This window comes from Enterococcus sp. 3G1_DIV0629, from assembly GCF_002141285.1.
GTDB classification, from domain to species: Bacteria; Bacillota; Bacilli; order Lactobacillales; family Enterococcaceae; genus Enterococcus_B; species Enterococcus_B lactis.
In genome coordinates, this window is record NZ_NGLI01000002.1 from 67669 (window position 1) to 125339 (window position 57671).

The following is a 57671-nucleotide window of genomic DNA, read 5'->3' on the forward strand; positions in this document are numbered from 1 at the left end:
TCTTTTCGCCTTCATCATTTCTTTATTCACATAAATAGGATACTCTTTCATCTTGTCAAAAAATCGGATATCCGTATAGTTGATTTTTTCTTCTCTGAATTCGTAAAGTTTTTGTGCATATATTTTTTTAGAAACTATAAGCCCTTCTTTGATTCGCCATGACCAACCAGCACACAATCTGCTTGAGTAATTGAGAAATTCTAAAACTGCCTCCTGATGACTAGTTAGCCTGTCATACTCTTCTTCCTTGAAAAAAGCATACCGTAAAACGGTCCAAGCACGCTCCAAATAAAAATCAATACTTTCTTTTTCTAATAGTTCCATCTTTTCTCTCCTTGTGTTCTTCTAACGGCACTCCTGATACACCAACACAACTGACCCTTTCATCTGCCACGTCAATACATGTTTCTCTCGAATTTTATCTATCCCATTTTTATTTTATCGCAATTATCAAGGCTTCTATTCCTATTATTTCTTTTTGAAGAAAAGATAGTTTTTCAATCGTATAAATCGCTAGTTTCGCAAAAAAGGCTGCGACAAAAATAGTCACAACCTTTTGATCTTTTCTTCAATTTTTCACATGTCGGCGATTCAATAAAAAACCGCCTATTATTGTAAAGACAGGAGCAAGGATCGAGAAAAAAGCGAATGGCAAGTAATGCAACGCACTAACTTTCATCGTCCCCATAATGAATGTGCCGCTAACTCCCCACGGTACAAGAGAATTGACGGTTGCTCCTGAATCTGCTAACGTCCGTGTCAAATAGTTTTTTGATAAGCCAACCTCATCAAAGGAGCGTTTGAATGTTTCTCCTGGAAGAATGATGGACAGGTACTGCTCTCCAACGATCAGATTGACTCCGATACAACTCAAGGCAGTAAACCCGACTAAACGAGAAGGTCGGTCCATCTTTTCTTTTAATTCTTGCACGATGGTCTCAACAATCAAATATTTGATCAATAAACCACCTAATGCCAATGCCAGTAAAATCAAACTGGCTGAACCCAACATACTCATGATCCCGCCTCGAGAAAGCAGTTCATCTAGCTTGGGATCAGGTGTATGCGCGACATAACCATTCATCAAGATGTCTGCTGCTTTTCCAATCGTCAAACTTTTCTCATGGATAAAGGAAAGAACGAGGGCGGCTGTCGATCCTGCTAATAATGTAGGGATAGCTGGGATTTTTTTGATTGCCCCGCCAAATAAAATAACTAACGGAATCAATGTCCAAGGAGAAATCCAAAAGCTTGCTTTCATATTTTGGATCATTTCATTGATACTGGCTAGGTCGGCTGAATGACTGTTATGTCCTAATATCGTATAAAAAAGCAGCGAAAGGACGAATGCCGGAAAATCCGTATAACGCATGCCAGCGATATGTTCGAATAGATTGACTCCGCCGATACCAGCTGCCAAGTTTGTCGTATCTGATAAAGGCGAGCAGTTATTCCCTAAAAATGCACCAGAAACGACCGCTCCTGTAGTCATTGCATCGTTGAATCCAAGCAAATGACCGATTCCCAAAAAAGCAATCCCAATCGTCGAAATCGTCGTAAATGAACTGCCGACTGTCACTCCGACAATTGCACAAACAAGAAATGCTGTCGGTAAAAAGAAACGTACAGAGACAAGTTTGAATCCATAAACCATGATCGTAGGGATGGTTCCAGATAGAATCCAAGAGGCAACCAAGACGCCAATCAAAAGAAAAATCAGGATCGGAATGATCCCCGGAGTGATTCCTTTGATGATCCCGTCATGGATCTCATCCCATGAAAACTTTTTAAATCTGCCATAAAACAACAAACACATGAAAGCTGCAAGGATCGGGATATGTGGCGAGAGTTGGAATCCGATAATCAGTACTCCTAGGAGTGCCAACAACACGATCAATACAGCGATACTTTCTTTTAAAGAAATATTTTTATTCATCGTCGATCTCCTATTTCAAATGAAAAGGCCCTGCCATGAAAAAACTATTCACTTGGCAGGACCTCCTACTAAATCAGCGACAGATCGTCGGCTGAAAGACTTATTTTTTTATTTTTCTTCTAAACTTTTTTCTACCTCAATTCCCCAAGAATCTTTCTTGAAGTGATTGATGATCAATGGAATAACGAACATGACCACTGTGATAGCTGCTACTAATAATGCATCACTCAATGTCGCTGTACCTAATGTAGCAAATACGACAACGATGATAGAGAAAATCAGCATGCAGCTGACTACCCAAGCTAAGCCGTTTCCGTTTTTACCAATTCGGTAAGGACGTTCGAATTCTGGATGTTTCTTACGCATTTTAAGCAATGAAACAGCAATCAAAATGTACACGATACAATAAATAACAGTTGTAGCATTTGTAAGTGTCAAGAATACAGCACTTACGTCATCCATTACACCATAAAGTAAAGCAAATAATGAAATAACGATTGATTGTGTTAGAACGACATTTCTAGATACGCCGTATTTGTTTTCTTTATGGAATCCGAATTTTGGTGGAAGGAATCCTTCACGAGCTACTTGGATGATTGTTTTTGATGGTCCAGTAACCCACGCTGATAATTGTAAAAGCACACCAATAAATACCATGAAGCTGAAGATATTTCCGATCACTTCTGGTAAGCCTAGGATTTGGCAATCAATCAAGATTGGCTGCGTGATATTTGCTAATTCCATTTTTCCATCTGGTACGACATTGGCAACAAGCATCGCATTGATGACATTCAATAAAACTAATCCGATCAAAGCGATAAATACGCCTTTTGTATAATTTTTTGTTGCGTCTTTCAAACGAGGCATGTAAACAGAACTCATTTCAATCCCAACAAAAATAAATGTGATACCAGCTAAGTATTTCAATGAATCAATATGTTCCAAGTCAGGGAAAGCTTTTGACCATGAAAAGTCACCTAGATAGCCGTTTGAGACTAGTCCGACTTTGAAGGCTGCCAAAACACCTAAAACGAACATGATGACTACTGGGATATATACCCCTAGCCATACACCGATGTTCCCGCCGACTTTTGCCATATCGAATTTCAAGTTCAAGATCGTGATGATCCAGTAGATAACTAAAATACAACCTAAAACGAACCAATGATTATTGCCAAGTTCTACATTACCAAATGTGTTTCCTAACAATGGTCCTAAAGTAGAAGCGACCATTACCATACCTGGGAACATTTGCACCCACAATAGCCATGCAACGACAAATCCCCATTTGCTGCCCAGTGCTGTTTTTACCCATAACTGAGGACCGCCTTCTTGAGGAAGCATCGTTGAAAGCTCACCGGAAACCATTGATATCGGGCCGGCAAAAAACAAAACTGCAAAAATTGAATAAAAAATCAATGTCCAACCGACTGCGGCTAACGTAGGAATACTCCGAACCGTTGCACACAGTGCCATTGTCAGACCGATAAAGGTCCCAAGACCCATTTTACTTACTTCAGATTTACTCACCGTTGACACTCTCCTTGATTTTCTGGATAAAATAACGGTGTCTTTGAAGTAGTTTCAGCAATAAACGAAACAATTCAGCGAATATTTGAGGGGATTCTTTGAGTCTATTGCTTGAAGGAGTTCTTCAAAGACAACCTCAAAACAAAGGGATCGAAGAGCTTAGGTCACCCCTTGCTCTTCAGATCCAAACATGCGTCAGAAACAGTTAGCATTCAAGCTGTTTTCTAACATGATTACCTTGCTTATTTTGCTTCGCTTGCCAATAATTGGTCTGCGTAGATTTTTTCCAATTTTTCTTGAAGAGCTGCTTTGATTTTTTCAGCATATTCTTCAAAGTGTTCTTCTTTGTTCATGTATGGTGTCATTACGCTGGCACGCAATACAGTTACTTTTCCGGCACGGTTCCATTCTTCATCTGAGAATCCTAGTTGGTTCACGAATTGCAATGGGCTGTTGCCATAGTCTGGGATAGCAAAGTCAGTATGTGAAGTTAAGAATTCATTACCGTAAATGCTTCCTTTCACGTATGAAGAATAATCGTATACGTCATGGTTCAATTTATTCATCGCAACTAAATCGTCGTTGCCTTTTTCTTTGAATACGTAGTCTACCATGTTGAAATCTGGATAAGTTAATGGATGAACTTCGATTTCTTTGTCACCTACTTTGAATGACAAGTCATTCAAGAAGTTGTAGAAACGATGTGCCCCTTCGATTGATGCACCCATCAATTTACCGTATCCTGTGACATTCAAAGGTAAGACATGATGTGCTGCCCAAACGCTGGCTGCTGTTGCCCCTGCTTTTGAACCTTCCAAGATATACGCTCCAAGTAATGCTGGAATATCTGCACCTTTTTCAAATACATATGTTGCGAAGTAAGAGATAACGTCTCTCATGCGGATATCTTTGATGACGATACCACCGGCAGAATATGGAACATAGCCCATTTTATGTGGGTCGATTGTTACAGATTCTGCTTCTTCGATTGCTTTATATGCACTGTGTACTTCTTCTAAGATATAATCTTTGTTTTCTGTAAAGACGTTGTATTTGTAATGAACATCTTTTAAATCTTCGAATGGAATGAAGTTGTTGTCTTCGTCTAAGAAAATCGCACGGCCATATCCGCCATAAGCAGCATCTACGTGCAAGTAGAAGTAAATACCGTCTTTTTCTAATACGCGACGCAATGCAACGATTTTATCGATACCGTCGATTGCTCCTTCTTCTGTTGATCCTACAACACCGACTACACCTAAGATTGGTGTTTTTTCAGCTGCTAGACCACGAACGATTTTTTCAAGTTCGTTGATGTCCATGCGATAGTTATGGTCAACTGGCACTGGAATTACTTGGTCTAAACCGATACCGATGATGTCGGCAGCTTTTAGCCATGAATAGTGTTTTGTTTGTGGAACCAACCATTTTCCTAATTTTTCTAAATGTTTTCCGCTACGTGCTGAGTGAGCTTTGATTTCGTCGATTTTTTCTGGAACACTGTCTAACAAGTTCATGATTTCTTCTGTTGACAAGTTCATTAATTCCCAATCGCTTTTTCCAGCAACTAGCTCAGGTGTCACTTCTTTCATAGCAAGTGGCAATGATTTGATGTTGCGGGCATACCAAAGTCCTTCTAAGTTTGCTAAAGAACCATCAGCAACGATGTGTCCCCAGCCATCTTTATAGCTCATTAATTTTGCAAATTCCATGCCTACTTCTTCTTCCATTTGGCTTGTTGCAGGAGAAGATTCGTAAGCAACGTTATTACCATTCCATAGCATAGCAAAATTGTACGCTAGTAAAGATGGCATCAATGTTTCAGAGTTCATATGACCCCAGTAGCGTCCGGCATTATGCCAAGGAACGGAATGGGTACGCATCCGCGCTGAAATTTCTGATAGAACATCTTTTGTTTTATTCACAGTGTGTTCAAAACTAGCACTGCTTTTTTCTTCTGGCGTAATGATAGGCATGTCTTGAGGCATGTAGTTTTGACGCCAGCCTAAATGTTCGTCCACCAATTCATTCAACAAAGCTTTATAGATTTGGCCGTTCTCAGCTTTGTCCCCAATGAATAGGGCATTTAGGTTTAGATCTTTCGACAATGATTCACTCATAGTGAAACCCTCCTAAAAAAAATATTTAAATTTTGTCGAGCCCTACATTACACCTGTTCTCCTATTCTGTAAACTAAGCTTTCGACCGTTTTTTAATCGTATTTTAATATGTATCAATTATCCGAATTGTTCACACTTTTGAAATAATTAAAAAAAACGAGGGAATTTACAAAAGTAAATTCCCTCGCAAAGATTGTATTAACGACAACCAGCGTTCTATTTTAGGATGGGTTTCAAAATTGGAATGTTGTAATAGTATTCCCCTTTTTCAAGGCAAAAACTTACTAAATTCTAATCAATTACTTTGGCCAAAAAGTAATTTTTCTTACCTTTTCGAATAACCACAAACTTACCATCGAATTCATCGGATGGATTTATGACAAAATTTAAATCGGTAACGCGGTCACCGTTAATACTTATAGCTCCGTTTGAAACATCTTCCCGTGCCTGACGTTTAGATGGTTCAATTTTTGTGGAAACAAGTAGCTCCACAATATTTTCAGGTGTGCTTGAAATTTCAACGTTCGGCATTTTACCGAATCCTTGCGCGATTTCTTCCGCATTTAGTTCTTTAATATTTCCAGAGAACAATGCTTGTGTTATTTTTTGCGCTTCTTTCAAGTCTTCTTCACTATGCACAAATCTTGTAACTTCTTCTGCCAAACGGCGTTGTGCTTCACGTTTCTCAGGTTCTGTCTCTACTTTTTTCGCTAATTCTTCAATTTCTTCTTGAGATAAGAACGTAAAGAATTTCAAGTATTTCACTACATCACGATCATCTTGATTCAACCAGAATTGGTAGAATTCAAATGGTGAAGTTTTCTTAGGATCAAGCCAAACGGCACCGCCTGCGGTTTTTCCGAATTTCGTTCCGTCCGCTTTCAACATCAATGGAATCGTCAAACCGAACGCTTCTGCTTCTGGTCCTTCTAATTTTCGGATCAGGTCTAAACCAGCTGTGATATTTCCCCATTGGTCTGCTCCACCGATTTGTAGTTGTACATCGTATGTTTTATGCAGATGTAAAAAGTCGATGGATTGCAGGATTTGGTAAGTGAATTCTGTGAATGAGATCCCTACTTCCAAACGGCTGGCAACGATATCTTTTGCTAACATCGTGTTGATGTTGAAGTTTTTACCGTAGTCTCTCAAAAATTCAAGTAAAGAGATTTTTGACAACCAGTCGTAGTTGTTCACAAATGTGATATTTGCGTCTTTACCAAACAATTTTCTCATTTGATTGGAAAGTGCATCCACGTTATGTTGCACTTGTTCCATTGTTTGCAACACACGTTCTGTTTTACGGCCGCTTGGGTCGCCGATCGTTCCTGTTCCGCCGCCAATCAGAATATATGGATGATGGCCTGCCAATTGGAATCTTTTCATCATCATAAATGGGATCAAATGTCCGATATGCATCGAATCACCAGTTGGATCAACGCCGCAATAAAGTGAAATGCTCTTTTCTTCAACGAGCTCGCGAAGTCTTTCTTCGTTTGTTTGCTGATTAATGGCGTCGCGCCAAGTTAATTCATCAATAATATTCATTTTACTGACCTCCGTGTAGTTTTTTATGAAAGCAGGAACCTGCTAGCATGTGTCATTAAGTATTTCTTCGGGATGGAAAATAAAAAAAGTCCCTTGGCATATAGCCAAGGGACGAAATCTCGCGGTACCACCCAATTTGTATGTCTAGATATCCAACATACCTCTCGAACATTTAACGCTGTCGCGTGGCAATCACTGCCAGAGACTCCTGAAATGTAATTCGCTTTAAAGCATGTACTGGTTTGCAGCAACCACCAGCTTTCTGAAACATTGGCTTTAACAACTACTTCGTTTCAATCTTCGTCTTGTTATTATTAATATGTGTCTATCATAGAGCGCAACTTTTTCTTTGTCAACAGAAAAAGGATATTTTTTTTAAATTCCTCATTTTTTCTTTTTTGAATCCGTTCTAATCCCGAACATTTTATTTTTAACTATTGTTAAAAGAAACTATTTTTTCTGTATTTTTTCTGCAATTTATCGAGAAGTCACTTTACTTTTCCTCTTATTCTTTCTTCGTTACAATGAACAATGGGACGAGTAAAAAAATGAAAAAGCAAGGGACGAGGTATATGGAAAAAAAGCAAAAAATTATTTTAGGAGCCACTTCTGCTTTAACTGTCGTTATTTTAATTTTAAGTCTGTTTTTTGTCATCCGGGCATACACAAAAAAAGAACCGATCATTCCTGAAAAAAAAATAACAGAAAAGACAAAAGAGCCAATGGATGATAAGCAACAGCTAGTTACTCAAGCAAAAAATCTGGCACAAAGCTATGATTATGACCAAGCGATTGCTTTATTGGAGAAAAACAGTAAAAACGGATCTGCAGAAACACAGCAGCTTCTTCAAACACTGAAAAAGGAGAAAGAACAACTGATTGACTGGTCTGATCCTACTCAGATCTCTCACGTCTTTTTTCACAGCTTGATCGTGGACCCGCAAAAGGCCTTCCACTCTCAACAGGCGCAAGGATACAAAGACTATATGGTAACTGTTGAAGAATTCAACCGTTCGATCGAACAACTCTATCAAAATGATTTTGTTTTAGTCAATTTGAATGATTTGATCCAAAAAGACGAACAAGGAAATCTTTCCTTTAACGGGCTTGCGCTACCTGAAGGAAAAAAACCATTAGTTCTTTCACAAGATGATGTCAGTTATTATGAATATATGGATAATTCCGGTTTTCCTAGCCGATTAGTCGTATCAAATAACAATGAAATCAAAAATGTTTATAAAGAGAATGATAAGGAAGAAATTGGGGACTTTGACATGGTTCCTCTGATCGATGCTTTTGTCAAGAAACATCCTGATTTTTCTTATCGAGGTGCAAAAGGCACCTTGGCCCTGACAGGTTACAACGGTGTTTTAGGTTATCGAACATCCAAGTCTCAATACGGAGATAACGAGAAAACAAAAAAAGAGATCGAAGAAGCTAAAAAAGTGGCTGATCAGTTGAAGAAAGATGGCTGGAGCTTTGCTTCCCATACCTGGGGACACTTGAATATGACTCAAGCTTCATTAGAGGATGTCAAAAAAGACAATGAATTATGGCAGCAAGAAGTTGCACCTATCCTAGGAAAAACAAATATCCTGATTTATCCATTTGGTGCAGATATTAGCGACTGGCAGCCTTATTCAGCAGAAAATCAAAAATTTGCTTACTTAAAGAGTCAAGGTTTCGATATTTTCTGCAATGTAGATGCTTCTACTCCCGCTTGGGGACAATTAGGTACGGATTTCTATCGAAATGCTCGAATCAATATCGATGGCATTCGGTTCCAATCAGATTTAGACGGACAAAACCCTATTCTTGATCCATTCATCAACGTTCATGATGTCTACGACAAAGAAGCACGCGAATCCGCTTGATTTTACATCATTTATAAACCAAAAAAGCCGAACTGACATTTTATCGTCAGTTTTGGCTTTTTTATGCTTTATTTCTTCTTCGGCGCGATTCCCTTGATCAGGACTTCTGTCCATTCTGCTGTATATGGAAGCAGTTTTGCGTATATCTCCGGCTTAGAAATTCCTTCTACCATTGCTTGAAAATAGAGGATCAAGAACTCATCCGAATATTTCAAATCCACTTTTCCTTCTTTACGCCCTCGATGGAAAAGATCAAGCATGATACTGAAACTTTCTTGCGTATACGCATCCATCGCGTCAGAAAATTCTTTTTTTTCTTTTTTTGTATAGTATGTCATCAAATCGATATAAAATTGTTTGTTCACTCGATTGAGATAACGGATTTTGTTTTCACTCATGGCAATCAGTGTTTCTTCAAATGGAAGATTTTCTGCAATCAACGCTTTCGCTTCTTGCCCTAAATCATTCATAAATGTAAAAAATACTTCATAAATCAGCCCTTCCTTGCTGCCAAAATATTTAAAAATAGTCGCTTTACTTACCTGAGCGCTCTCAGCTACCTTATCCATCGTCACTCCAGCGGTTCCTATGTCTGTGTTCATCAAGTCAAAAGCTGCTTGTAAAATCTCTTTCTTTTTCTCTTGTGCTCTCTTTTCAAAACCGTTCATTTGTAGAGCCTCCCGTAATTTTAAACTTTTATAATATCTATAGTTCAAATTTATTCTGAGGTTTATTATAACTATCTATTGAGAAAGTATCAAGCCAGCAATTCCTTGTTTATGAATTCATTGACAGAAATTTATAAAAAGAATATTATGTACTAAAATAATAAAAAAAGTTTTACAAAAAGGTATAAAAGCATTTTATTAAACTGTTTAATCTTATTTAGTATATATTTTCAGAAAAAGGAGTGGGGTTTTTATGGCAGAAATCGTCAAAGTCACACATTTGAAAAAGAGCTTTGGTCGTTTCGAAGCTTTAAAAGACGTCTCTTTCACCGTACATTCAGGTGAAGTCGTTGGATTTATCGGACCAAATGGTTCTGGAAAATCCACGACGATTCGGACACTTTTAGGGATTATAAAAAAAGACGGCGGAACGGCAACGATTTTTGGTCAAGATGTATGGGAAGATAGTTTATCTATCCATGAACGTCTTTCTTATGTTCCAGGTGACATCTCTTTATGGGGAAATTTGACTGGAGGAGCGATCATCGATCTCTTCATGAAGCTTCATGGAAAAGGGAACGCTCAAAAAAAGGACGAACTGATTCAACGTTTCTCTCTTGATCCTAAGAAAAAAGCAAAAAACTATTCAAAAGGAAATCGTCAAAAAGTAGGCTTGATTGCTGCTTTAGCTGTTGATTCGGATCTCTATTTATTTGATGAGCCTACTTCTGGTTTAGATCCCTTGATGGAAACTATTTTTCAAGAAGAAGTTGAAAAACTGAAAGAACAGGGCAAATCCATCTTGCTTTCTTCTCATATTCTCAGTGAAGTCGAACGGCTGGCAGATAAAGTCGTGATCATCCGCGAGGGAACAGTCGTAGAAGAAGGAACACTCGATGAATTACGTCATTTGACCCGCTCGACCATTACTATAGAAACAGAAGGAGATAACAGCCACTTAGCACAATTGAACGGTGTCCATGATTTTGTGCAAAAAGACCACCTTGCTCAATTTGCTGCTGACAACGAAGCTTTCGATGTGATTTTAGCTGAAACTTCCAAATTAGGTGTGAAAAAATTTGAATCTATTCCACCGACTCTTGAAGATTTATTCATGAGGCACTATGAAGGATGAGGAGGAATCGAAATGACTGATAAATTTTCACGCTGGTCCACCCTTTTTTCTCAAAACCTTAGCCGTGACTGGAAAAAGATCCTGATATGGCTAGTCGGTGTCACTGCTTTTTCTGGTGGTTTTGTCCCTGCGTTTGAAGAATTGACTTCAGGACAAGGATTAGCTGGATTATACGAAACCTTGCAAAACCCGGCAATGATTGCAATGGTCGGACCAACTCCAGCTTCGAATGCTGCTGAATATACTTTAGGAGCGATGTATGCAAATGAAATGTTGCTTTTTTGCAGTTTGTTTGCTGCTGTTATCTCTGTTTTGCATGTGGTGAGCCAAACGAGAAAAAAAGAAGAACTTGGTCTGATTGAACTTATTCGTTCCTTTCGAGTCGGACGTCAAGCAAACTCTTTAGCTGTCATCGCTGAAAGTATTCTGGTCAATTTGCTTTTAGCAATATCAATCAGCTGTACGATGATTTTTTTTCAAGCAGATTCAATCACTGCAGAAGGTGCTTGGCTTTTTGGGCTATCTGTAGGTAGTATGGGGATTTTGGGGAGTGCCGTTGCACTGTTTGCTGCACAACTGATGCCAAGTTCAACCAGTTCGAATGGTCTGTCTTTAGCGTTTTTAGGTGGACTTTACCTTCTACGAGCAATAACAGATGTAGCTGATTCCTCCCTTTCGATGTGGAATCCTTTAGGCTGGTCTTATTTGACCTATCCATTTACAACTAACAACTGGATTCCTTTGCTTTATTTGTTTTTGTTCAGTCTAATCTTGATAATCAGTTCATTTGTTTTAGAGGAACATCGAGACTTGAACACCGGCTATATCCCCGAACGTGAAGGAAAACCGTATGCTAAACGTTCTCTTTTATCCTTGCGTGGTTTATTATTTTATCTAAATAAAGGGATGACAATCAGTTGGCTTATCACTTTTGGTTTGATGGGGGCGGCATACGGCTCTATCTACGGGAATATGCAACAGTTTTTAGAAAGTAACGACTTAATGAAACAGATGTTTATCCAATCTGGCGTCTCAATTGAAAAAAACTTTACAAGCACGATCATGGTCGTCTTGATTTGTCTAGCTGCTATTTTACCAATTGCTAGCATCAATCGTTTATTTACAGAAGAAACCCACGGACGTATGAATCAGCTGTTCGCGACAAAAATTTCTAGGAACCAACTTTATTGGACAAATCTGTTACTAGCGATCCTGTTTTCTATATTGTCGATTCTGATTAGTTCTGGTGCGCTAGGACTTTCTGCTTTGGCATCGATGAAGGATGCGAAAGATATGGATCTATTGCTGTTTCTTAAAGCCGGATTCAACTTTCTGCCTGCTGTTTTAGTGTTTATCGGGGTGAGTGGCTTTCTATTCGGCTGGCTTCCTCGAATGGGTAAATTTGCTTACATCTACTTAGCTTACTCCTTTGCGCTCAATTACTTTGGCGGGATTTTGGATTTACCAGAATGGTTCTCCAAAACAGCGGTCCCTAGCTGGGTACCACGGATGCCAAACGATTCTTTCGATCTTTCCGTATTCCTTACGTTATCCTGTATCAGCCTTGCACTGATCGTCCTTGGTGCTATCGGTTATAGGAGAAGAGATTTAGTGGAAGGATAACAAAAAAAGAGCATGTTCAATTTCATGCTAGCCTCCAAATTGGGATCAAAAATCCAACATTTGGAGGTCATTTTTGTATTTACAAGTCTTCTAACTGCTCTTTATCAATGATCCAGACTTCCCGATTCTCTCTTTTTACATAACCATTCTCCTCTAATAATTTAAATTTTCTAGATAAAGTTTCGGGGGTCGTACCGATAAATGCAGCAAGTTCTTTCATTTTCATTGGCAGGAAAAAGTGATTCTTCCCTGTCGCTTTAGCTAAATCAAGCAGATAGACAGCGACTCGTTCTTCTACTTTTTCCATCATCAAAAAAGTTGTCTGCTGCTGTACTTTTGTTAATTTCTCAGCGTTGATTGCTAAAAGTTTCAGACTAAGGGCGGGATAATGCAGTAAGAGTTCCGAGAAATCTTTTTGTCTCAATACGCAAATTTCCGTTTTTTCTAGTGCTTCGCCAAATAAAGACTCATTTGGAACGCCTAGCAACTGGCTCTCTCCCTCATATCCGCCCGGCTCTACTACTCGTAAAAGCTGTTCCTTTCCGCTAGCAGATAATTGATACACTTTCATACTGCCGGAAGCCACGATCACTAATTGAGACTCTCCATTCGGCGCAAGAATCTGTTCTCCTTTTTCCACTTTTCTGTGTGTCACTAACGAGTGGATTTTTTGCTGATCTTCTATCTCGAGATGATTGAATAACGGAACGAGTGAAACACACAATCCTTCATGTCTCATAGCAGATTCCTCCTTTGGATTTCTTACTTGTTTGTTATTCTACTTGTTCTTTTAACTTAGGTAATTGATTTGTATCAAGATTTTTCTTTTTGTGCGATAAGTAAGCAGACACATGTCGTTTATGACCACGATCAGAATACTCATTTCATGGAAAAGCATACCGCTTGCCACCTCGGCCACCAGGATCAGACTCTCGATAATAATGGTAATGAGTGCTTTATGTCCTAAAATCATTTTTTGATACTATCATAAGTAAAATTGAAAATTGCCTCTTATGTCAAATAGGAGCTGTGACAAACGCCTTGTCGCAACTCCTATTTTTTGAATAAACGGAGTTCTCCTGCCAACTTCTCGGGTACAAGTCACGATATTCATCAAACATGAGAAGCTGTTTTTTGAAATTGTTCCTTGTGACTCAGAGTTAAACGGCAAGTTCACAACCTCTGATTCACGGTGTTCAAAAACTTACTAACATTCGGCTTTTTTTACTAAATGCCGCTGTTACTTGTTTGCCGAAACGACCCTTTACTGCTTTTTCCAATCCAGTCGTTGCAGAGGATACCGCTTTTTTTGCCGTGCTTGCTTCCACCTCTGCGGCTTGTTTCGCCTTTTTGCATTTCGTGACTTTGTCTTGAGTCATCGCAATCCCTAAAGCTCTTGCTGAGATTTTTTGTATCTCTTTCTGGTAGTCTTCCCAAATTTTTTCCTCTAGAACGATCACTTATTATCTCCTTTCCTGTTACTTTTTGTTTAATCGTTGCAGATCAGCACGATAACGGCGTTCGACTTCATCTTGCTGATCATAGATTTTTTTTCGTTTCTGCATCAATTCATGAGAGAACCTCTCTTCTAAACGTCTGAGTTCTTTTTGTGCAAAATACAAAGAATCCTTCGGGCATTCAAAGAAACGCACCGAAAAACGTATATTGGAATAAGTCGTTTCTGCCATCTGCTGCATGTTCTTTTGCATCTGTCTGAGCTGATCTTCCTGATCTTCTAGCTGCAGTCGTTCTTTTCGATATGTTTCATGAATCTGGTTTTCTTTTTCCATCTCACTACTCCTTGTTTTAAAATAATTGTCGTGCCAAGTCCCGATCACGCTGGACCAGTTCATTGATTTTCGCTTCGATCTCTTTTGCCAAGGTAGAGAATTCTGCTGAAAGCTGCTTGATTTTGAAGATCTTTTCCCTGATTTCCTGCGTAGGTTCATCAACGATCGTCTGCTTTGTACAACCGACTTCTCGCAGAGCATCGAGCATTTCGTTCTGAGACAAAAGGGGTGTCTGTCTGCGGACCATCGCAAGACCATCTGCCCACAGCTGTTCCAAATCACGAATCCCACGCTGGTAAATGACTAGCACTTGTTCCATCGCTTGATCGAAGACGGAAGCCGCATGTTTCACGATCATCAGCGCCTGCTGGTCGTCTAAATAGATCTGTTCATTGGTCGACAGACCGCCGCTGCTCGCTGTGAATCTTTTCCGCCAAGTCACTAGCTTGGAGAAAGCACTGATTTGTAGCTGGAGCCACTTGTTTTCTTCTTTCAGTTGACTGATCCGATCTTTCTCCCACTGATTTTTTTCGCCATATGTCTCCATTTGACGGATCATAGCTTTGTTTTTGATGATTTGCTGGGCTAGTAAGGTCTGTTCGAGGGCGATCCCTCCATGTTGGTCGGAATAGATGACGATATCGCCATATTTATCGATGTAATTCCCGTTTTTGTCGAGATTGAACTGATTTAGATCGTGTCCATAGTTTTTCCAGCCGGCGTTGTCGATTTCGAAACTGTGAAATGGCAGTTGCCCTTTCCCGCCAGTCAGCCAGCCGCTGGTCACAATGTCTGATGTGTCATACAGATTGATGATCTGCCCTTCATAATTCTTGAGCTGTTTCTCACTCAGGCCTGGGCCTGCCGCTGCATATGTAAATCCGTAATAGCCTTTTAAAACAGCGACATAGATCGCCTGTGCTCCACCTAAGGAATGACCGGTCGTGGAAATGGTGTAGCCGTCTTTGACAGAATAGGTCTTTTCGATTGTATCGGCATACGCTAAAGCCGACTGGAAGGCGCCGTTGTCGTGTTTGTCCTCGAAGCCGACTTCTCGGATGTTCGTTTTCCAGTCCTGCCAACTTTTGGTACCTGCGTAGGCGATAGTCAGGTCTTTTTTGATGACGGATTTGGGGTAGCCAGCTTGCTTTTTCAAATCATCTTTATCATAGCCTTTGTATTTATCCTTGATTTCAGCCACGACCATGGCCTGCATACCGTTTTTCTTTGGTGTTTTTTCGTTTCCGATCGTATGTTTGTCGGTGTTTACCGTATCAAGAATTAAATATTCATTGCTTTTCCCCGTTCTATCACCATTTTTAATTTTTCCTACTTCTACTTGATAAACTGTTTCTGAAAAAATTCGATTCTGATCCATCAGTCGATCCCCCCATCATAGAATGTGACGATATTCATGGGTATGCTCATATTGGTCTCTTGATCTTTTCTACTGAGATAATGATCTTGCCCCTGTTTTTCTATACCACTATCAATCCTATAGATCCACTGACCTGTTTCTGCAGACTTTACTCCTAATGTCGCAGTGTGAGAAAGCAGGTCATTGATTTCGAAATGTACCTCTAAAGATTTCATAGGGGTTACAGAGAAACCTGTAAATTCTATTTTTTCGATGTTGAAATATTGCCTAGCATTTTTTAAACTCTCTAAGTATTCGTCATCTGTTATTGTTCCAGTACCACCATTGTATTTCTTATCTGCTTCATTGATTTTGTCCTTATCTTTTGTATAAATCTCATAATGATTATACAAATAATCGGCCAAATCGGTTTGGATGGTACGCAGTTCTTCGTTGTCTTTTTCTCTTTTATCCATCAATATTTTCCCTCCTATACTCAGTGCAATGACAACTATGAGTCCTCTGAAAATGATTTTTTTCATGCTTGCTCCTTCTTACTTCTCTTCGCAAAGAAAACGCTTTAAATGGATTTTACCATAGACCTATCAGTGAAAAAAGAAGCCTTTTTCTTACTTTTCCTTGTTTGATAACTAAATGAATATTTTTTCATTTTTTCTGTTATGCAAATCGAAACACATATACAAAAGAATGAGCGGAACGCAAGCAATCGTCGTTTTTTAGAGATCGTTAACCGTTATGTTTTTAGATTTGTTTAAATTTTTATTCTGATTTGGCTGATGGAAAAACCAAACAGACACCTGCGAAAAAAATGATTTTTTCGCAGGTGTCTGTTTATGTTGCCTCATGAGAGCACTGGATTCGATGATGTGCCATCTATTTAGTACGCAACGCAAATCAGCTTTTTCATAACTTCTTTTTTATCGCGTGATACAATGGCGCTAGTTCTTTGAGCGCCTCAGCAGTTTTCTCTTCGATGTTCGTGTATTCATTTGGAGAAAAAAACAGTTTGCCAAGTTGGAAGGTTCGATCGCCCATTGTTTCTCGCAGCTCTTCTTGCTTGCTCTTATCTGATAAATAAACGGATAAAGGCAAATGATCTTCCAGCTCATTTTCAGGCTGAGGCCAGATATAATATTCTTCAATCGCTACCTGGGTACTCCATTCCTGCAGTAAAGATAGCAATTGATTGTATCCTTCAACGCTTCCTTCTCTCGTGTCACTTTTATAGTGCTGATACATCAAATAGATTTGGTATTGTTTTTGATTCAACAAAACTGCTAGACAGGCATTCTCGTCTTGACGAGATTCGCTTCGATAAGCACTCCAAAAATGACTGCGTAAATTCCAGCCATTCGTCCAGCTTTCGATTTTAGGTTTGCTCATGCCATACGTATCAGGCAAAAGTGCAGCTGTCTGGAGCTGGATCTCTTTCCATTTTTGCCAATGTGCTTTGTATTCTTGTTTGATTTGTTCAACTTCATCTGGTGTATGTATTTCTTTGAGTTGTTTGAATGCATAATTGTCTCTGTCAAATAACTGATAGTCTTCTTTCATTAGATCCATTTTGTTCCCTCTTTTCTTTTTTATTTTAACTATCTTATTTAAAAGAAACAACTGTAAAAAAGCTGAATCGAAAAAGCAACTGCTTGCTTTTCGAGTTCAGCCTCTGTTTCCATTTATATAGGGACGGTCATGAAGTTTTGATCACATTGAGTAGTGTCGTAAATAAAATGGCACTGGAAGCAGCTCCCGGGTCGATATGTCCGATTGCACGTTCTCCTAGATAGGAAGCTCTTCCTTTTTTAGCTACCAAGTCTTTGGTGTGTTCTTTTGCCTGGTCAATGATTTCTTTTGTTAGATTCCCTGCTTTCAACGCCTCTGTAACTGGTAGCCAAACATCTAACATCGTTTTATCGTCAGCTTCTGCCTTTCCTCGGCTTTGAATACCCGCTGTTCCCTGCTCGATCACTTCTCCTAATTTTTCTTGAGAATCAATAGAATCGACCTCTTTTGTCGCTTTCATCATGTTCATGAATGCAGATCCGTATAACGGACCAGAAGCCCCACCGACTTTCGATATCATCGCCATAGAGAATACTTTGAATGTATCACTAATTGTTTCAGGATGATCGGTTTGAAAAGCTTCTTCATAAGCTGAAACCCCTCTTCCCATATTATTTCCGTGGTCTCCATCGCCAATCGGGGTATCTAGATCACTGAGATGTTGTTTGTTCTGATTGATTGCCTCTGCAAATTGCGAGAGCCATTCTTGGATTTCTTGAACGGTTAGTTTCATATTATCACCCTTTTATCTTGAGATTGTCTTACCATGAAATCGTCTGTACATTGCTTTCTAAAGAATCTTTCCATTGTGTCTCCGTCAAGTCGATCAGCGTCAGAGAAAGGCCTTGCATATCTAGTGAGGTCATAAAATTACCGACTTTTCGGAAAACTACATTGACGCCTCTTTCTTCCAACAGAGCTAAAACATCATTCATGAATACGAACTGTTCCATCAAAGGCGTCCCGCCCATTCCGTTGACTAATACACCTGCTTCTTTTGGCAAATTCGAGTAATCATCTAAAATCTTAGTAACAAGTTCCTTTGCCAGTACTTTAGAAGGCTGCATCTTTTCTCGACGATAGCCTGGCTCACCGTGGATACCAACACCATACTCAATCTCATCTTCTCCTAGTTCGAATCCTGGTTTCCCTACTTCTGGTACAGTTGCTGCTCGAAGCGCTAGACCGATCGTCTTAGTTGCCTGTACGACCTTTTCTCCCAATTCTTTCAACTCTGCTAGGGAAGCACCGTTTCTTGCTGCATCGCCCACGATTTTGTGTACAAGGACAGTACCCGCAACTCCGCGTTTTCCAGCAGTATACGTACTATTTTCAACGGCGATATCATCATCTACGATCACACTTTCTACTTCAATATCGTCCATAGCAGCTAGTTCCTTTGCCATATCGAAGTTCAATGCATCACCTGTATAATTCTTAACGATCAGTAAAACTCCTTTTCCACTATCCGCTTCCTTGATAGCCGTTTGAATCTGATCTGGAGTTGGAGAAGTAAACACATCACCAAGCACCGCTGCACTTAACATTCCTTCCCCTACAAACCCGGCATGGGATGGTTCATGTCCGCTTCCTCCACCAGAAACCAAACCAACTTGTTCCGCTTTCTGATTCTTGGCTACAACACGGGAAGATTCTACACGATGAACAAGTTCTGGATAGCTTTTTACTAATCCTTCCAGCATTTCTTCGACAATATTGCTTGGATCATTCATGATTTTTTTCAATTTATTCCCATCCTTTCTTTCCGGCATTTTGTGCTTCTGTTAAGATTTGCTGAGTATCATCCGTTATACCGGCAGTGATGGCTGCTGCAAAAGCTCCTTCCACTAAAGGCGCATCCACCAGATGATAACGTTGCTGCTGTTCTTCTTCCAACATGTCTTTTGCCAGTTCCGAATTCAATACCGCGCTGCCGATATCCGCAAAAACAAAATAACTAGCTGCATCACTTGATTCATTGACAGCTTCTACGATTTTCATCGGGTCTGATCCGATCTCGCCATTTATTCCACCGAGAGAAAAGATCTGCACCTCTTCGGATTTTTGCATCTGCTCAATCATTTCTTTAATACCATCTGTTACTTTTTGACTATGAGAAATAAGCAAAATACTCTTTTTCACAAGAATCTTCCTTTCTTTTACATAGTTGCTAACGATTGGTTTCGCTTTCATTAATGAACAATTCAAGTATATAATAAATTCCTAATTTTGGGAAAATATGTGTTGCGCATCTTGAACTTTGTTATACTTTCATTAAAGAGAGGAGTGATCGAATGATTACAACAACCACGAATAGTGTGGAAGGAAAAACCGTAGTAGCTTATAAAGGAATCGTTTTTGGTGAAGTTATTACTGGGATCAATGTATTGAAAGATTTTGGGGCTGGTTTGCGAAACGTCTTTGGCGGCCGTTCAAAAAGTTATGAAAATGAACTAATGGGCGCAAGAGAAGAAGCCCTTGCGGAAATGGCCGAACGTGCAAAAGCATTAGGAGCTGATGCAATCATCGGCGTAAAAATGGATTACGAAGTATTAGGCAGCGACAATGGCATGTTGATGGTCACATGTAGTGGAACAGCTGTCTCCACAAGATAAGTAGGAATAGCTGTCTTAATAAATAAAAAGAGATGGGACATGTGGTGGGACCCAAGAGTTAGATTTTCAGTCTAACTTCGAGGTTCACTACCTTCCCATTCTCTCTTTTTTATTTCTTTTTGCGAATGATTCCGTAAGCTGCTGCAACTAGCACACCTGTGCCTACTAAGGAATAATTGACAGAAGCTGTTTTTTCATTTGTTTTTGGTAAAGTCTGACTTGTTGATTCGGATGACTCTGTCGTTTGCTGAACTGTTTCTGTCGTGGTTCCAGAGGCCACTGATTTTTCTCCTGCCGAATGCAAAATATCTTTTATTCGTTGGAAACTAGCTGCTAAGTCTGCTTTTTTTGCTTCAAAATCATTAGCAACTGTTTGCGCTTCGCTGATCTTTCCATGGATTGCTTGACTGGCCGCTGTGATATCCGCTTGAGTTTGACTTAGCTTTCCAGAAGCTGTTTGAGCAACCTGATCTAATTGTTGATTGAATTCTTTTGCTTGTTGGATCTTCCCGTCAAGATCTGTTTGGACAGCTTCCGCTTTTGCTTTCGCTTCGGCAAGCTTTTTCTCAAGTTGTGCACGGTCATTTCCCGCTTTATTTTTAAGATCAGCTAAATCTTGATCGATTGCTGCTTGGTCTTCTTTCAATTTGTTTTTTGCAGCCTCTAATGCTTCTTCGAGTTCTTTTCTTTTATTTTCCAAGTCTTGCAAATGATCGATTGGATCAGAAGAGGTAGAACTATTCGTTGATGTATCTTCTGAAGACGAAATCGTTTCTCCTGAGTTATCTGTCGGTACATTGGAAGTCATTTCTGTTTCCGAGGTTCCGTTTTCAGCATCAGAAGAGCTTATAGTTGTTGAAGGCTCTGTTTGAGCAGGTTCAGAAGTTTCTGCAAAAGCCGTGTGTCCGAAGAAGAAAATACCGGAAACAGCAATCGACCAGATTAACGGCTTCATTCTTTTTTTCATCACTTTCCCCATCCTTACTACTTTTTAACTAATTTCTTATTATAAGCAAAAATGTCTGGAAGAACCATAAACACAACAGGCTGTTTGTCTAAAAAGCGGTGCATCTTTTATTTTTTTGTACGTTCCGGACTTTTCCATGTCCCGCTTCCATAACCTAAAATCGTTTTGACTGCTGGAATGAAAGTCGTCACGATTGTTATCGCGTTCACTATCCAGAACAAAAGCATATATAGTGGTGCGAAAAGAAGGTATTTCAATTTTCTTCGTCGATCATCTACAATCAGCGAAGCTAGCAACTGGAAAAATCCTGCGACCATTTCAAAGCAGATGAACACAAAACTGAATGTAAAAGTGACATAGATCTGTTCATAGTTTCCTTGGTACACATAATGCCCAATCAACCCAATAAAAAGAATCATGGAAATACAAAAGAATATTGACCAGACAATGCTCAATGTTTGATCAATGAAGATGATTGTTCTTCCGATATGTTTAAAAGGATGGAGCATCACTTTTTTGAAATTCGTCAGCCAGACTTCTGTTCCGCCTTTTGCCCAACGTTTTCTTTGTCGATATAGCATCTTCAACGTCACAGGTACTTCCATGAAAAAGATGATCCCAGGAGCAAAAACAGATACCCAGCCATTCAACTGATGATCCCACGCAATACTGATGTCTTCTGTCGCTCGATCTTGTCTGAATCCGCCCACATCGATCAAGGCTGCTTTTCGATACATCGTATTTGCCCCACTGTACGCATAAAGACCACCGAAAACAGCTGACTGTGTTCGTTTGATGATACCAACGATACTTGAGAATTCAACCGTTTGCGATTTTGCAATCAACTTGGTACGATTTTGGACATCCATGTTTGCAGTGACCGCAGCAATATGTCTTGCACCAGGGCGAATGAAATAATTCACATACCTGTTCAGTGCATCTGGCTCCGGTACCGTATCTGCATCATTACTTAAAATCAATTTTCCTTTTGCAAAGGCAAGTCCGATATTAAACGCATGGGCTTTCCCTTTATTTTTTTCGATCCGAACCACACGAAGATTAGCGTATTTTTTCATCAGTCTGGCTAATATTTCTGGTGTTTGGTCCGTTGAACCATCATCGGTCACTAATACTTCATAGTTGTGATAATTCAATTTCGTCATCAAATACTCGATCGTCTCTTCGATCACGATCTCTTCATTATGGGCTGGCACCATGATCGTAATGAACGGTTCGACACCCGATGGAACATCTACCCATTCTTTTTGTTTATGTTTGTATAAAAAAACATAACACCAGACTCCAATAAACCATGCAAATCCGCCTAAAATCGGATAAGAAACGAGGAAAAAATACATGATAGACAAACAAGTATCTAGGAATTGATTACCTGTATGAGTGATTGAGGTCATTTCAGTTCCACCCCATTTTCTTTATACAAATCTGTAATGAGTGTCGTATCTAGATTTTTCTCTTCGGAGACAGAATAAAAACGGACCGTTTCTCTCTCTTCTTTTGTTCCAAAACGCTCCGTATACATTTCTTCAAGTAATTCTTGTCTTTTTTCCAATTCTTCATCTTCATATTCAAAAGACTTATTTACTTTTCTATACAAATTTCGATTGTTCCATCTAGTCAACACAAATGAGATAATCAGGAAGCTGAAAAAGATCAATGCAAAAAAGCCGATGAAGAAATACAGCATTTTCTTTTCCAATAAAAAAGCGTACAAGTAAAAATTCTTGGCTCTTTCTGGTCTCGTTAATGGGAAAAACACCCATATAAAAGGAAGAACAACGATCATCCAACCGAAAAGAGCCACTAGCGTTTGCCAAATTTTTAACCAATAATTACCTTTTGAAAAATACTTATCTTTCACCAAAATCGATGCAACTTCTTCTCTTGTTACTTTTTTCATATCCTCACCTCACATTTTTTGTTACGACGTAGGAGTTTACCATACTTTTCATTTCTTTTCACATAAAGCGTTCCTAAATTTTTCCTAAGAAAAAGAACAAAACATTTCTCATCGGCAAATGAAAAATATTTTGTTCTTTTTATCAGTTATTCTTTTTATTTTTTTATCTCTTAATTATGTTTCTCTTTCCAATACAACAATGCTTTTCATTCCTCTAGATATCGCCGTGTACATTTGTCTGCGTCTTCTTTGCTCATCTCTATCGTTTTCAAATGGATACAAGATTACATGATCAAATTCCAGTCCTTTTGCTAGACTCAAAGGGATGATCTGGCAGTTTTTTAATCCATATGAACTTTTTTTAATCGATTCTTGCAGCGTTTGGGTTTCCTTTTCTGTTTGGGTAATAATTGCCGCTTTTTCTCCTTTTAGAGAATCCAAAATCTCAGCTAGTATTTCCAACAATTCTTCAGAGGATCGAAAAGAACGGTATTCGGGTTCTTTTCCTTGCGGTCGGATCGATATGATGTCGATCTTCTCTTGATCCACAGCATAGGTTTTGAAAAGCTCTGTGATTGCTCCGCTAGAACGGTAACTATTTCTAAGATCATACCGATGGATCGGCAGATGGTAGTCGTCGAAACAACGCATAATATCAGCAAAAGTAGTGGAAGAATTAAAGATTGCTTGATTCTCGTCACCTACTAAAGTAAAGTGAGTTTTTGGAAATAATTCGATCAATAGACCTAATTGTGCCAGGGTATAATCTTGTACTTCATCAATCAATAGATAGCGAAACGCTGGTACATTTACCTTTTCAACAAGCAAATGATGAATAGCTAATAAAATGACTGCTTCATCAACAGTACGTGTGTGTTGCCAAACATAAGCTGAGCCATATCGTTTTTCATAAATTCTTTCAAACAATCGGTGCTCATCCACCCATGCCATTTCTTCGATCTGTCTGGTTATTTTTCGATAGTTTTTTTGTAAAAGTTTCCTTGCATAAGCTGCGATACTTTGTTCCGAATCATCAGAAATCAATTCACCGAATAATTTCAACTGTCTATCTTCTGTCAACGAGAGTACCTGATTCTGCACAGCAGGACTTTTTGCTTGTTTCAAAAGATGATTCTTCCATTCGCTCATCAGTGCCTTTTTCGTTGCTTGAAGCCTATCGATCAATTTAGGATGAGCAGGGACTTTCTCATATATTTTTTCGATCGTTTTTTTAGAAAGAACTGTTTTTCCATTTTTAGTAAGTCCACGGATAAAATCAGGATGATCTAGAAACAAAAGATCGGATTCTTTTAGATCATCGATATACTCTTTACTACGCAAATGTTCTGCTTGCTCTGATATATTTTCTTTCGTGATACGTTTGAAATAAGCTTCTTCACCTTCTATTTCCTCTGCTGAAAGCTGTGAAACCAGCTGCAAGATGGTTAGATTCAGTGGATTTCTTTCGCCTAATGATGGTAGGACATTCGAAATATAGTCAATGAACCGATGATTAGGCGATAGAATCAGCAAGTCATCAGATGTCATCGTATCTCGATATAAATAGAGCAGATACGCAATACGCTGCATGATAGCAGAGGTTTTACCACTTCCTGCTACGCCATTTACCAAGATATTTTGACTTTTCACATCCCGAATGATTGTGTTTTGTTCCGATTGAATCGTAGCAGTGATAGCCTTCATTTCATTGGTCTCATCTTGACCTAACACTTCTAATAGCACATCGTCTTGGATAGCTACAGACGTATCAAAAAACTTGACCAAACGATCTCTTTCCAAAATAAATTGTCGTCTTTCTTTGATAACCGTATCGATTTTATTTTGACGAACCGTATAAGAAGACGGACCAATCATGTTATTGTAAAAAAGTTCGGCAATTGGTGAACGCCAATCATAAACAAGATTTTCATCTGCATCATCTGTGAAATTTGCTGTACCGATATAAAAGGATTCTTTTGGCTCATTATCCAGAAAGTCTACAACGACTTTTCCAAAGTAGGGACTTTTCAATAAACGTTCAATCTTTGCTAGCTGATTTTCTGCGTTTTTCTGTTTGATATTCATCTGATCGATTTCTCTATTTTTCATTTCAATCATCGAAAAAGTATCCAGATTATCTAAGTAACTGTCAAAATTCAATCGAAGCTCGCCAGCCATTTCTTTCAACGACTGGTTTCCTTCTATTTTTGCCGTATCCATCGATTCACGCAGTTCGTTTTTTTTATCGATTAACTTTTGATACACGTTCTTCAGATATGCTTCTTCTAACTGCTTTTGTGTGTTGACCATACACATTCTCCTCTTTTTTTAAAGTGGTGGAACCGATTAGTTTACCTCTTTTAAGAGTCGAATGCAAGTTTTTTAACGAGTATCATTTGTTAGGATATATCAGTTCTTCAGGTCGGACAGTTTGATATAAAGAAAATGCACCATCAAGGTTTTTTACGTGGTAGCCAGACTGCTTCAAGATTCTTTCCGCTAGATAGCTACGTAATCCGCTATGACAGCTGACGATATATTCTTGTTGGCTGTCTAATTCATTTAATCGGTCCCGAAGTTCATTCAAAGGGATATGTTTGGCTTCCTTGAATTTGCCCTTTTCCAATTCTTCTGCTGTTCGCACATCTAATAAAATTTTTCCTTTTGCTAATTCTGTCGGCAATTGATGCCATTGTACGGTTTCACTAAGCCCTTCTGCAATGTTCATTGCTGCATATCCTAGCATGTTTACTGGATCTTTGGCTGAGCCAAATGGCGGTGCATACGTCAATTCTAACTCCGGCAAATCGAAGATCGTCAAATGCCCTTTGATTGCTGTTGCTAAAATATCGATCCGTTTATCCACACCTTTTGCCCCAACACCTTGTGCACCATAAATCTCGCCAGTCTCTGGATGGAAGATCAACTTCAGTAAAATATCTGTTGCTTCTGGATAATAGCTTGCATGATCTTTTCCTGACACATGAACGACTTCAAAAGACAGCTCGTTTTCTTTGGCTGTTCTTTCACTTAATCCGGTGGATGCGGCGGTCATTCCAAATGTTCGTATAATTGCTGTTCCAATACTGCCTTGATTTCTTCGAGAAATTCCGGAAATCGTGTCTGCAACTTGTCTACCTTGACGATTGGCTGGTGAAGCAAGAGAAATAAGTGCATCTTTTCCAGTGATTTGCTGTTTTACAACGATAGCATCCCCCACCGCATAAATATCAGGAATATTCGTTTGATATCGTTCGTCTACTAGGATACCCCCGCGTATGCCTAATTCGATTCCAGCGGTCACTGCTAACTGGTTATCAGGACGGACACCAATGGATAAAATAACTAAATCAGCAGGAATGGTACGCCCGTCATCCAGTCGCAATCGTTTCCCGTGGTCTTCAAATCCAGCGACAGCATGAGAAGTAATCACTTCTACTCCTTGATGAGACAATTCTTTTTCTATAAAAGCTGCCATTTCTTCATCTAGCGTCGGAAGAATATGCGGCGCTTGTTCGATCACCATGACTTCTAAACCTCTTTTTTTTAGGTTTTCTGCCATTTCCAATCCGATGAATCCTGCACCAACGATCACGGCACGCTTTGGCTGTTTTTCTAACGCATGCATCACTTTATCGATGTCTGGTACATTTCTAATAGAAAAAACATTGTCGGCTTCTGTTATCCCTGGAATCGACGGAACAACTGGTTTTGCGCCAGGAGATAAAACCAATACATCGTACTGTTCCAAGTGTTTTTGACCTCCATGTACGACTTCTACCGTTTTGTTTTCAGGAAAGATAGCTGTCACTTCATGATTTGGACGCACATCTAAACAAAAACGAGCAGCTAATGATTCTGGCGTTTGGACAAGGAGATTTTCCCGGTCACTGATTTCACCCGAAAGATAATAAGGCAAGCCGCAATTTGCAAAAGAAACATGCGGCCCTTTTTCAAAAACAACGATTTCTGCATCTTCCATTAACCGGCGAAGCCGTGTAGCAGCAGACATCCCACCAGCTACACCTCCGACAATAACGATTTTCATCTTATTTCCCTCCTACTGTTCGATCAAACCATTGATTCATACCGCCACGTACATTCACTACATCATAACCAGATTTCTTTAATTCTTTTGCTGCTTGTTTACTCCTCATCCCTGATTGACAAATCACATAAACGGTCTTTTCTTTGTCTCCATCATATCTGTTTATGCTTTGTAATGGAATATTTTTAGCTCCTTTTATATGCCCACCCCGGTATTCTACAGGTGTTCTAACATCAAGTAATACTGGCTTTTCTAAAAGCTTTTCCTTTAATTCTGGGACTGTTATCGATTTTATTGGTTGAAATAACAAACTCATTTTCTGCACCTCGTTTATATTTTATGAATACCTTGCGGGGTATATTAAACAGGAGCTTTCTTATTCTGTCAACCAGAATGACTCTTCATTTTTTTTACTGCTTTTTATATTTGCATAAAATACCGATTAGGGGTATTATCGAGTTATAAAAAATAGAGGAGAATGTGCTATGGAGATTGAGAATAAAAATATCCTGAACCGTTTGAAACGTACAGAGGGACAAATTCGTGGTATCCAAAAAATGATCGAAGATGAAAAAGAATGTATGGATGTCATCACTCAATTAAGCGCTGTTCGTTCTAGCATTGATCGCGTAATGGGAATGATCGTTGCAGATAATCTGAAAAATTGCTTTGAGAATCCTGATAGTAATCCAGAAGAACAAGCGGCTAAATTAGAGCAAGCGATCAAGATGATTATTAAAAAGTAAAGGAATGATTTCAATGAAAGTCGTTTTCCATATTGATGAATTAGAAAAATGGTCAGAAACAGGGAAAAAAGTAAAAAACCTGATAAAAGCTTCTCCTGAAACGACGATCGTCGTTTCCATCAACGGCATCGCGATTACCGGTTATCTAGACTCTGCCAATGCAGAATTCTTAGATTTGAAAGAAGTCGTTTTTCACGCTTGTGCGAATGCTATGCGTGCTAATCACATTTCAGAAAGTTCTTTACCTGAACAAGTAATCGTTGTACCAGCAGGTGTACTTGATTTAGTTGAACTGCAATCCCAAGGTTATGCTTATATCAAGCCTTAGTCAGTAGAGGTTGTGACAGAAGTGATCAGCTTCAAGAAATAAGAAGGAATTTACGAAAATTGCTTCTCAAATTTTTGTGAAATTTCGGCTTATTTTTCGAAGAAGCTACTTCTGGAACACCGTGTATCAGAGGTTGTGAAATCAGCGGTTTGACCTGAGTATTAGAGAAAAAAACGGGAAAATAGCTCCTCATATTTTGCCGTTTTTTGAGCTAATACCGAAGGTCAGCTGATTGAACACCGTTTAAGGAAGAGGTTGTGAAAAAGCTGTCCTGCATCAAGTAATAAGAACAGCCAAACAAAAATAGCTCCTCCTATTTTTCGTTTGGTTGGGCGTATTACCGCAGATGCAAGCTTTTGAACACCGTTTAAGGAAGAGATTGTGAAAAAGTCGCTTAGTTTCGAGTATTAAGAAAAATTTTGTGAAAATGGCTTTCTACTTTTTTGCATATATTTGGCTTAATACCGAGAAACTGGCTTTTGAACACCGTTTACCCAGAGGTTGTGAGCCTACCATTTAACTCCGAGTTACAAGAAATAATTTTAAAAACAACTTCTCATGTTTTTGGTTTGGTTGGCTTATTATCGAGAAGTAGCTATTGGGAGTCTATTTATCAAAAAAAGGAGTGCGACATAGGTCACACCCCTTCTTTATTTTCTTTGAAACATCTTTCGGTACTCGACAGCATACAAGACAAAAGATTGTAAAAGACCGTAAGTGATGACGGCAAAAATGACTCTCACCCACAGCGTTGGTAATTCTGGGAAAAGCAGCAAAAGAATCATGCCAACATAGATGACAGCAGTCGCTACTTTGCCATACCACTTCGCACCACTTAATTTGATATTTTTAGATAGCCCGATTAATCCAGCTACAAACATAAAGCCTTCTTTTATCAGGAATAGACCAAACAACAGCCAAAGCCACGGTCGATACCATGCCATAGACAAAATCAGGAAAAGTTGTGTCAATTTATCTGCAAACGGATCAAGCACCTTCCCTAAGTCTGTTACCTGATTATATCTCCGAGCAATGACCCCATCTAAATAATCAGACAAGCCTGAGACAACAATAACTGCTCCTGCTACATAAAACGACTGTCTCAGCACAAAATAAAGATAAATCGGCAGCAAGAGAATACGGAATATCGATAAAAGATTCGGAATCGTTTGGATTTCTTTACGCCAGTTTGTGCTTATTTTCATTTGACCGTCCCACCTCCTCAGCACTCTTTTTTTTATTTTAGCTTACATAGAGAATAAAACCAATGATTTTACTGCTGTCATTTTTTACAATCACTGATCATATGAGTTGCTCTGAAATAATCACTTGCTGTTTTCAGCTTTTGCTCTTCTTTCTTCCTGTCGTTTACGCATTTCTTTTACTAACGCTTTATGGGCTTTTTTTGATCCTCGCTCTAGGTCACGCTGCTGTTTTCGTGTTTTAAAATCGATAAACAGACTGTCTAAATCGTAACCTGTCGGGTACAGATTTTCTGCTGAACGCACCAGACGAACACGCTGACGAGGCACATGGATCATTTCTTTTTCTAAATATACGGCAATCGTATCTTCACCTATATCCTCATAAACTAATGCTTCTTTTTGGTATTCATTCACAAATATTCGATCGCCTTTTGCAAAGAGCTGGCGTTCTTTTTTATTGTCCTTCCTAGTTATAACTGCTGTCTTAGGAGGAAATTCTTTTTTCTGTGTCCGATAGGCTTTTTCCTCCAGATAACGCTCTGCTTGCTGGATCAATTTCATAGACATAGCCATTTTATGTGCAATCCATAAAGCTTGGCTTTCTCCTGTTTCTCCAACACGCAATTGATATTTAGGACGAAGTGCTTCCCGATCGAAAGCCATAGCAGCCGGCACAAAATCTTCATGATCCCTGGCAAATTTCTTAATTTCTCCATAATGGGTCGTGGCAATGATCAATGCCCCCTGCTCATACATAGATTCCATGATTGCAATCGCTAATGCAGCCCCTTCATTTGGCTCTGTTCCACTGCCAATCTCATCCAGAAGTACCAATGTATTCCTTTTTATCTTTTTCAAAATAGCAGCAATGTTTTGCATATGACCAGAAAATGTACTCAACGCATTTTCTAAATTTTGGTGGTCACCGACATCGACGAAAACCTCATCAAAGACAGCAAGCTCCGTCCCTTCTTTTGCCGGAACTTGCATGCCGAACATCGCCATCAAAGTCAATAAACCGACCGTCTTCAACACGACTGTTTTGCCGCCGGCATTTGCTCCGGTAATAATCAAGCCTCGATAGTCTTTACCGATTTCAACATCCAATGGTACCGCATGATCAGGTAAAAATGGATGTCTGCCTTGTTTGATGACGATATGTTCTGATTTATTGATTTTAGGCGTGATCCCATTGATTTCTCGACTGAATTTTGCCCGAGCAAAAATGATATCTAATACCGTCATCGTTTCGATCAATAAGTCGATTGCTTCTTCATTTTCTGCAATAGCACCAGTCAATGCAGCCAGAATTTGATATTCTTCACTGATTTCTTCAGCTTTTAACAACTGATAGTGTTCATTCAGTTTAGAAACCACAGTTGGTTCAATAAAAACCGTCGTTCCTTTGTTCGATTCATCGATGATCGTCCCATCTACTTTATTTTTATAGCTGGCTTTGATAGGAATCGTATAGCATTCACCTTTTTGAACGATTATTGCTTCTTGGATCATTTCTTTGTTTTTCGGATGACGCAAGAATTTCAGCAATTTTGACTGGATTTCTTTTTCTATTATTTGTAATTGTTTGCGTACTTTACGCAAATTACGTGAAGCATCGTCACTGACTTTATTATTTTTTATTTTTTGGTCAATCAACTCTTCTACATTTATCAAATCAGGAAGATGCTTGCTATAAGCAAACAACAAAGGTGCCTGGTATTGATTCTTATCAAAAAACTTTGTGATCATCCGACTGCTTCTTAGAAAATCCGCATATTCGATCAAATCAGCGGGCGACAGAACCAGCCCTTTTTTGACTTGTTCTGTCAGTGCATCGATCCTCGGCAATCCCATAAATGGAACATGCTGACTACTTTCTAAGATCAAGCGTGCTTCTCTTGTTTCTTCTTGACGATCCAAGACGGTTTGTAGGTTTGTCGAGGCCGTCATCTTGCTGATTCGTTTTTTGCTATAGTTTCCAATTGCTCTTGCTTGGATTTCCGTTTTGATCTGATCAAATTGTAATTGACTAATCATTTCGTTGTTCATACTCTCTCCTTTTCTTGAAGAGATACCTGTCCCAAAATAAATAAGGGCCTAGAGATAAATAAAAGGATAGAACACAGCTTAAAAAAGTCATGTCCTATCCTCATTAGAATACAAAGATATTGTTTTCCTGACAGGTACCGTTTCATAAGCACACCAAATAAACCTTGTTTATTGGCTATTCGACTTACTGATTAGATACCAGCTACACTCACAAAACATTCCCCATTCTTCTAGGTCTTATTTATTTTCCACTTAACTATAGCAAGACGCATTTTGATTGTCAAACCTTAGAGTAAAACCGTACAAAAAAAGGAACTGTGACAAAAGTCGTGTCAAAGTCCCTCTTTCCGAATAAACGGTGTTCAAAAGCTTGCATCTGCGGTAATAAGCCAAAATTTTACAAAAATTTGAGAAGCAATTTTCGTCAATTCCTTCTTATTTCTTGAAGCTGACCACTTCTGTCACAACCTCTTTTATAGATTTACACCATTAACGAATAGACACCTACCGCGATAATTGCTCCAATCATTGGGCCTGCAATTGGTACCCATGAATATGCCCAATCTGAAGTTCCTTTATTAGCTATTGGCAATACCGCATGTGCTAATCGAGGACCAAAGTCTCGAGCAGGGTTGATTGCGTATCCTGTTGGTCCTCCTAATGAAAGACCGATGGCTAAGATCAATCCACCTACAGCGAATACGTTCGTTCCAGGTGCAAATTCGTTTTGTCCAAAAGCTAGCAACCCAAGAACTAATACAAATGTACCAATTAATTCTGTGATTACATTTGCTGGATAATTCCGTATAGCAGGACCTGTTGCAAACGTGCCTAAAATCGCACTTTCATCTTTCGTTGCATTCCAATGTGGCAAATAAGAAAGCCAAACAAGAATGGCCCCTGCAAAAGCTCCTAAAACTTGCGCAATGATGAAAGGAACGACAAGATTCCAACTAATTGCCCCTGTCATCGCCATAGCTAGAGAGACTGCAGGATTCAAATGAGCTGGGCCCATGAATCCAGAAATATAGACAGCCATTGTTACAGCGAGTCCCCAACCAAATGCGATGACAATCCAACCAGAAGCTTGTGCTTTACTTTTGTTTAGATTCACAGCCGCGCACACACCATCTCCAAGCAAAACTAGGATCAATGTCCCAATAAACTCCCCCATGATTTGAGTCATATCACTGTTCATTTATTTCTCCCCCTTTAGTTCCCGCAGATCTGATTCTGCGATCAATGCTTCTAAACGTTTAGTCTGTTGCGCCTTCTCCTCTTCTGTCCACCCAAAATACCCAGCAATTGCATCGATCACAGGTTGCTTGATCTCATCCAGCTGATCTCGTTCAAACAACAGATGATTCGTACGACGAATGAGATAATCACCTGGAGCTAAAACCATTTCTTCTTCTAAGCCATAACGTAACCGAGCTGACTCAGCGAGACTCAAGCCATGATAAGGTGCCATTTCTTTTGCTAATTCAAAGATACGTCGAGCATTAGTCCCGTAAAAATCAGCGATATAAGTAGCATCTTCTTCCTCTAAACCGGCTGCTACTCCTTCTTTTGCTAATTCTGTCACTGTTTCTTCTAATTTCGTTGGATCGAAATTTCCACCTGAAATCTGATATTTTTTAGAATCGATTTCTTTCGTCTCTATTCCGTATTCTTCTTTTAACAGCTGACGAATCAATCGTAAAGCTCCTTCTGCCATCTTACGGTAATCAGTGATTTTCCCACCTGATAAAGTCAACAAGCCATCTGGTTCTCTTTCTAAAGAACTACCTCTGGAAATCGTAGAAGGTGCTTTTTCATCACGGCTGTTTTCCAAATGGTTCAACACATCTTCTACTTCAGCACGAGAAACTTTATTTTCCTTATATTCACTTACTGTATCAACCACTTTATTGAAGCTCTTGTCTGAAATCGATCCATTATCTCCACCATTATAATCAGAACCAGAATTACCAATCAATAGCGGACGAAGTCCTGCCCAGCTTGCTTCGATATCTTTCAATGTGATATTTGCTTCTGGGTAGCGATGATTGATCACATCCAATAGATAATCCACGTCTTCTTGTGTGACTTTTGGATCCGTAAAGTCTCCTTGGTAATCCGTATCTGTCGTACCAAAGTAAGTCTTGTTTTCTCTTGGGATAGCAAAAACCATCCGCCCATCTTGTTTTCCTGTATCGAAGTACGTGGGTTGCGGTACAGGCAGTTTTTTCGCATCTACGACTAAATGGATCCCTTTGGTTGGACGCATTTTAGGAGAGACTGGACGCGTAAAATTCAAGTTCCTTACTTTATCTACCCAAGGACCACTCGTATTGATCACTAATTTTGCTTTGATCTCGATCACTTCATCTGTCAGCAGATCACGAGCTTTGACGCCAACGATTTGATCGCCCTCATATAAGAAGCCAACCGCTTTCATTTTACTTACTAGATAAGCCCCATCTTCTGCAGCCTTTTTGATATTATCGATCACTAAACGGGCATCATTGTTGCGGAAATCCAGATAAACACCTGCACCTTTTAGCCCTTCTTTTTTCAAAAATGGTTCTCTTTCCAATACTTCTTCTGGTGTCAGGGTATAGTTCTCATATTTAGTTCCTGTCACATTTGCCAGTTTGTCGTAAAGGTCCATTGCTACTTTGACAGAGAACATATTGAAGGTTGTTGCTTCTTCATCTTCATAGATTGGTAAAAGCATTGGATCTGGTTTTGGAATGTGTGGGGCAATACCTTGTACGACTGCACGTTCACCAACTGTGTCAGCTACTACTTCCACATCAAATGTTTTCAGATAACGAATACCGCCATGCACAAGTTTGGTCGAGCGAGAGGACGTCCCTTCTGCAAAATCTTGCATTTCGATCAATCCTGTTTTGATTCCTGATGCTGCTGCCTGGACTGCTACACCGGCACCAGTGATTCCGCCACCGATGATCAACAGATCCAATTCTTCTTGCTGCATTTTTTGAATGCTATCTTGTCTTGTCTTGTTTGAAAACATATGGATTTCCTCCTTATTCAAATGCTTGGGTAGCTTTTACTGCTTTTTTCCAGCCATTGTAAAGTTTTTCTCGGCGCTCTTCCTCCATTTGAACTTCAAATAGCTTGCCAGCTTCATAAAATTCGCGGATCTCGTCTGTATCTTTCCAATAACCGACAGCTAATCCTGCTAAAAATGCTGCCCCTAGTGCTGTTGTTTCCAAGTTTTCTGCACGTTGGATCGGTACATTCAAGATATCTGTTTGGAATTGCATCAGATATTCATTATTTGCTGCACCGCCATCCACTTTCAATACAGGAATCTTGATTCCAGTGTCATCTTGCATCGTATCGATGATATCTCTCACTTGATAGGCAATCGACTGCAAAGTAGCTTTAATGATATCTTCTTTTGTCGTTCCACGTGTCAAACCAAACATAGCCCCTCGCGCTGCCTGATCCCAATAAGGAGCCCCCAGTCCAACAAATGCAGGAACAACATAGACCTCATCTTCGTTTGTGGAGCGTTTTGCCGCATCTTCCGAATCACTAGCTTTTTGCAACATTTGAAGTCCATCTCTCAGCCATTGAATCGAAGAACCAGCCACAAAAATACTTCCTTCTAAAGCATAGTAAACCTTTCCATTTATGCCGTAACCAATTGTCGTCAATAAATTATTTTTGGATAATTGCGGTTTTTCACCGGTATTCATGACAATAAATGAACCTGTACCATAAGTATTCTTGACCATGCCTGGTTCGAATGCCATTTGTCCGAATAATGCAGCTTGCTGGTCTCCTGCCATCCCTGAAATTGGTGCTTCGCTTCCATAAAAATGATAACCTTGCGTATAACCATAAACTTCTGAGTTAGAAGTAACTTTTGGTAACATCACTCGAGGAATATTCAATAAATCCAAAATTTCCTGATCCCAATCTAGCTGATGGATATTGAACAACATCGTCCGACTGGCATTCGAGTAATCAGTAACATGTGCTTGTCCATCGGTCAGTTTCCATACTAACCACGAATCAATCGTTCCAAACATTAACTCGCCTTTTTCAGCGCGTTCTTGCGCACCTTCTACATGATCAAGAATCCAGCGAATCTTCGTTGCTGAGAAATAGGCATCGATCACTAGTCCTGTTTTTTCGTGGAAAAATTCTTGATATCCTTCATTTTTTAAGTTATCTGCAATTCCAGCTGATTGTCTGGATTGCCAAACAACTGCATGATAGATTGGACGTCCTGTATCTTTTTCCCAGATTACTGTTGTTTCACGCTGGTTCGTTATGCCAATCCCAGCAATTTGGTTTGGTTTGATCCCTGATTCGATGAAAGCTCCGGCAATAACTGACTGTACAGAATTCCAGATTTCATTTGCATCATGTTCAACCCAGCTTTCTTGCGGGAAATATTGCGTGAACTCTTTTTGAGAACTGCCGATATGTCTTCCTTTCTTGTCAAAGATAATTGCTCGTGAGCTAGTTGTACCTTGGTCAATCGCCATGATATACGTTGGTTCTGTCATTGTGATTCCCTCCATTATCTGCAAACGCTTTCTTTAACTGCTTTTATCATACTACTCATTTAAAAAAAGAAACTGTCAAAATTTTATTCTTTTTTTCTTTTTTTTGACAGTTTTTTATTATGATGCTAGTTTTTGATCAATTCTTTTCTTTTTTCAACATTTCTATTCTTCTTTTCAATCGGATAATGTCATAAGGCGACGCAAATTCTGATAGATAATATTCACTCTGTTGCTTGTTTCTCTGACAAAATGTTATGACCAAATCATAGTTTTTTCCTTCTTCATAACTTTCAATCTCAATACCGCTGACTCCTCTCAGTTCTCTGATCAGATACTGTTGGAAAGCAATACGGTAAATAGGCAAACTTTCTAAATCGATCCCTATCACTACTGGTTTTGCAATATAAAAATCAATCATCAAAAGAACATTGGCATACTGAATCATCAGATAACTAAGTGCACTGTCTTCGGTGCTTTTCCTTGGCAATTGTTGCATCGCTGTTTCCTGTAGTTTCTCCAATAACTGTGTTAAGGAATGCCCAAGCATTTTTTGCTGCTGCTCCAAAAGCCGATCACGCTCGTAGACTTCGATCTTTCCAACAAAGAAAAACCATTCACTGTTTATTTGTGAAATTTGGTAGCCTACTGCTTTTTCCTCTTTGATTTTCAAACGACGAGGACGATAATGCCATAGCATCGTTTCCCGAATATAAGTATCCAAAACAGCTGTGGGTAACTTTTTGCTCCGTGTCAAATCATATTGATAAAATATTTCTTCTTCTACTATCGAAAAAGAAACAAAAAAGCTGTAAAACATCATTGTTTCGTATACATTCAGTTCTGCTGCTGTTCGACTAAGATGCATCACGATGATTGGATCGATTGCTTGATAAAGCCGGTCCGACTGATAGAGCAACTTCTTTTCTTTCAAAGTTGCGTACGTACCTTTTTCATTCAATAGTCTTTTTTTCGTGATTCCGAGCCAGCAAGCAATCTGTGCTTCTGCTGATGCCGTAAACGTCGTTTCTAATACGCGGCCCAATCCTAGAATGAATGGTCTTTTTTCTGGTGTATTTTGCAAAAAAAGCGGTCGTTGATCTTCCGGGATATATTGGAATAATTCATAATAAAAATATCGGATCTGTAGCTCTTCTCCGTATAATTGACCGTTTTTGATTTGTAATCCAAATTCCTCTAAGAGCTGGTTCAATTCTTTGATTTTTCGAAAAACAGAAGACTCACTGATATTAAACGCTGTCGCTAATCGAACGATGGATACTTGCTGGTGTTCTAATAAATAGACAAGCATCTTAAACTTCAAGCTTTCCTGTAATAAAAACAAAAGAACTTTTTCCAAACTGACATCTTCGTCCAACACAAGCAGCGCCTGATACTCGTTTCGCTGTACTTCTACTTTTTTTCCCATCATCCGGCCAATCAATTCAATATCTTCCAAATATTGATCAAAAGAGGTTTTTGACAGTTGGACATGCTCTCTCAATCCATTGATAGAGGCTGTTCCTCCTTGCAGAACAAGGTTTCGCAAAATCAGGATCTGTAACTGCTCTTTTCTTTCTAATAATGCTTCAATCTTCATAGGCAGTATTCGCCACCTTTGACCACACCATATTAGGCACACGATATTCTGGCTGGAAAAACAGCTCATGTTCTTCTAACTGTTCGAACGTCCAGCCTTCTTCTACTGCGATTGTCAGTTGGTCAAGAAGATGGAACATTTCTTTTCTGCTTTGGAGCTGTGCTCCAAGAATCTTTTTTTCAGAATCAAATAGGAATTTGATTTTGACTTTGCTTTGGTTTATTGCTGCAAGCTTGTATTCTGCGTACCCTGTTTCAATTTTTTGGGGATAAAAAATGCTTTCTTCTTCTGTCATACCTACGCTTCCTAAGAAATAGCCAAACCACTGATTGCCAACTGGTCGATAGGTTCCTTGATCCATTGTCGCAGAACCACTAATTGTCTTGCTGACATTTCGCGCTGTACGGACAGCGTTATTTACTAGAGAAACGTACATTTTTTCATTTGTTGGGCGAAAAGTGACTTGGATTGCATCACCAATTGCATAGACGTCTTTTTGAGACGTTTGCAAGTAGTCATCTACCCAGATCGTTCCATCATCATTCAATGTTAATTGTTCTTCCCACATCTGATTGTCGGGGCGAGAATGGTTAGCCAACAAAACAAGATCATAGTTTTCCCTTCTTCTTTCCGTCTCTACTACAGCGGTTTCATTTTCGGACAAAGATACGACTTGCTCTTCTAAGAAAAGCGATATCCCTTGATTTTTCATTTCCTTTACTAACGGTTCCGTCATTTCAGGGTCAAGGTAACGAAAAAGAATCGACTTTCGGCTTTCGTAAAGATGGATTTGTGTTTTTCCTGATGATAAGCCTTCAGCTATTTCGATCCCTGCTTGACCTGCTCCAATAATGGCAATTTTTTTTGCATCCATGATCTTTTGCTGAAGAGAAGCTATGTTTTGTATCTTTTTAACTGGGTGAATGAACCTTGCTTCTGCAGGAACATTTCGAAAATTTTGATTTGAACCAGTCGCCAAAATCAAACGGTCAAAATCCAGTTTGTCTCCGCCTGCTAAAATGACTTTCTTTTCTTCCAATCCTATTACCGTCTTTTCTGTGTAAACATGGATACGATAGCGGTCAATCAGCTCTTCTTTGGTGATCCAAGAAAGTTGTTTTTCACTGGTGACCTTTCCTTTTACTATCAGATTGAACCCGCTGGGAATCCACCCTAACTTCGATTGCTTTTCAATCAAATATATTTCACTTGTTGGTATCAATTGGCGAAGATAAATAGCCGCATGAATCCCTGCAAACGACCCGCCGACAATTACAATGTTCATCTGCATTCCTCTTTCTTATTAAGTGTGCGACTGCCAACATGGGCTGAAATCACAATGTTCTTAAACCATGGTTACTCATTCCTATGATCCATGGCAGCGTAGCAGAACACACGCTCTCCATCCTACCATGTGACTAGGTCTGCTTCTCAGTAATAAATTAGTTGACCTAATTGAAGAGTATCATTTCTGAAGAGATGTTTCAAAAAATGTACTCTTAGAAAGGCAAAAAACTCGCCTTTTTCGTACCTCTGTCCAAATAGGAAACAGAAAAGAACGAAAAGACGAGTTTTAGCGTGTGTAATGTAATAGTTAGAATAGGCCTATCATTTTTATGCTGACAATTTTTAATGCTTTAATGCTTCAACCACTACTTCACCTAATTGATGAGCAGATTGAGGGTTTTGCCCTGTAAGAAGACGTCCATCGATTTGAACGACTTCTGAGAAAGCTGGACCTGACTGATAGTCAGCTCCTTTTTCTTTCAAAGCATCTTCTGCTAAGAATGGTACTTCATTCGTTGTACCATTGGCTTCCTCTTCTTCATTACTGAATCCAGTCACTGTGCGTCCAGCTAAAATAGACTTTCCAGATTCATCTGTAACTGGCAACAATCCGACAACACCGTGACAAACAGCTGAGACCAGTCCTTCATTTCGATAGATTTGTGAAGCAACTTTCCCAAGATCTGCTGCTTCTGGAAAATCCCACATTGTTCCGTGGCCACCAGCATAATAAACTGCTGCATAATCTTTTGCATCCACATCATCAGGGCGTAAGGTATTTCCCAAGGCCCGATTTCTGAAATCTTCATCTTTATAGTAGGCCCAATCGATTTCATCCATATTCAAAACGCTTTGCGGTTCTAAAGGTACATATCCGCCTTTAGGACTGACAAAATCTGCATCGATTCCATTTTTTACTAATACATCATAAAAATGAGTCAGTTCACTTAACCACAAACCTGTAGGACGTTCGATCTTTTCGTACTTTTCTACATTTGTTAATACGATCAATACTTTCATTTTTCCATCCTCTTTCTATAAAAATTGAGTTATTGATAACGTGCTTTCAAGAAATTATATAATGGACTTGGCAAATAAAGCTCTTTATATGCTTCTTCAAAAGGTTTCGTTACAAATTCATCCTCACGGTTTTCCAATAATTTCTCTGCCCAGTCAGGATCGACGATCATTTGCTGTCCAATTGCTGCAAGTTCTGCATATTTCAGTACTTGCTCTACGTCTTTGCGAGTACGGATGCCTCCGACACCAATTAAAGGGATCTTTCCTTGGATCGTGTCATGGACAGCTTCAAGAATCGACTGATCGCTGTATTTATCAGAACGGGCTCTTCGATCATACGCATTTAATGAAACATGCAGATAATCTAATTTTGTCTCACGTAATCGTTCAAGAAGCCAGATCGTGTCTTCAAAACGGATACCTGGTGTTTCATATTCTTCTGGCGAGAAACGATACCCTACGATGAATGGTTTTTTTGCATATTTTTCAACCGTTGAGAAAACCGTTGTTAATAATTCGTCAATAAAACGATAGCGATTTTCTAAGCTACCGCCCCATTGATCCTCTCGTCTATTTGAATGCGGAGAGAAAAATTGTTGGATCAAATACGTATTTGCTCCATGCAACTCGATACCATCAAATCCTGATTCAATCGCTCTGCGTGTGGCTTCGCCAAATGCTTGGATTGTTTCTTTGATTTCATTTTCACTTAATGCTCGCGGTGTTTCTGCATCAGGTCGTTCCGCTGCAACTGCACTTGCAGATACAGACTGTTCTCCAAATAGAGTAGCTCGACTAGTCATTCGTCCACCGTGGAAAATCTGAACAATCGCTTTTGCACCTTCTCCTTGGATTGCTTTAGCTAGTTCACTTAAGCGAGGAATCATTTCATCATGAGCGATGCTCAGTTCACCTGGCCAGCCTTTTCCGATATCTTGGACATTTGCAGCACCAGTAATAACAGCACCAAGTCCTTTAGAACGTTGTTTATAATAAGTGATCTCATCTTCGGTGATCACTCCATTGAAGAAGCTGAGTTGTGTCGTCATAGGCGACAGCATCAATCGATTCTTCAATTGAACTCCTGAAGGTAAAGTAATTGATTGATCAAATTGTGACATTGTTATTCCTCCCATGAATTGCTCTAATTAACCTATCGAGAATCATCTATTATTAAACCACTCAATTAGTTGTACATGCAACTAATTTGCTTAAAAAAATTTTTATTTTTTTTGTAACTTATCTGTTGCTTCATTCATTATCTCGGCTAATTCTTTACTTGCTTCATTTCCCAAGACTGCTTTGTACGACTGATGGAGTTCTTCCCAGCTACCATCGACTTCCTTAGTAAATTGGCGTCCTTGTTCTGTAAGATAAACTAATGACAAGCGCCCTTCGCTAACTGTTTTGACGTATCCTTTATATTCTAATTTTTCAACAAAACGAGCGATTGTTGAAGGCGCAGAATAGAGCATTTGTGCAATATCTTTTTGCGGTATACCATCTTTTTCTTTTAATATCAATAAAATAAATCCATATGTTGGTGCCAGACCTGTTTTTCTAAACGCTTCATCAGCTAATTTATTCAACATGCGATCTAACTTTTTCACACTAAAGAAAAGACATTCATCCAACGCTTTTTCAATTGGCTTTTCCATTTCATCCCCTCCATTGGCGTACATATCATAGTATGATTTTTATGATTTGTCAAAAAACACGGAATAATGTCCGCCTCCTCTGTCTAGATTTGAGAAAAAGAAGTTGTGACAAAAAATGTGTCACAACCTCTCGGTAATACGTTTCAATTAAATAAGCTTTTCTTTATTTACTTCCACCACAAATGCTTCATATGGTCGTAACTCGACTTTGCCGTCTGGTAACTGTTTCAGAGGATAATTTGACACAATAATCCTTAAAGCTTCACGTGGAACAGTGAACACCTGTTTTTCACTGGACATATTGCAAACAACGAGCCATCGCTGGTCTTCATATATGCGAGAATAAGCAAAGACATGCTCTGGCGTCTCTTCTACTAATTCATAGTCACCCCAGACGATGATGTCGTGTTTTCTACGCAAATCGATCAATTTCTTGTACATATAAAAAACAGAATTTTGATCTGCTAACGCTTCTTCTGCATTGATTTCTTTATAATTTGGGTTGACTCGAAGCCATGGAATTCCCATAGTAAACCCAGCATGCTCACTGGCGTTCCATTGCATAGGCGTCCTAGCATTGTCTCTTCCTTTCGCATTGATTGATTCCAAGATTTCCTCTTTTGTAAATCCAGAAGAAATCCTTTCGTTATACATATTGATTGTCTCAATATCTTTTGCTTCCGCGATATCATCAATTGGGCAATTCGTCATGCCTAATTCTTCTCCTTGATAGATATAAGGAGTGCCTTTCATCATATGAAGCAAGATAGCAAACATCTTGGCACTTTCTTTTCGATACACATCGTCATTTCCCCAACGAGAAACAATTCGCGGAAGATCATGATTATTCCAAAATAAACTATTCCATCCTTCATCACCCAAAGAAGTTTGCCATTTCGATAATACTTTTTTCAGTTCAGAGATACTCAAAGGTTTCAAATCCCATTTGTCTTTGCCTTCTTGCTGATCTAATCCTATGTGTTCGAATTGGAAGATCATGGATAATTCATTTCTTTTAGGATTGGAATAAAGTTTAGCAATCTCGGTAGTTGCTCCCCATGTTTCGCCAACGGTCATCAGATTTTTGTCGCCAAAAGTTGCTTGATTCATTTCCTGAAGATACTCATGCAGTTTAGGTCCATTACTTGTGATTTCTTTATCCGGTTCTTTGCCAATCATATCGATCACGTCCATACGAAAGCCACCAATACCTTTGTCGATCCAGAAATTCATCATTTGATAAATCGCTTGGCGAACCTGTTTGTTTTTCCAATTCAAATCAGGTTGACGCTTGCTATACAAGTGCAGAAAATATTGCCCTGTTTGCTCATCCAACTGCCAAGCAGGTCCACTGAATATCGAGCGCAATCCATTAGGCTCCTCTCCATTGACTGGATCACGCCAAATATAGTAGTCACGATAAGGATTTTCTTTATTTTTACGTGCCTCAATGTACCACGGGTGTTCATCCGAAGTATGATTCACCACCAGATCCATAACGATACGGATGTTTCTTTTCTTTGCTTCTTCAATCAGTTCCTCCAATTCTTCCATCGTACCGAATTCTGCCATGATTGCTTGATAATCGCTGATATCATAGCCATTGTCATCATTTGGAGACTCGTACACTGGCGAAAGCCAAATCACATCAATGCCCAAATATGCCAGATAATCCAATCTGGAAATAATCCCTTGCAAGTCTCCAATCCCATCTTGATTTGAATCTTGAAAACTTCTTGGATAGATTTGATAAACAACTGAATGATGCCACCATTTTCGTTCCATGATTTCCCTCCTATAAATGGATGTTTCTATTTTTCGCTTAATCATCTAGTTTAGTTTCTTCCACCAAAAATTGTAACGCTTTCAAATGGTCATTGCACCTTGTTATCGGTAACAGAATAAACCAAAAAAACAGCTGAGAAAATTTCCTCAACTGTTTTTTGAAAGGATTGATTGATGCAGGGAAGAACGCTGATTTCACAACCTCTTTATTTCACATTCAATATCCACATGAATCCCACGAATACAAAGAACAGACCATACATGATTGGAGATACTTCTTTTCCTCTTTTAGCCGCTAACATCGTAATTGGATAGAAAATAAAACCTAATGCAATCCCATCTGAAATACTATAAGTTAAGGGCATGCCGATCAAGATCAAGAAGGAAGGGATCGCGATTTCTAATTTTCCCCATTCGATTTGACGTAATGATTGAGCCATTAATACTCCTACCATGATCAATGCTGGTGCAGTTACTTGTGAAGTAACAACTGACAGTAATGGAGAAAAGAACAAACCTAACAAGAAGAAAATCCCTGTAGTAATAGCTGTGATTCCTGAGCGTCCTCCAACAGCGATTCCAGCTGACGATTCTACGAATGCACCAACAGGAGAAGTACCTAATAAGGAGCCCGCAAGCATAGCTGTTGAATCAGAAGCTAAAGCTTTCCCTACACGAGGCATCTTGTTGTCTTTCATAAAGCCTGCTTGATTGGCTAATCCAACTAAAGTTCCTGCTGTATCAAAGAAAGTCACAAGCAAGAATGTTAGTACTACGACCCACATTTGAAGAGAATTGATGTCCCCTACATGTTTTAACGCAACTAAAAATGTTGGTTTCAAACTTGGTGCTGCGGCAACAATTTCAGAAGGCATTGGAATCAAACCTGTGACCAGACCTAAAATCGTTGTAGCTGCCATCCCGATGAAAATGCCACCTGGTACACGTCGAACAAGCAAGATAGCCGTGACGACTAATCCAAAAATCGTCAACCAAGTAGAACCAACGTTGAGTGATCCTAATCCTACTAATGTAGATTCGTTCGAAACGATGATCCCACCTTCGCTCAGACCAAGGAAAGCAATAAATAGACCGATACCACCAGAAATCGCATATTTCAAATCTGCTGGGATCGCATCAATGATCATTTCCCGCAGTTTGAAGATTGTAATCAAAATAAAGATCAAAGAAGCAACGAATACGCCGGACAATGCTGTTTCCCATGGGATCCCCATCCCTAAACAAACAGAATAAGCAAAGAAAGCATTGATCCCAAGAGCAGGTGCCGTTCCAATTGGATAACGAGCTAATACCCCCATCAAAATACAGCCGATCGCACTGGCTAATGCAGTCGCAGTGAACACCGCTCCTTCATCCATTCCAGAAGCACCTAATACAGTTGGATTTACAAATAAGATATAGGCCATTGAAATAAATGTCGTAAATCCTGCCAGTACCTCACGTTTTACCGTGGTGTTCAATTTTTCTATTTCGAAGTAGGAAAGTATTTTTTCCTTCATCTTCCATCCCCCTAAATCCGAACATTATAAATAAAGTCCGTTAAAATTTCGATTTATTAATAAAACAACGTGTTTTATCATATACTAAAACAAAACATAAGTAAACAAAAAATTCGGATTTTGAGCAAAATCCGAACGTTCTATTTGATTAAAAAATCCATATTTCCACTATTTGAGATTCTTCTTTATAGAGAGAAACATTTCTTTATTGTAAATAAAGAAGACAAACCTAACTTATTTATTAGACTTGTCTTCTTTTATCTACATTACATCATTTAGTGAATGACCACAAACTAAGAGATTCTTTTTGTCTTCTCTTTTTCAATCAACAGTCCTATCATTATTATCGCAGGTACAAAAATCCCCATAGCGTATCTAGGACTAGATTCCCAGATCAATAAAAATGCAAAATAACCAGAAATATATATGTTACTCAAAAAAACTAGTGGATTTATATTCTTGAAAAATTTTATACTGGTAAAAATAATTCCAAGATAAACCAAGTATTGAATCACCATCATTACAGCGTATAAAATCAATCCACTTGTTTTACTTCTGAATACCCACATATTCTTTTCATTTTTTCCTGTACCCAAAAATATTTCAAATGATGATTTTAGATCACCTGAGCTCCAAGTAACTGCAACCTTATTATTGATTGCAGCTAAGAATTGCTTAAAATCCATCGCATTCAATCGTTCTTTTATGATAGATAGGTGCTTTTCTTCCACTTCTTTTTTAGGCATTTTTTTATCCAAGAACATATCCCATGTAAATCTTTGATCGGCGCTAGAATAAGCACCCACTACCCAACGATACTTGTCATCTCCAGATAAATTATCAGGAATAGGCGTATTGTTCAATCCCATCATCAAATAATGTGTATTGGGCTGTCCATAGTGACTATTCGGATAGAGTTTTTGTGCATCGATAAATTGTTTCCACCCAAAATTTCCTAAAACTAAAAAAACTAAAGGAAGGAATGCTAGCAACCGCCATTTCCCAGTATGATAAAAAGCAAAGAATAAAATCATCGCTAAGATCAAGATAAGACCCGTCCCTTTACTTATAAAACCAATCGTGCTAGTTGCTGTTGCAAGCAGTACATAAATAATGTTTCTATTCACATACTGTTTCTTCTTATTTACATATTTAGTTATAAAAAAGAATGTGGCTGAGCCAAAAAACAATGAAAGTATATCCGTATAGGCTACAGGAACATGTAATGTTATCTGGACGGCAAATAACATGATTTGAATAGTAATCAATGTTGCAAAATTACTAACTTTCAAATTTCTCAGAGAAAGAAAAAGAAAGATGATCGTTATTAGATGAATGCCACAAAATACTGCAATGATCGGATAGTAATTCGTACCAAAGAAAAATTGTATTCCCCTAAAAATATACATCAGCAATAGGTTTTGAGGATTGGAATACATATAATTATATCCCCAATTTTCTCCAGCCTTCAATTGCTCTAAAAATTTTAGTGTAATAGCAGTATCATCGACTGGTTGATGAAAACCAATAAATCTAATAAAAAGAAATAAGCTGACTGCATAAATAACTAACTCTAACCCAAATATATAAAAGAGCAGTTTGTCACTTAAATCCCAATCTATTCTTATTTTCTTTAATAAATTTTTCAAAATAAAAAATAGAAGAAATGCAAAAAACAGACAAAATATATTAATAACTATAGTAACTTTTGGTGAATAACTATCTCTGAATAAAGAGAATATCGCACCTATCCTTGGCGAAAAAATAGTTGATGCCATCGCCCAAATCATAAAAAAAATAACTAGTACTGCAAATAATCTATATATCCCTTTGATACCCTTTTCCATCTGCTACTCCTTTCATAACTACAATAACCATATAGTTATTTTATAAAAAATAAAACTTACTAACAAGTAGCAGTACTTTATTGTTGTTTATTTTATTTATCCGGTTGATAGAAATGAAGCTTCTATCCAAAAATTTCCGTTCATTTTTTTGCGTACCCTTTATTCATCCTTTTCTGCTCTTCTTTGATGAATTCTTTTGTATCGACAGGATTTAGGTTATTTAGTCCGCCAAAACCTGTATCGACCATTTTTCCCCAGCCTTTTGTCTTCTTTTTTCCTGATTTGAGATTCCTTGCTCGAAGCTTCTCACTATGTTTTGCTCGCCGATACTTCAAATAACCTTCTAGCCTTCCCATTAGATCCACTGTTTATCCTCCTTTTTATTCAATCAGACGACTCAGCTTTTCCTATAACAAAATAATTGCCTTCAGGGTCCGAAAAATTGAAAGTCAAGACGCCATTGTTGTCTGTGATTTCTCCAGGTTCGTCCATGTTCTCGTAGATAGTTTCAAATTCATCCGTAAAAAAGACTAAAGAAGGTGGCGGTCCCAATACTTCTGGTGAAAATTTCTGCACAAATACTTTTGGGAATACACCTAATTCTAATTCTTTTGAGATACTCAGCACAATACTCTTAAATTCTTCTGGCAATTCAATCGTTTCTGAAATTTCTGCACCAATTTTTTCTACAAAGAATCGGCAAATCATCTCTACGTCATTGACATAAAGCATCACACGTGTTTTTTGTATCATCGTTTGACCCTTCTTTCTAGTTGATTTTCTTTCCTGTCTATAAACTGATTCCATTATATCACGAAAGCGCGAACACCTTGTGTTTGATCCTATTCAAGAAAAATAAAGCAATAGTTTCTAGACTTGCTTTCCTCCACAAACTTTTTTTACAAAAAAAGAACGGCAATGAATGCCGCTCTTCTTTTTTCGATTCTTTTATAATTCTGCTTCTGATTCATCTTTGGTTAGTGTGTGTCTGACACTGGTCACGCCAAATGTTTGATCAATTTTTTCCTTCAACGCTTCGATTGCCTGTGCGCCGCGTGCCGCTTGTTCAGCATTGATAGATTCAATGACCAGCACCGCTGCTTGCGTTTCTTCCGTCAGCATCGTTCTTTGGGCTTCACGCCAGTTGAGACAGCGACAGATTGCTCCTTGTTCATCATAGTAGATGATTTCTTCTGGAAGTGCCGGAGCATCGGAATCTGCACCTAAAGGCAGGAATGATTCGCCACCTTGGGCTTTTCCTAGATGCAGATTTCCTGAAATCTTTTCGATATCTTCTCCGCCGCAAGGTACGCCAAAAGACAAGGAAATACTATTATAAATATCTACAAGCGGATTGATTGGGAAAAATTCCCGTTCTTGATTTGCACGTTTCAGTAAAGCTTCAATAGAAGAACGTGCACCTTTTTTAGTCTTGAATGTGGTAAAAGCCTGACGCCACTGAGCAATGACTTCGTTTTGGCTGAATGTTTCTTCCGTAAGGTAATTTCTTGCTTCTTTTGCCGCGCTATTCAATAATTGATGATACGTTTCTTCATTTTCTTCTGTTACGTGATTATCGATACCACTCACGGATAAGATTTCGATGGTTGCTTCAGGAAATACTTCCCAGAAATCGGCATCCACTATTACTTTTTTCATATGTTTACACCTCTTGATTAGAATAATTGTTTGATAAATAGATAGTCTGTTTGGGGATCATCTCCCATATAAAAAACATGTTCGCTGTACTTGGTAAATCCTCTTTTGCGATAGAAAGCGAGCGCAGCATCGTTGTGTTCCCACACACCGAGCCAAATGGCTGTTTTTTGCTTTTCTTTTGCTTTTTTGATAGCTGTATCTAGTAAAAATGTACCGATACCTTGATGTTTAAATTTTTTTCGTACATAGATTCGCTCGATCTCTAAAAAATGATCATCCATTTCCTCAGATTGACTCGTTCCTATATTTAGTTTCAGGTAACCCGCAGGCTCTTGGTCGATACTTACTAGTAAAAAATCGGTTTCTTTATCTTTTAGCTCTTCTGTAAGTTTTTCTGGCGCATAAGCTTGTCTCAAGTAAGCAGTTAGATGCTCCGGCGAATTATCTTTTCCAAATGTATCTGTAAATGTTTCGATACTGATTTGTTGTAGTAAGTCTACATCTGAAGGCGTCATTTTTCGAATTTCGTATTTATTCACGGCTTCTTCCTTTCAATAGATCCTTTTATTACCTTTTTTGACAAAATTCCAATCTTCGCTAACATTCTTGCATACTTTCTTTAAAAGATATTCCAATTGTTTTGCTTCCTCGTCAGACAGACCATTTAATGCGACTGCATTAGAGTAGTTGTTTTCTCGGATGATGAAAGGATAGATTTCTGCTCCTTTTTTAGTCGGATAGAGTTTCTTGATTTTTTTATTTTCTTTATCTTCCAAACGTTCGATCATCCCATTGGATTCTAATTTCTTGATTGCTCGTGCAGTCGTTGTACGATCTACTTTGATCATTTCTGCTAGTTTTTCTTGGATGATTCCTGGATTTTCGCAAATACGTACTAAATAAAGATACTGCCCTCTTGTTAAATCAACTTCTTTGAATTCGATGTTGCTGATAGAATCCAGCGCTCGGGCAATCATTCCGATGTCTCGAAGAATTTCAGCCATTTCACCCCACCTTTATTTTGTTTGTAAGACTAGTTTACCTCTTTTTGTTGCAAATGCAACTATTTTTTAATAAAAGAACGAGTTCTTTTTAGAGAACTCGCAGAGTAAACAGCTTTCTTCTTTTACGAAAAAAACTTAATCGCAATAGAGCTGGTTTTTGTTTTCTAAAATAAGCAACTGCTTCTTTGTTGTTCGTTTTTCTGATAGCTTTGGCAGCTCTTCTATACTAAAAAATCCCATATCGGAAGTTTCATTGTTCTCAATAAATTTTGCATCTTCGTCGTGGATCGTACAAGCAAAAACAAGCTTATAATACTGAAAAAGCTGCGGAATATCTTTTTGTTTATTCGTATCAAAAACCGCTCGCAGCTGAGTAGATTCTACTGTTAAACCCGTTTCTTCATAGACTTCTTTACGCACATTTTCTTCAGGGGACAAACCTATTTCGGCAAATCCGCCTGGCAGTGACCATTCTCTCGTCCGTTTATCTTCGATTAGTAGGATCTTGCCGTCCTTTTTGATATAGGCACGAACATCGACTTTTGGTGTGGGATGACCTTCTTCAATAACTGTAAGTGCTTTTATTTCTTCGAAAGTTTCTTTTCCTATTTCACTGATCAATTCCAATGAGATCGTCCGAATCTCTTCAAATCGTTCTTTATCGAATACATCTTTTCCATAATACAGACCAGCTTGAGAAAGTGCGAGCAGTCTTTTGTATTGAGCCAACTTGTTATTCATTCTCTTCCCTTCTTTTCAGCAAATGTATGACTATGTAATCAAGTATAGAAGACTGACCTAATTACGGCAAATAAACACAAGGAAATCGGCAATAAATAAAAGAATATTAAAAAAACATTTTAGAACAAAAAGGCATTCGACTCCTCTGGGGCTGTGAATAAACGATGTTCAAAAGCTTGCATCTACGGTAATAAGCCCAACCAAACGAAAAATAGGAGGAGCTATTTTTCGTTTGGCTGTTCTTATTACTTGATGCAGGACAGCTTTTTCACAACCTCAAGAGAAGAGCCGCCTGTCTTTATTATCTGTCACTATCAAACCATTTCTTCGTTACTTATTGTCATTGATTTCTTTTTCTAATTTATCCAATAGTGGAGTGTAATCCACTTGAGTATAGTCTGTTACATCAAATTCATATAGTGTTCCTAACTGAAATTCATCATATTTTCGGTCAGTGATGATCTTTTTGAATGCTTCTTTCGTAATATGGTTCGTCCCTTTCGATCGATCTTCCAATATGTCGCCATAGTGATAATGATCCATGATATAGCTCAAGTGACGATCTGGTTCACGATCACGTTTGTACCGACGTTGCCATAACACTTCAAAATCTGCTGTTAGGCGAATCGTCATTACCTGATATCCGTATTTTTCTGCTAATTCTTGGAGTCGAGTTTTTTGCTTATCACTAAAAGGATACTCGGACACAATCACTTTCTTTCCTGCTTCCATATACAGATCAAGTGCTTTGTAATAGAAAGGATAAACTTTCGTCCTTTCTTGTTCCGCCCGTTCTTCCAAGTTGTTAAAACCGATGGATTCTGCATAATATTCCTTGATTTCATCGAGCGTGATGGCATACATATCTGGAAATCGTTCCCGTAGTTTATTTATAAGATATGTTTTTCCTGTACCAGGACTACCAGCTAGAAGAATGAAATACTTTTTCATCTCATTTGTTTCCTAAGTTAATTGGACTTTCCAAGTTCATAAACAGTCCAATCTTATGCTTGACAATTTCTTTTACTGCTTCATTTGCTGGAATCACATTATGGCGAAGAGACTTGTTGATTTCTGTTTCACTAAAGGTTCCTTTAGCCACTTTTGTCCAGTTGACTAAAAGCTCCGTTCCAACATTGAATTTGCGGATCCCGTTATTGATCAATTCGGGATAATCTTCTTCTTTCACACCTGTTCCGCCATGGATAACGAGGGGAACATCAACTACTGCATCGATTTCTTTCAGCAAGGGAATGTTCACTTCTGTTTTTGATTTGAATTGTCCATGATTCGTACCGATAGCAATAGCTAATGCATCCACACCTGTAGCTTCTACAAATTTCACTGCGTCTTCCGGTCTTGTATATACCTTGTCATTTTCAGCGACATGGATTCCTTCTTCTGTACCGCCGATCGTTCCAAGTTCTCCTTCTACGGAAACACCGTGTGCATGGGCATATTCTACCACTGCTTTCGTTTTCAAGATATTTTCTTTGAAAGGCAGATGGGACCCGTCATACATGACAGAAGTATATCCGCTATCGATTGCTTCTTTGATATCATCAAAGTCTCGGGCGTGGTCTAAGTGCAAGACTGCATCAACCATTTCTTCTTCTGCAATAGCTGTCATTACATTGACTAACACATGCATGCCAATATATTTTGCGGTGTCGACACTTGTTTGAATAATGATCGGCGAACCCATTTCTTTTGCTGCGCCTAGCATAGCAGGAAGCATTTCTAGGTTATGCGTATTAAAAGCTCCAACTGTAAAATTCAACTCTTCTGCTGTTTTTGTTACTTCTTTCAATGTTGTATACATCTTTTATTGCCACCTTATCTTTTTATTTGTTTCCTTTGATCGTTACTTGTTTTGCAATTTGTCGCATCTCATCCATTTTGCCCATGTAGTAATCGATCCCTTGATCATCACCCGCACGAGCAGCATCTGCACGCTTCTGATTATAGAGGCTCATCAGTTTTTTATACCCATCTCCGATCGTCTGTTTATTTTCCAAGCTCTTTTCTAAATATTGGATGGCTTGATCGTTCTCATACAATTCAGAAAATTTAAGTCCAACTTGTTCATAAAGTTCCGCTAATTTGGGCTTCTCTTGGGTCGTTGAAATCTCTTGATTTAATTGTGTAATCTCTGATTGAATCTTTTCGGTCGCTTCTGGCGAGAGGACTTTTTCCTCTTTTATCGATCTTTTTTTTGGTTCATTTTCTTTTTTCTTAAAAAATCCGAACATCATTTTCCCTACTTTCAATTAAAATGCTTTCAAAATTGGGCTTAAGATCCAGGCATATAAGAGTGCGGCGGCTACTGTATCTACATCGGTTGCTGTAGCATTGATGAATCCCATCGAATTAAAGATCGTTACTAGCAAAGCAGGCAATAATGTAATAAAGAAGCCATGAGCAATACCGCCAATGATCGCTCCTCGACGTCCGCCAACTGCGTTACCAAATATCCCCGCTGTTCCTCCGGCAAAGAAATTCGTTAGCATACCTGGTAAAATCATCGCTAAGCCGAACATCGGCAAAGTGAACATGGCAATAATCGTACCGATTGTTGTCGTAATGAAACCTAAAATAACAGCATTTGGGCTATAGGGAAAGAAAACTGGACAATCTAAGGCAGGAATCGCATCAGGAACTAATTTCATTGCTATCCCTCGAAATGCCGGCACGATTTCACCTAACAGTAGACGTACACCAGCTAGCAATACATACACACCCACTACGAATTGGATGGCTTGTAAAAAGGCAAACATGATATAGTTTTGATCTCCTGATAATTCAGAAGCGAATGGTTCACCTGCAAACAAAACAGTGATGATATATAGTGGGACCATCACGACCATGACAGACAAATACGTATCTTGCAGAAACTCGAAATGCGTGGGCAATTTGATCTCTTCAATCGATTTTTTATTTTCACCTTTCTCACCAAAAAGCTTAGCCACGCCAGCTTCAAATAAGTATCCAATCGTACAAAAATGCCCTAAAGCAATATCATTCGATCCTGTAATCTTACGTATAATTGGTTGCGCTACTGCTGGCATAGCAATGGCGAAACAAGCTCCGATAAAACCACCGACTAAGATCAATACGATCCCTCGCAGACCGGCGAAATAACCAAAGACCGTCGTCATCGTCGCCATCCATAAAATGGCTTGACCAGTTAGAAAAATGTACTTCCATTTTGTGAAACGAGCCAAAATAATATTGAATACAAAAATGGCTAAGAACGTCAGTGCAATATCTCTACCTAAACCTAAATCATTCATTGCTTGCCCATTGATAGACTCAATAGAAGGGATGATTCCTTGCATATGGAATCCTTCAGTAAAAATTTTCCCGAAATAAGTTAAACTTCCAACAATGATACTCGAACCGGCACTCAACACTTGGAATCCTAGGAGTGTCTTTAACGTGCCAGAAATGACTTGTCCTGCTGATTTCTTCTGCAGCAGTAGACCCAACATAGCAATCAATGCAATGGTGATCGATGCCTGAGTCAAAATATTTTCGATGATAAAATTGATAACGCCCATGTTTTTATCCTCTTTTCTTTTTTATTTAGATAACTCCCTTATCTTGTAGAACTGGGGTGATTTTTTCTTCAATTTCATTTTTCGAGACAATATTTTTCAAATAGATCATCGCTGTTTTAGGATCGACTGAGAATTTTTCGAACTGCGAGCGAAAATTTTCTGCTGTGATGATCACATCTGGTTTCATGGACACTGCAGAAGAAATATCACAATGGTCCAGTTTGGCTTCTACTCCTAATTTGTTCAAAACATCCTCAGCAGACATCTGTGCTGCAAAACTGCTTCCTAAACCTGCGCCGCATACGAATAAAATGTTCAATTTGTTCATCTTTGTTCTCCCCCGTATCATTTATTATTTCTCAACTACTGAAAAAGCAGTTGTTTGAAATCTTCAACATTTGTGCACTCGATCAATCGATCCAACTTCTCTTCATTATTGATCAGTTCGATCAGTTCTTTCATGATGTTCAGATGCGAGTAGGAATCTACTGCCGCTAAACAAAAAATAATCTTTACTGGATCCATTTCAGGATTACCGAAATCGATTGGTTGCTCAATCGTAGCTACGCTGACTCCTAACTTATTGACCCCATCTTCTGGTCGAGCATGGGCTAGCGCCATGTGTTTGCCAATCACGATATATGGCCCGTATTCATTCACTGCACGAATCATCGCTTCGACATAGCGTTCTTCAACAATGTTTTCTTTGACCAATGGTTTAGCAGCTAGTTCAATTGATTCCTCCCAAGTAGCGGCTTTTTCTTTGATCATGATATTGCTGTCCGTCAAAATATCTTTTAACATAGGCTGGATCTCCCTTTTGTTGATTTCTAGATTGTTTATTTCAAATAATTTTTCCAACTTGCCATAGATGATGCGGTCCACTCGGCCACCACTTTCTTCCATGACACCGATTATTTGAGTGAATAACTGCGTCGATTCATGACTGTTAGGTTTTAACCGCTGCAGTTCTTCATTTCTTTTCAAAAAGTCTTCTATAACTAAAATATTCGTCTCAGTCAAAATTGGATCGACAACTAAAAGCGGCTTATTTCGATAATTCAATTGAAAGGTGCTGAAAACCAGATCGACATCCAGTTTATCCACTAATTCGATTTCTTTTGAACTTAAAACTGCAGTAATCTCGATTTGAGGAAATTTTTCTTTCAGATTTTCTGCTAACAGATTCCCGGTAGCCATGCCGTGATTACAGACAACAACTGATTGATAAACATAATTCAGGTCTCGCTTGATCACACTGGCAATCGTCGAAAAGTGGATGACAAGAAAAGCTATCTCGTCCTCCAGTATCTTGCCGCCAATTACTTCTTCGATCGTAGGAACAAAATGAGTGACTGCGCGGTGGATTGGAAAATAATTTGTTCGGATGTTTTCTTTCAATGGATTCATGACTTGAATAGCATGCTTGATTCTTATGATTAGTGCAGCCATGTGTTTATAGAGATTTTCGAATAAAGCTTCTTCTTTTAGATGAAAAGGTATGTGTGTCTCGTTCTCTACAAATTGGATCAATTGGATCGTTAGTAGTTGAGCTTGTACCCACTCAATCGAATTGGAGATATCTCTAGCATTGAACGTCTCGATAGTGAAACGAAGATAATTTCTTTCTACTTGTGGGACATTGTCCAATTGAAATTCCGTGATCATGTAGTCAATAAATGCAGAGAAGCTGCTGTCTTTTATTTCTGTATTTTTCCAATTAATGGCAGAGATGAATTCATGTTTCCTGATTCGCTGGATCCAGATCAATGTAAAAAGCAGAATTTGCTTTTTATAAATATCATCCTCTTGTTTTAACAACTTATTGGAATAGATCTCCTCTATTTTTTTGATTTCCACCAAAGGAAAATAATGAAAAAAGATTTTTTGAGCCGGTGTTAGTTGTGCATCTTGATTCATAAAGAAGTCGGTCATCCCCAGATTCTGATTGATAAAATCATAGATCATCGTACGGATAGATCGTTCTGAACCTTTATAAACCAGTCCCTGCTTTCCATAACTAACGATCTCGATTCCATAACTGACCAGTGTTGCTCGTAATCGTCTCATATCTTCATCTAACGTACTTTTAGAGATTTGAAATTCTTCTTCTTTTTTGTTTAGATGGATCGGGTTTCGGCTGTAAGCAATGGCTAAAACTAAATCAAAAATACGTTCCCGCCGATTCAAAAAGCCGTCTTTCACATCTTTTATTTCAGTTTCTAATCGAACTTGCTTGTCATTCTCCAGTTTCAACAAAAAACCTTTGTTGCGAATTGTTCTGATTTCCGGAAGCTTTTTACTGCTCAACCAGATATTCGCTTCAAGAACTTCCTGACGGATTGTCCGCTGACTGACATTGAACTCATCTGCTAGATGTTCCGCTTTTACTGGATATTGGGCTGTCATGATTCTGTGAAGTATTTCAATTGTTCTTGTTTTCATAGAAATGATCTCCTTCTGATTTCAAGTATATGGTTCCGCTTACATAATAAAAAGTAGATATTTCTGCCACTTGAAGTGGAAAGAAAGTAAGCATAGCAAACAAAAAATAAGCCGTATGCTTTTTCAACTTCTCAACGAAAAAGACATACGCCTATTATTACAAAAATTTTGCCCATCTATACAAAAAAGAGGTCATGAAAAAGCTGTCCTACATCAAGTAATAAGAACAGCCAAACAAAAATAGTGCGTCCTATTTTTCGTTTGGTTGGGCTTATTACCGAAGATGCAAGCTTTTGAACACCATTTAGTGGAGAGGTTGTGACAGAGATGTTCAGCCTTATTGCCGATAGGCTATCTCTGGAACACCGTTTATTCGAAAAAGGAGCTGCGACAAGACTTTTGTCACAGCTCCATTCATAAATATTTCCTGTCAATCCAGCATAATCGGCTGAATAAAATCGGCCTGCCATCTTTTTTCTTTCTCAGAAAAATCAAAATACCATATCTGAGAGAAATACTGTCGTTGCGTCGTACTTCCTGAGATCAAGCGTCCATCTTTTCGATCAACTAAATAATCACAGCATCTGAAATCAATTCGGATGGCAAAACTATTCTCGTGGATCTGTCGATAATTTCCTACTTCCTGAATAGTTACTTTTTTGGTATGATTTCTTACACCGTCTGCTTTGTTTTTTTGCAGAACTTTCTGATGTTCGGCAAACAGCTTGTCTGTATAACAGCTTCTGGCTTTTTCAGGAGTTTCTTCTTCCCAAGCGGATTGGATCTTCATGAATATCTTTTGGATTTCCAGAAACTGTGCTTTCTTTTCTTTAGCCGTTCCTGACATGCGAGACAATATCTCCGCTTTCAGTCTTTTCTTTTGTCTTTTATTCTTGACGATAGAAAAAGCAGAAACCCCTCCTACTGACAAAACAGCTAATGCAAGAAATCCCGTTTGCTCATAACTAGAAGGACCTGTACTTGGACCATAATACCCATAAGAATCTCTGCCGTAAGAACGACTGCCAAAATAACTGCCCCCATATGAACGACCGCCAAATGAACCTCTGCCCGAACTTCGACCGCTAGATGTTCCGCCGCCATGACCACCCGCGATAGCGAAACCTTGGGTCGGCAGAGCAAACAAACATAGGCCCACTAATAAAATGATTGCTAAATAATTGATTTTTTTCATTGTCTTCCTCGTTATCTTTTATTACAAAAAACTATTTTTATCATAGCCTTGCCAAAAAGAAGAGTCAATAACCAGATACATAAACTGTTTTTTTAGCAGTTTTGTCTTAATTTAATCATTGAGTGACATCGGACAGACATATGTGTTGGCAGTCCATATTTCCTCTATCTTCAGCATGAACAAGCTAGCAGACAAAAGATCTGCGCTTCCTCCAGGAGAGATTTGGTTTTCCTGACAAAAGTGCAACAGTGCTATAAATGGACGATTTGGTAAAGCACTTTGACTAGCAGCATGAGCAAGTTTTTGCATTTCCACTAACGTTTTCTGATCACTGCGATGCAATACGCAGGTGTCATCTAAGGAACTCATCAAAACTAACAACATATGCATTTGTTTCTGTACATCAGAATCATTATCTAGCTCCTTAGCAGCTTGGATTGCAAGCCTGATATGCGGATAACCCAACACTGCTTCTTCATATGCACCATTTACGCCGTATTTTTGCTTCACCGTATGCCCATGAGTGGTTTTTTTATGACGATATTTTGTATCAGGAAAAGCAGCAAGCTTGCTGACATCACCGAGTATTTCCGTTAAAGAAAAAGGCTGTTCCATACTGATTTTTTGTGCAGTCACACTGGTCAATAGCCCCATTGCCCAAATCGCTCCTTTATGGGTATTGATGCCATCTGTAGCAATCAACATTGCTTTTTCCGCTTTCCGTCCAATCTCAGCAATCTTTTCTCTTAACTCCTGATCGATAGCATGTTGCCATGCTAT

General features: G+C 38.8%; 53 protein-coding genes, 1 pseudogene and 1 other annotated feature (1 of these 55 running past the window's edge). Of the genes and pseudogenes, 6 read left to right on the forward strand and 48 right to left on the reverse strand.

The genetic code is table 11. The annotated features are described in order from the left end of the window. The 5 genes and pseudogenes from A5816_RS09070 to tyrS form a co-directional block, all read right to left on the reverse strand. A pseudogene (locus A5816_RS09070) lies at positions 1–324 on the reverse strand (hypothetical protein); the annotation flags it as partial. Between the two features lie 244 nt (positions 325–568). Beyond that, positions 569–1936 (reverse strand): Na+/H+ antiporter NhaC, encoded by a 1368-nt coding sequence (gene nhaC, locus A5816_RS09075; RefSeq protein ID WP_002292602.1) that lies wholly within the window; start codon positions 1934–1936, stop codon positions 569–571. Between the two features lie 108 nt (positions 1937–2044). Continuing rightward, on the reverse strand, positions 2045–3442 hold the full coding sequence (tyrP, locus tag A5816_RS09080) for a tyrosine-tyramine antiporter (RefSeq protein ID WP_002316652.1): 1398 nt from the start codon (positions 3440–3442) through the stop codon (positions 2045–2047). Between the two features lie 266 nt (positions 3443–3708). Further along, positions 3709–5586, reverse strand: a complete 1878-nt coding sequence (tdc, locus tag A5816_RS09085) for a tyrosine decarboxylase (RefSeq protein ID WP_002286400.1) — start codon at positions 5584–5586, stop codon at positions 3709–3711. A 291-nt stretch (positions 5587–5877) separates the two neighbouring features. Continuing rightward, the gene (tyrS, locus tag A5816_RS09090) at positions 5878–7134 is read right to left on the reverse strand and encodes a tyrosine--tRNA ligase (protein ID WP_002315946.1); all 1257 of its coding nucleotides are present in this window, start codon (positions 7132–7134) and stop codon (positions 5878–5880) included. Positions 7135–7238: 104 nt separating this feature from the next. Continuing rightward, positions 7239–7444: a binding site (T-box leader), on the reverse strand. A 262-nt stretch (positions 7445–7706) separates the two neighbouring features. On the opposite strand from tyrS, the gene A5816_RS09095 reads away from it, so the two are divergent. Then, the gene (locus tag A5816_RS09095) at positions 7707–9008 is read left to right on the forward strand and encodes a polysaccharide deacetylase family protein (RefSeq protein ID WP_010731891.1); all 1302 of its coding nucleotides are present in this window, start codon (positions 7707–7709) and stop codon (positions 9006–9008) included. Positions 9009–9076: 68 nt separating this feature from the next. Here A5816_RS09095 and A5816_RS09100 read toward each other — a convergent pair whose 3' ends face one another. Continuing rightward, positions 9077–9676 carry a TetR/AcrR family transcriptional regulator gene (locus A5816_RS09100; protein ID WP_002292597.1) on the reverse strand — a complete coding sequence of 200 codons (600 nt, stop codon included), beginning with the start codon at positions 9674–9676 and terminating at the stop codon, positions 9077–9079. Positions 9677–9929: 253 nt separating this feature from the next. On the opposite strand from A5816_RS09100, the gene A5816_RS09105 reads away from it, so the two are divergent. Both A5816_RS09105 and A5816_RS09110 read left to right on the forward strand, forming a co-directional pair. Continuing rightward, positions 9930–10811 carry an ABC transporter ATP-binding protein gene (locus tag A5816_RS09105; RefSeq protein ID WP_002373557.1) on the forward strand — a complete coding sequence of 294 codons (882 nt, stop codon included), beginning with the start codon at positions 9930–9932 and terminating at the stop codon, positions 10809–10811. A gap of 12 nt (positions 10812–10823) precedes the next feature. Then, positions 10824–12434 (forward strand): ABC transporter permease, encoded by a 1611-nt coding sequence (locus A5816_RS09110; RefSeq protein WP_086311201.1) that lies wholly within the window; start codon positions 10824–10826, stop codon positions 12432–12434. Positions 12435–12513: 79 nt separating this feature from the next. On the opposite strand, the gene A5816_RS09115 is transcribed toward A5816_RS09110, so the two are convergent. From A5816_RS09115 to dhaM, 9 genes are all read right to left on the reverse strand, one after another. Next, positions 12514–13173, reverse strand: coding sequence for a Crp/Fnr family transcriptional regulator (locus tag A5816_RS09115; protein WP_002292592.1), 660 nt, complete (start codon positions 13171–13173; stop codon positions 12514–12516). Positions 13174–13630: 457 nt separating this feature from the next. Next, a complete protein-coding gene (locus tag A5816_RS09130; protein WP_002373562.1) occupies positions 13631–13894 on the reverse strand; it encodes a hypothetical protein in 264 nt (87 codons plus the stop codon). Positions 13895–13912: 18 nt separating this feature from the next. Next, entirely contained in the window at positions 13913–14224 is a 312-nt protein-coding gene (locus A5816_RS16305; protein WP_086311202.1) for a hypothetical protein, read from the reverse strand. A 16-nt stretch (positions 14225–14240) separates the two neighbouring features. Next, positions 14241–15602: a DUF2974 domain-containing protein gene (locus tag A5816_RS09140; protein ID WP_086311203.1), complete on the reverse strand. Its 1362-nt coding sequence runs from the start codon at positions 15600–15602 to the stop codon at positions 14241–14243. Then, on the reverse strand, positions 15602–16123 hold the full coding sequence (locus A5816_RS09145) for a hypothetical protein (protein WP_038398408.1): 522 nt from the start codon (positions 16121–16123) through the stop codon (positions 15602–15604). The genes A5816_RS09140 and A5816_RS09145 overlap by 1 nt, the downstream gene beginning before the upstream one ends. Before the next feature lie 382 nt (positions 16124–16505). After that, positions 16506–17165: an HI_0552 family protein gene (locus A5816_RS09150; protein ID WP_025478421.1), complete on the reverse strand. Its 660-nt coding sequence runs from the start codon at positions 17163–17165 to the stop codon at positions 16506–16508. A 127-nt stretch (positions 17166–17292) separates the two neighbouring features. After that, on the reverse strand, positions 17293–17898 hold the full coding sequence (gene dhaL, locus A5816_RS09155) for a dihydroxyacetone kinase subunit DhaL (RefSeq protein WP_010731884.1): 606 nt from the start codon (positions 17896–17898) through the stop codon (positions 17293–17295). A 28-nt stretch (positions 17899–17926) separates the two neighbouring features. Then, positions 17927–18937: a dihydroxyacetone kinase subunit DhaK gene (gene dhaK, locus A5816_RS09160; RefSeq protein ID WP_002289294.1), complete on the reverse strand. Its 1011-nt coding sequence runs from the start codon at positions 18935–18937 to the stop codon at positions 17927–17929. Continuing rightward, positions 18912–19307 carry a dihydroxyacetone kinase phosphoryl donor subunit DhaM gene (dhaM, locus tag A5816_RS09165; protein ID WP_002304157.1) on the reverse strand — a complete coding sequence of 132 codons (396 nt, stop codon included), beginning with the start codon at positions 19305–19307 and terminating at the stop codon, positions 18912–18914. The genes dhaK and dhaM overlap by 26 nt, the downstream gene beginning before the upstream one ends. Positions 19308–19459: 152 nt before the next feature. Here dhaM and A5816_RS09170 point away from each other — a divergent pair, with 152 nt between their 5' ends. Further along, on the forward strand, positions 19460–19780 hold the full coding sequence (locus tag A5816_RS09170; protein WP_002292575.1) for a putative heavy metal-binding protein: 321 nt from the start codon (positions 19460–19462) through the stop codon (positions 19778–19780). A gap of 109 nt (positions 19781–19889) precedes the next feature. Here A5816_RS09170 and A5816_RS09175 read toward each other — a convergent pair whose 3' ends face one another. The 6 genes from A5816_RS09175 to A5816_RS09200 all read right to left on the reverse strand — a co-directional run bounded on the left by A5816_RS09175 (position 19890) and on the right by A5816_RS09200 (position 27029). Then, positions 19890–20747, reverse strand: coding sequence for an LPXTG cell wall anchor domain-containing protein (locus A5816_RS09175; protein WP_241694026.1), 858 nt, complete (start codon positions 20745–20747; stop codon positions 19890–19892). A gap of 107 nt (positions 20748–20854) precedes the next feature. Then, positions 20855–22159, reverse strand: coding sequence for a glycosyltransferase (locus tag A5816_RS09180; protein ID WP_002373579.1), 1305 nt, complete (start codon positions 22157–22159; stop codon positions 20855–20857). Further along, complete coding sequence (locus A5816_RS09185) at positions 22156–22665, reverse strand: hypothetical protein (protein WP_086311205.1); 510 nt, start codon at positions 22663–22665, stop codon at positions 22156–22158. Before A5816_RS09185 ends, A5816_RS09180 begins: the two co-directional genes overlap by 4 nt. Positions 22666–22839: 174 nt before the next feature. Then, positions 22840–24975, reverse strand: coding sequence for a UvrD-helicase domain-containing protein (locus A5816_RS09190; RefSeq protein ID WP_002373581.1), 2136 nt, complete (start codon positions 24973–24975; stop codon positions 22840–22842). Between the two features lie 82 nt (positions 24976–25057). Next, the gene (locus A5816_RS09195; protein ID WP_086311206.1) at positions 25058–26713 is read right to left on the reverse strand and encodes an FAD-dependent oxidoreductase; all 1656 of its coding nucleotides are present in this window, start codon (positions 26711–26713) and stop codon (positions 25058–25060) included. A gap of 1 nt (position 26714) precedes the next feature. After that, positions 26715–27029 carry a rhodanese-like domain-containing protein gene (locus A5816_RS09200; RefSeq protein ID WP_010731875.1) on the reverse strand — a complete coding sequence of 105 codons (315 nt, stop codon included), beginning with the start codon at positions 27027–27029 and terminating at the stop codon, positions 26715–26717. A 169-nt stretch (positions 27030–27198) separates the two neighbouring features. Between A5816_RS09200 and A5816_RS09205 the strand changes: the two genes are divergently transcribed. Together A5816_RS09205 and A5816_RS09210 are read left to right on the forward strand one after the other, a co-directional pair. Next, positions 27199–27459, forward strand: coding sequence for a metal-sensitive transcriptional regulator (locus A5816_RS09205; protein WP_002292566.1), 261 nt, complete (start codon positions 27199–27201; stop codon positions 27457–27459). Positions 27460–27472: 13 nt separating this feature from the next. Next, complete coding sequence (locus A5816_RS09210) at positions 27473–27787, forward strand: DsrE family protein (RefSeq protein ID WP_086311207.1); 315 nt, start codon at positions 27473–27475, stop codon at positions 27785–27787. A gap of 650 nt (positions 27788–28437) precedes the next feature. Here the strand turns inward: A5816_RS09210 and A5816_RS09225 are convergent. The 27 genes from A5816_RS09225 to mdcB form a co-directional block, all read right to left on the reverse strand. After that, complete coding sequence (locus tag A5816_RS09225; RefSeq protein WP_025478550.1) at positions 28438–28992, reverse strand: CDP-alcohol phosphatidyltransferase family protein; 555 nt, start codon at positions 28990–28992, stop codon at positions 28438–28440. Between the two features lie 120 nt (positions 28993–29112). After that, positions 29113–31041, reverse strand: coding sequence for a mannonate oxidoreductase (locus A5816_RS09230; protein WP_086311208.1), 1929 nt, complete (start codon positions 31039–31041; stop codon positions 29113–29115). A gap of 481 nt (positions 31042–31522) precedes the next feature. Further along, a complete protein-coding gene (locus tag A5816_RS09240; RefSeq protein WP_002292560.1) occupies positions 31523–32239 on the reverse strand; it encodes an MIP/aquaporin family protein in 717 nt (238 codons plus the stop codon). After that, positions 32240–34063, reverse strand: coding sequence for a type 1 glycerol-3-phosphate oxidase (gene glpO / locus A5816_RS09245; RefSeq protein ID WP_086311209.1), 1824 nt, complete (start codon positions 34061–34063; stop codon positions 32240–32242). Positions 34064–34076: 13 nt separating this feature from the next. Continuing rightward, on the reverse strand, positions 34077–35573 hold the full coding sequence (gene glpK, locus A5816_RS09250) for a glycerol kinase GlpK (RefSeq protein WP_010731869.1): 1497 nt from the start codon (positions 35571–35573) through the stop codon (positions 34077–34079). Between the two features lie 136 nt (positions 35574–35709). Further along, positions 35710–37170, reverse strand: a complete 1461-nt coding sequence (locus A5816_RS09255; RefSeq protein WP_002375048.1) for a helix-turn-helix domain-containing protein — start codon at positions 37168–37170, stop codon at positions 35710–35712. Then, positions 37160–38455 carry an FAD/NAD(P)-binding oxidoreductase gene (locus tag A5816_RS09260; RefSeq protein ID WP_025478552.1) on the reverse strand — a complete coding sequence of 432 codons (1296 nt, stop codon included), beginning with the start codon at positions 38453–38455 and terminating at the stop codon, positions 37160–37162. The genes A5816_RS09255 and A5816_RS09260 overlap by 11 nt, the downstream gene beginning before the upstream one ends. A gap of 344 nt (positions 38456–38799) precedes the next feature. Then, positions 38800–39477, reverse strand: coding sequence for a type 1 glutamine amidotransferase domain-containing protein (locus A5816_RS09265; protein ID WP_002375052.1), 678 nt, complete (start codon positions 39475–39477; stop codon positions 38800–38802). A gap of 29 nt (positions 39478–39506) precedes the next feature. After that, positions 39507–40598, reverse strand: a complete 1092-nt coding sequence (locus tag A5816_RS09270) for an NADH-dependent flavin oxidoreductase (protein WP_086311210.1) — start codon at positions 40596–40598, stop codon at positions 39507–39509. 102 nt (positions 40599–40700) lie between these two features. Then, the gene (locus A5816_RS09275) at positions 40701–41135 is read right to left on the reverse strand and encodes a MarR family winged helix-turn-helix transcriptional regulator (RefSeq protein ID WP_002310682.1); all 435 of its coding nucleotides are present in this window, start codon (positions 41133–41135) and stop codon (positions 40701–40703) included. A 147-nt stretch (positions 41136–41282) separates the two neighbouring features. Then, positions 41283–42920 carry an alpha-glucosidase gene (locus A5816_RS09280; protein ID WP_086311211.1) on the reverse strand — a complete coding sequence of 546 codons (1638 nt, stop codon included), beginning with the start codon at positions 42918–42920 and terminating at the stop codon, positions 41283–41285. A 206-nt stretch (positions 42921–43126) separates the two neighbouring features. Further along, on the reverse strand, positions 43127–44440 hold the full coding sequence (locus tag A5816_RS09285; RefSeq protein WP_002292548.1) for an NCS2 family permease: 1314 nt from the start codon (positions 44438–44440) through the stop codon (positions 43127–43129). A 293-nt stretch (positions 44441–44733) separates the two neighbouring features. After that, positions 44734–46287: a hypothetical protein gene (locus tag A5816_RS09290; RefSeq protein WP_002375058.1), complete on the reverse strand. Its 1554-nt coding sequence runs from the start codon at positions 46285–46287 to the stop codon at positions 44734–44736. Between the two features lie 140 nt (positions 46288–46427). After that, positions 46428–46652: a hypothetical protein gene (locus tag A5816_RS09295; protein WP_002312725.1), complete on the reverse strand. Its 225-nt coding sequence runs from the start codon at positions 46650–46652 to the stop codon at positions 46428–46430. Between the two features lie 19 nt (positions 46653–46671). Continuing rightward, positions 46672–47094, reverse strand: a complete 423-nt coding sequence (locus A5816_RS09300; protein WP_002375060.1) for a glyoxalase — start codon at positions 47092–47094, stop codon at positions 46672–46674. A 141-nt stretch (positions 47095–47235) separates the two neighbouring features. Continuing rightward, the gene (locus A5816_RS09305) at positions 47236–47946 is read right to left on the reverse strand and encodes a B3/4 domain-containing protein (protein WP_002375062.1); all 711 of its coding nucleotides are present in this window, start codon (positions 47944–47946) and stop codon (positions 47236–47238) included. A gap of 17 nt (positions 47947–47963) precedes the next feature. Next, a complete protein-coding gene (locus A5816_RS09310) occupies positions 47964–48461 on the reverse strand; it encodes a GNAT family N-acetyltransferase (protein WP_002375064.1) in 498 nt (165 codons plus the stop codon). 36 nt (positions 48462–48497) lie between these two features. Then, on the reverse strand, positions 48498–48950 hold the full coding sequence (locus tag A5816_RS09315; protein ID WP_002292540.1) for a MarR family winged helix-turn-helix transcriptional regulator: 453 nt from the start codon (positions 48948–48950) through the stop codon (positions 48498–48500). A 135-nt stretch (positions 48951–49085) separates the two neighbouring features. After that, positions 49086–49691, reverse strand: coding sequence for an NUDIX hydrolase N-terminal domain-containing protein (locus tag A5816_RS09320; RefSeq protein ID WP_002375066.1), 606 nt, complete (start codon positions 49689–49691; stop codon positions 49086–49088). Between the two features lie 330 nt (positions 49692–50021). Beyond that, positions 50022–50642: a zeta toxin family protein gene (locus tag A5816_RS09330; protein WP_086311212.1), complete on the reverse strand. Its 621-nt coding sequence runs from the start codon at positions 50640–50642 to the stop codon at positions 50022–50024. Position 50643: 1 nt separating this feature from the next. Continuing rightward, positions 50644–51513, reverse strand: coding sequence for a class II fructose-bisphosphate aldolase (locus tag A5816_RS09335; protein ID WP_002310673.1), 870 nt, complete (start codon positions 51511–51513; stop codon positions 50644–50646). 22 nt (positions 51514–51535) lie between these two features. Continuing rightward, positions 51536–51943, reverse strand: a complete 408-nt coding sequence (locus tag A5816_RS09340; protein ID WP_010731855.1) for a hypothetical protein — start codon at positions 51941–51943, stop codon at positions 51536–51538. An 18-nt stretch (positions 51944–51961) separates the two neighbouring features. Next, positions 51962–53251 (reverse strand): PTS sugar transporter subunit IIC, encoded by a 1290-nt coding sequence (locus A5816_RS09345; protein WP_002315985.1) that lies wholly within the window; start codon positions 53249–53251, stop codon positions 51962–51964. Positions 53252–53276: 25 nt separating this feature from the next. Then, positions 53277–53579 (reverse strand): PTS sugar transporter subunit IIB, encoded by a 303-nt coding sequence (locus tag A5816_RS09350; protein WP_002292534.1) that lies wholly within the window; start codon positions 53577–53579, stop codon positions 53277–53279. A 35-nt stretch (positions 53580–53614) separates the two neighbouring features. Then, positions 53615–55696 (reverse strand): PTS sugar transporter subunit IIA, encoded by a 2082-nt coding sequence (locus A5816_RS09355; RefSeq protein WP_038398400.1) that lies wholly within the window; start codon positions 55694–55696, stop codon positions 53615–53617. Between the two features lie 430 nt (positions 55697–56126). Then, positions 56127–56891 carry a TIM44-like domain-containing protein gene (locus A5816_RS09365; RefSeq protein ID WP_086311213.1) on the reverse strand — a complete coding sequence of 255 codons (765 nt, stop codon included), beginning with the start codon at positions 56889–56891 and terminating at the stop codon, positions 56127–56129. A 111-nt stretch (positions 56892–57002) separates the two neighbouring features. Further along, positions 57003–57671, reverse strand: partial view of a triphosphoribosyl-dephospho-CoA synthase MdcB gene (gene mdcB / locus A5816_RS09370; protein ID WP_086311214.1) — the 3' portion only. Its footprint extends 201 nt past the window's final position; 669 of the gene's 870 nt are visible here — the last part of the coding sequence; the start codon falls outside the window, past its right edge — the gene reads right to left on this strand; it ends in the stop codon at positions 57003–57005.

What these genes read in the sequence shown, in the direction of transcription:
- A5816_RS09300 (WP_002375060.1), bottom strand. Translation starts at nt 47,094, where the DNA reads ATGGAATCAGTTTATAGACAGGAAAGAAAATCAACTAGAAAGAAGGGT.
- A5816_RS09265 (WP_002375052.1), bottom strand. Translation starts at nt 39,477, where the DNA reads ATGAAAGTATTGATCGTATTAACAAATGTAGAAAAGTACGAAAAGATC.
- A5816_RS09315 (WP_002292540.1), bottom strand. Translation starts at nt 48,950, where the DNA reads ATGGCTGAAATTCTTCGAGACATCGGAATGATTGCCCGAGCGCTGGAT.
- A5816_RS09290 (WP_002375058.1), bottom strand. Translation starts at nt 46,287, where the DNA reads ATGGAAAAGGGTATCAAAGGGATATATAGATTATTTGCAGTACTAGTT.
- A5816_RS09255 (WP_002375048.1), bottom strand. Translation starts at nt 37,170, where the DNA reads ATGAAGATTGAAGCATTATTAGAAAGAAAAGAGCAGTTACAGATCCTG.
- A5816_RS09270 (WP_086311210.1), bottom strand. Translation starts at nt 40,598, where the DNA reads ATGTCACAATTTGATCAATCAATTACTTTACCTTCAGGAGTTCAATTG.
- A5816_RS09210 (WP_086311207.1), top strand. Translation starts at nt 27,473, where the DNA reads ATGAAAGTCGTTTTCCATATTGATGAATTAGAAAAATGGTCAGAAACA.
- A5816_RS09205 (WP_002292566.1), top strand. Translation starts at nt 27,199, where the DNA reads ATGGAGATTGAGAATAAAAATATCCTGAACCGTTTGAAACGTACAGAG.
- A5816_RS09140 (WP_086311203.1), bottom strand. Translation starts at nt 15,602, where the DNA reads ATGGATCAGAATCGAATTTTTTCAGAAACAGTTTATCAAGTAGAAGTA.
- glpO (WP_086311209.1), bottom strand. Translation starts at nt 34,063, where the DNA reads ATGTTTTCAAACAAGACAAGACAAGATAGCATTCAAAAAATGCAGCAA.
- A5816_RS09310 (WP_002375064.1), bottom strand. Translation starts at nt 48,461, where the DNA reads ATGACGCCTTCAGATGTAGACTTACTACAACAAATCAGTATCGAAACA.
- dhaL (WP_010731884.1), bottom strand. Translation starts at nt 17,898, where the DNA reads ATGAAACTAACCGTTCAAGAAATCCAAGAATGGCTCTCGCAATTTGCA.
- A5816_RS09355 (WP_038398400.1), bottom strand. Translation starts at nt 55,696, where the DNA reads ATGAAAACAAGAACAATTGAAATACTTCACAGAATCATGACAGCCCAA.
- A5816_RS09345 (WP_002315985.1), bottom strand. Translation starts at nt 53,251, where the DNA reads ATGGGCGTTATCAATTTTATCATCGAAAATATTTTGACTCAGGCATCG.
- A5816_RS09225 (WP_025478550.1), bottom strand. Translation starts at nt 28,992, where the DNA reads ATGAAAATAAGCACAAACTGGCGTAAAGAAATCCAAACGATTCCGAAT.
- dhaK (WP_002289294.1), bottom strand. Translation starts at nt 18,937, where the DNA reads ATGCCGGAAAGAAAGGATGGGAATAAATTGAAAAAAATCATGAATGAT.
- tyrP (WP_002316652.1), bottom strand. Translation starts at nt 3,442, where the DNA reads ATGGGTCTTGGGACCTTTATCGGTCTGACAATGGCACTGTGTGCAACG.
- A5816_RS09145 (WP_038398408.1), bottom strand. Translation starts at nt 16,123, where the DNA reads ATGAAAAAAATCATTTTCAGAGGACTCATAGTTGTCATTGCACTGAGT.
- A5816_RS09280 (WP_086311211.1), bottom strand. Translation starts at nt 42,920, where the DNA reads ATGGAACGAAAATGGTGGCATCATTCAGTTGTTTATCAAATCTATCCA.
- A5816_RS09350 (WP_002292534.1), bottom strand. Translation starts at nt 53,579, where the DNA reads ATGAACAAATTGAACATTTTATTCGTATGCGGCGCAGGTTTAGGAAGC.
- tyrS (WP_002315946.1), bottom strand. Translation starts at nt 7,134, where the DNA reads ATGAATATTATTGATGAATTAACTTGGCGCGACGCCATTAATCAGCAA.
- A5816_RS09260 (WP_025478552.1), bottom strand. Translation starts at nt 38,455, where the DNA reads ATGAACATTGTAATTGTCGGCGGGTCGTTTGCAGGGATTCATGCGGCT.
- A5816_RS16305 (WP_086311202.1), bottom strand. Translation starts at nt 14,224, where the DNA reads ATGGAAAAAGAAAACCAGATTCATGAAACATATCGAAAAGAACGACTG.
- A5816_RS09185 (WP_086311205.1), bottom strand. Translation starts at nt 22,665, where the DNA reads ATGAAAAAAGTAACAAGAGAAGAAGTTGCATCGATTTTGGTGAAAGAT.
- A5816_RS09190 (WP_002373581.1), bottom strand. Translation starts at nt 24,975, where the DNA reads ATGGTCAACACACAAAAGCAGTTAGAAGAAGCATATCTGAAGAACGTG.
- A5816_RS09115 (WP_002292592.1), bottom strand. Translation starts at nt 13,173, where the DNA reads ATGAGACATGAAGGATTGTGTGTTTCACTCGTTCCGTTATTCAATCAT.
- A5816_RS09105 (WP_002373557.1), top strand. Translation starts at nt 9,930, where the DNA reads ATGGCAGAAATCGTCAAAGTCACACATTTGAAAAAGAGCTTTGGTCGT.
- glpK (WP_010731869.1), bottom strand. Translation starts at nt 35,573, where the DNA reads ATGACAGAACCAACGTATATCATGGCGATTGACCAAGGTACAACTAGC.
- A5816_RS09175 (WP_241694026.1), bottom strand. Translation starts at nt 20,747, where the DNA reads ATGAAAAAAAGAATGAAGCCGTTAATCTGGTCGATTGCTGTTTCCGGT.
- A5816_RS09170 (WP_002292575.1), top strand. Translation starts at nt 19,460, where the DNA reads ATGATTACAACAACCACGAATAGTGTGGAAGGAAAAACCGTAGTAGCT.
- A5816_RS09335 (WP_002310673.1), bottom strand. Translation starts at nt 51,513, where the DNA reads ATGTATACAACATTGAAAGAAGTAACAAAAACAGCAGAAGAGTTGAAT.
- A5816_RS09240 (WP_002292560.1), bottom strand. Translation starts at nt 32,239, where the DNA reads ATGAACAGTGATATGACTCAAATCATGGGGGAGTTTATTGGGACATTG.
- A5816_RS09365 (WP_086311213.1), bottom strand. Translation starts at nt 56,891, where the DNA reads ATGAAAAAAATCAATTATTTAGCAATCATTTTATTAGTGGGCCTATGT.
- A5816_RS09150 (WP_025478421.1), bottom strand. Translation starts at nt 17,165, where the DNA reads ATGGATCTAATGAAAGAAGACTATCAGTTATTTGACAGAGACAATTAT.
- A5816_RS09100 (WP_002292597.1), bottom strand. Translation starts at nt 9,676, where the DNA reads ATGAACGGTTTTGAAAAGAGAGCACAAGAGAAAAAGAAAGAGATTTTA.
- A5816_RS09305 (WP_002375062.1), bottom strand. Translation starts at nt 47,946, where the DNA reads ATGAAAAAAGTAATAGTGGATGCCGATTTCTGGGAAGTATTTCCTGAA.
- A5816_RS09195 (WP_086311206.1), bottom strand. Translation starts at nt 26,713, where the DNA reads ATGAAAATCGTTATTGTCGGAGGTGTAGCTGGTGGGATGTCTGCTGCT.
- A5816_RS09330 (WP_086311212.1), bottom strand. Translation starts at nt 50,642, where the DNA reads ATGAAAAAGTATTTCATTCTTCTAGCTGGTAGTCCTGGTACAGGAAAA.
- tdc (WP_002286400.1), bottom strand. Translation starts at nt 5,586, where the DNA reads ATGAGTGAATCATTGTCGAAAGATCTAAACCTAAATGCCCTATTCATT.
- A5816_RS09320 (WP_002375066.1), bottom strand. Translation starts at nt 49,691, where the DNA reads ATGAATAACAAGTTGGCTCAATACAAAAGACTGCTCGCACTTTCTCAA.
- A5816_RS09180 (WP_002373579.1), bottom strand. Translation starts at nt 22,159, where the DNA reads ATGACCTCAATCACTCATACAGGTAATCAATTCCTAGATACTTGTTTG.
- A5816_RS09230 (WP_086311208.1), bottom strand. Translation starts at nt 31,041, where the DNA reads ATGAACAACGAAATGATTAGTCAATTACAATTTGATCAGATCAAAACG.
- A5816_RS09285 (WP_002292548.1), bottom strand. Translation starts at nt 44,440, where the DNA reads ATGAAGGAAAAAATACTTTCCTACTTCGAAATAGAAAAATTGAACACC.
- A5816_RS09110 (WP_086311201.1), top strand. Translation starts at nt 10,824, where the DNA reads ATGACTGATAAATTTTCACGCTGGTCCACCCTTTTTTCTCAAAACCTT.
- A5816_RS09340 (WP_010731855.1), bottom strand. Translation starts at nt 51,943, where the DNA reads ATGTTCGGATTTTTTAAGAAAAAAGAAAATGAACCAAAAAAAAGATCG.
- A5816_RS09095 (WP_010731891.1), top strand. Translation starts at nt 7,707, where the DNA reads ATGGAAAAAAAGCAAAAAATTATTTTAGGAGCCACTTCTGCTTTAACT.
- nhaC (WP_002292602.1), bottom strand. Translation starts at nt 1,936, where the DNA reads ATGAATAAAAATATTTCTTTAAAAGAAAGTATCGCTGTATTGATCGTG.
- A5816_RS09275 (WP_002310682.1), bottom strand. Translation starts at nt 41,135, where the DNA reads ATGGAAAAGCCAATTGAAAAAGCGTTGGATGAATGTCTTTTCTTTAGT.
- A5816_RS09200 (WP_010731875.1), bottom strand. Translation starts at nt 27,029, where the DNA reads ATGAGTTTGTTATTTCAACCAATAAAATCGATAACAGTCCCAGAATTA.